The following is a 46,423-nucleotide window of genomic DNA, read 5'->3' as shown; positions in this document are numbered from 1 at the left end:
GTGAAGATTCCGAGCGACTCCGCCGGGCTCGGAAGCCCGGCCGTCATGTAGGGAAGCAGGACCGCCCGGCCGTCGGCGCGTGCCGCCGCGAACAGAGCGCCGAGTTGCGCCGCCCCGGTGTCAGCCATCGAACGCCGAGACCTGCTGGACGTCCTTGTCGCCGCGGCCGGAGAGGTTGAGGACGACCGTCCTGCCGCCCAGCGACTTCGCCTCCTTGACGATCCACGCCAGGCCGTGCGCCGACTCGAGAGCCGGGATGATCCCTTCCGTCTCGGCGAGCAGGTGGAACGCAGCCACGGCCTCGTCGTCGGTCACCGCCACGTACCGTGCGATCCCGGTGTCGCGGAAGTACGAGTGCTCCGGCCCAACGCCCGGATAGTCGAGCCCGGCCGAGATCGAATGAGCCTCGAGCACCTGGCCGGCTTCGTCCTGGAGCATGTACGTCCGGGCACCGTGGAGGACTCCCGGTGAGCCGGCGACGAGCGACGCTCCGTGCTCGCCGGTTTCGATGCCGTGGCCTGCCGCTTCGACACCGACGAGGTCGACCCCGCTCCCCGAGTACGGGTAGAAGACACCCATCGAGTTCGAGCCTCCACCGACGCACGCCACGATGACGTCGGGCCGTGGACGCTCGGGAGACGATCCGTCGAGCTGTTGCCGGAGCTCCTCTCCGATCACCTTCTGGAACTCCCGCACCATCCATGGGAACGGGTGGGGCCCGACGACCGATCCGATGATGTAGTGGGTCGTCTCCACCGTGGCGACCCAGTCGCGCATCGCTTCCGACACCGCGTCCTTGAGCGTCGCCGCCCCCTTGGTGACGGGCACCACCTCGGCACCGAGGAGCTTCATCCTGTAGACGTTGAGCGCCTGGCGCTCGATGTCCTTGGCGCCCATGTAGACGGCGCACTCCAGCCCGAACAGGGCACAGGCGGTGGCGGTGGCGACGCCGTGCTGGCCCGCTCCTGTCTCGGCGATGATGCGCGGCTTGCCCATCCTCTTGGCGAGCAGCGCCTGGCCCATCGTGTTGTTGATCTTGTGCGCCCCGGTGTGGGCGAGGTCCTCGCGCTTGAGGATGAGTCGCAGGCCGAGCTGCTCCGAGAGCCTCGCCGCCTCGTACACCGGGGTCGGCCTCCCGACGAAGTGGCTGAGGAGGCGTTCGAACTCCGCCTTGAAGTCGTCGTCGCCCCACGCCTCCTCGAAGGCGGTCTCCAACTCGATGAGGGCCGGCATCAACGTCTCCGGCGCGAAACGCCCTCCGAAATCTCCGAACCTGCCCCGTTCGTCCGGGCGGATGAGCGTCATGCCGTCTTCGCCCTCTCGATGAAGGCAGCCACCTTAACGGGGTCCTTGACGCCCGGACCGGCCTCGAGGCGGCTGGCGGCGTCGACGCCCCAGGGTCTCACCGCCCTCACCGCCCGTCCGATGTTGTCGGGCCCGAGCCCTCCCGCCAGGACGAAACCGTGATCCTCCTCGGCGACCAGCGACCAGTCGAAGGCCTCCCCGCTACCGCCGAGGACGCCCCCAGGCGTGTCGAAGAGGAAGCGGGCACCCGGCGATGGAGGCGCCGCCACGACACCCGGCGAAGGGCGCACCGGCAACAGCACCTCGTATCCGGCGCGTGCCGCGGCCTCGGCGACCTCCGCGGCGCCATCTCCGTATGGCTGTATACCGGTGACGCCGCACGAACCGGCCGCCGAAAGCACCTCCTCCACCCCGAGGTCGGCGGTGAGGAGGAACGAGGCGACGTCGACACCGTCGATGAGCCGGGCGATGGCGCGCTCGTCCACCCGGCGTGGCGAGGCCGGGATGGTGTTGAAGCCGAGTGCGTCTGCTCCGGCGGCCGCCGCGCAGAGAACGTCGCCTCTCGAGGTCAGCCCGCACACCTTGACCCAGGTCATCGGGGGACCGTCACGATCCGGCGGCGCGCAGGCCGGCGATGAGGCGGGCAGGGTCGCCAGACCTCACGAGAGCCTCGCCGACCAGGATGGCGTCGTACCCGGCGGCCGCCATGCGGGCGGCTCCCTCCTCGTCGGCGACCCCGCTCTCGGCGACCAGCGTCGCCCGCTCCGGGAGGGCGGCGGCGACACGCTCGGCGGTCGCCAGGTCGGTCCTGAAGGTGGCGAGGTCCCGGTTGTTCACTCCGATGAGCGTCGCTCCCGCAGCAACCGCCCTGCGGGCCTCGTCCTCGGTGTGCACCTCGACGAGGGCGGCGACCCCGGCGGCGTGCGCCTCCTGGAGGAGCCGGGCGAGGTCGGCGTCGCCGAGGGCGGCAACAATCAGAAGGATCGCATCTGCCCCTGCCGCCCGCCCCTCCCAGACCTGGACCGGGTCCAGGGTGAAGTCCTTGCGTATGACAGGCAACGAGACGGCGCGGCGCACCGCCACCAGGTCGTCGAGCGAGCCGCCGAAGTACTCCGGTTCCGTGAGAACCGAGATGGCGGCCGCGCCACCGGCCTCGTACTCCCTCGCTTGGGCGACGGCGTCGAGATCGAGATCGATCGGGCCGGCAGAGGGCGAGCGGCGCTTGATCTCGGCGATCACCTGGAGGCCCGGCGCCTCGAGGGCTGCCGCAAAGGGACGGGCCGGACCGGTCGACGCCGCCCGCGAACGAAGCTCGCCCACCACGAGGCCGAGCGAGGCGAGCCTTGCCCTGGTCGATTCCAGGATCGGAGTCAGCACGGGCGGAATCGTACCGGCCGCCGAGATTGCTCCCCGCCGGGAGAGGTCAATCGAGCGATCGGATGAACTCGACGAGGCTGTCGAGCTGGGCGTCGCTGAGCCTGGCGAACGACGGCATCGTTCCCGGCCCGACCCGCACGGTCTCGCGAAGCTGGGCGTCGGTGAGGTCTGAGGCCTCCGAACCGGGGCCCAGCGGCGGGCCGATGCCTCCGGCGCCGTCTGGGGCGTGGCACCGTGCGCACGACGTCGCGTAGAGGTCCCCCCCGAACTTGCCTTCCGTCGATCCGGAGCATCCGGCCAGCACGGTGGCGGCGAGCCCGATGGCGAGCAGTCGGCGTCGCATCCGCACGTGCATGGTCACAGGCGCCCCTGCATCAACCGACGAGGGGAAGGGCGCGGACGTGCGCCTTGACGTGTCCCCTCTGCCAGACGATGTCAACCACCGCACCGGGCTCGACCTCGCGGCGCACGAGCGCCAAGGCGATGGGGGCACGCAGGTCGAGAGACTCGGCGGTAGACGTGAGAGTCCCGACTTCCTTGCCGTCGGCGACCACTTCCGCTCCGAGAGGAGGTATCACGTTCTCGGCGATGACGAGTCCCCTCAGGTGCCGGTTGACGTGCCCCCGCGAGTCGATCCTGGCTACGAGCTCCTGGCCCAGGTAGCAGCCCTTGGTGAAGTCGACCGAAGCAGCCACCACGCCCGCCTCTTGCGGGATCGTCGTCTCGTCGACGTCGACGCCGACAGCCGGCTCGCCCGCCTCGATGCGTACCGCGTCGACAGCCAGCGATCCGGCCCGCACCGCTCCCGCCGAGATGATGCACTCGGCGTGGGCGGCGTCGACGACGAATCTCGGCAGAGACGACGACAGCAGCGGCAGGTTGGCGACCATGCCGCCCTCCTCCTGCCAGGTGCCGGACGCCGGCGCAGCCAGCCCCGCCTCGGCGAGCACGTCGGCGCCGGCGGGCCCCCACACCTCGACAACAGGGGTGCCCGCCTCGACGGTGGCGTCGACGCGGATCCTGAAGCGGTTGAGGTCGTTGCGCACGACCTCGCCGCGCCCCCCATCGGAGACGAGGCGGACCCCGTCGCCTGCTCGCAGCACCCACAGCATGGCCCGGAGCTTGCCCTGTGGTGCCAGCAGCAGCGAACGGGCGGCACCGCCGGCCGGGAGCGGCTCGATCGCCTGCGACAAGAGACCGTCGAGGAAGCGCACCGTGTCGGGGCCGGTGACGCGGGTGACCTCGAGGCGGCCCTCGACGAGCGCCGCTGCTCGTTTCATGGCGAGGTACTCCCCCGTCACGTCCCCGAACGTCTCGGGGGCCGCGGTGGCCGCCTCAGACATCGGCCGCTCCTTCGACCGCGGCGAGAGCCGCGGCAGCCTTGTTCATGCATTCGTCGTACTCGGCCGCCGGCTCACTGTCGGCCACGATCCCTGCTCCGGCTTGCACCCACGCTTTCCCGTTCGCCAGCACCAGGGTGCGGAGGGCGATGGCCGTGTCGACGTTCCCCGAGAAGTCGAGGTAGCCGACGGCGCCGGCGTACGGGCCGCGAGCTGTCGGCTCGAGCTCGTCGATCAACTCCATGGCTCTCACCTTGGGAGCTCCGGACACGGTGCCGTGCGGGAACGTCGCACGCAGGAGGTCGACAGGTCCGACGTCATCGCGCAGCTGCCCGGAGACACCACTCACGATGTGCATCACGTGCGAGTAGCGCTCGATCACCATCAGCTCGTCGACCGTCACCGTCCCGAACTCGCACACCCGCCCGAGGTCGTTCCGGGCGAGGTCGATGAGCATGACGTGCTCGGCCCGTTCCTTGGCGTCCCCGATGAGCTCGTTCTCCAGCGCCAGGTCCTCGTCTGGGGTGGCTCCGCGGCGCCGTGTCCCGGCGATGGGGCGGGATGTTGCCCGGCCATCCCTGGCTCTCGTCATCAGCTCGGGAGACGATCCGGCGATCGTCAATCCGCCGTGGCGCACGAAGAACATGAACGGCGAAGGGTTCACGAGCCGCAGGGCGCGGTACACGGCGAACACGTCGCCCGCGAAGTCGACCTCGAGCCGAAGCGACGAAACGATCTGGAAGGCGTCGCCCGACCTGATGTGCTCGATGGCGCGGCGCACGCCCGTCTCGAACTCGGCTCTCGTCACGTTCGATCTCGGTTGCGACACCGCGCCGAAGGCAGGTCGGTGCTTCGCCTCGTATGGGGTGCCCTTCCCGAGCCGCCGAACCGACTCTTCCAGGTCGGCGACGGCGCGTCTGTAGTCGGCCGCCGGGTCGTCACCCACGAACACGTTGCGCACCAGCCTGACGGTCTGACGGAACCGGTCGACCACGGCAAGGGCGCCGACGAACTGCCAGACCATCTCGGGCAGACCGCGATCGTCGGGAGGGCGCCCCGGCAGATGCTCGACGTACCGGACCATGTCGTACGCCAGATAGCCGACCGCCCCGGCGTAGAGCGGGGCTCCCTCCTCGGCGAGGCCCAACTCTTCGAGACCGGGGATCGAATGAGCGCCCAGCAGCTGCTCCAGGACGGCCAGCGGGTCACCGTCGGGAACGGCCGGGCCGTTGCCCTCGATACGGCACACTCCGTCGTGGGAGACGAGCGTGAAGGCCGGGTCCCACCCGACGAACGACCATCGCGCCCAGCGCTCACCGCCCTCGACCGACTCGAGGAGGAACCCGTCCTCGTCGCCGACGAGCTTCTCGAACACGGTGACCGGCGTCTCGCGATCGCCGAGGATGTCGACGGACACGGGCACCACGGGATGGCGGGCTGCCAGCTCGACGAATCGCCGTTCCGAGATCGTGGTGTCCACAAAGGAAGGTTAGGTGGAGAGCCGGCCCGCCCCGTCGAGCATTCAGACGTCCGCCAGCCCATCGAGGCCGAGGTCGATGAGGAGCCTGCTGAAGAAGGCGTTCAGCTCGACGATCCGATCGGTGACGAGCAGAACCCCGAAGAGGGCGAGCAGGGCGCCCGACGCGACCGTGACAGGCGTGAGAAACCGCTTCACGAAGCTGAAGGCACTGAACGCCCTCGCAAGCAGGAGTGACGAGAGCAGGAAGGGCACCCCGAGGCCCAGCGAGTAGAAGAAGAGGAGCACCATGGCGCGGCCCGCCGTGTCCGCCGTGGCGGACAGCGTGAAGATCGCCGCCAGGAACGGTCCCAAGCACGGGGTCCAGCCGAAAGCGAAGGCGGCCCCCATGACGGGCGGACCGAAAGCGCCGAGGCGAGAGGGTGTCACCTCGACGCGGCGCTCCTTCATCAGCGGGAGCAGGAACGACGGGGTCCAGATGGCCGTCACCGCGATCAAGATCCCCATGGCGATCACGACGACGCCTGCTCCCCGTGCGAAGCCCGGTTCGTTGAGGAGTCGACCGATCGTCGTGGCCGCCGCCCCGACGATGAACACGAACACGGCCGTGAACCCGGCGATGAACAACAGCGCGGATCTCGACACTCGCCACAACGAGACGTCACCCTCGGACAGTTGGGTGACCGAGTATCCCGACATCAAGCTGAGGTAGCCGGGCAACAGGGGAAGGACGCACGGCGACAGGAACGACGCCGCGCCGGCGAACACGGCAGCAATGATGGTGGCGTCCGCCATCGACCTCACCTCCTCTGCCGGCGACGGCGCGGACCGGCCGGAGGGACCGGCCGGTCATTCCGAGCGCAGCCTATGCACCCCGCCAGGGAATGAGGATCAGCGGTGGATGAGCTCCGCACCGTTTAGGCTCCCGCACCGGATGAGGAGCCGGGAAACGAACGGATGGGGTCGGTCGTGACGGCAGGCATGTCGAGCCCACCATCGTTCACGCTCCGAGACCGTCGCGTCCTCTTCTTGATGTCGCTGGTGACCTTCGTGGGCGGGCTGGCGGCATCGACCATGTCGCACACGCTGGTGTTCGTGCGCACGTCGCTCGAGCTCAGCGAGGGCGGGATGTTCACCGTCTTCGCGATCACGAGGGCGGCGTCACTCCTGGGTGTCGTTTTCGCGATCACGGCCGATCGCCTCGGCAGGCGCAAGCCGTTCCTCCTCGCCTTCGCGCTGCTGCCGGTCGGCAACGTGGCGACCGCGATATTGCCGGGGGTTGTCGGCTTCACGATCTCGCAGTCGATCACGCGCCTCGCATTCGTGGCTGTGGCGGCGCTGTCGGTCGTGATCCTCGCCGAGGAGCTGAACCCCGGACAGCGCGCCCTCGGGCTCGGAGTTCCAGCACTGGCCGGGTCGATGGGCGTCGGGCTCGGGCTGCTGCTCCTGCCGGTCGCCGACCGCAGCCCCGACTCGTGGCGCATCCTCTTCGGTCTCGCAGCCATTGGCTTCTTCATCGTTCCTCTCCTCAATCGCTTCCTGCCGGAGAGCCGGGCGTACGTCCAATACGCCACGCCGGTGCCATTCGGCAAGGCCCTGGCGGCAGGCCTCGACAAACACTTCTGGCCCCTCGCCGCCATCGCCTTCTTCACGGCGGCGTTCGCCGCCCCGGCGTTCGACTTCGTCCTCGAGCGACTCATCGAAGACCTCGAGTGGGGAACCGGAGCGGCTCGCTTCCTGCTGATCGTCTTCAGCGGCGTCGGGTCCGTCGGTCTGCTCGTCGGCGGGAGGCTCGCCGATTCGATGGGAAGGAGACCGACGTCCGTGATCGCACTCGGCCTCGGCTTGGCGGGGGGAATCGGCTTCTACACGCTCGACAGCGGTTGGTTGCTGGCGCCTGCGATCTTTCTGGCCACCTTCGGTGCGACGATGCTCACACCCTCGTTCGCCGCCCACCGATCAGAGCTCTTCCCGACGAGGGTGAGGGGCGCCAGCGCAGGATGGATCTCGAACGTCGCCATCATCGGTGCCATCGGCGGATTCGCCGTCGGAGCCTCGATCGTCGACAGGATCGGGCTGTCGTGGACCATCTCCTTGCTCGGCTTCGGCCTCGTCCTTTCGATGGGGCTCGTGCTCAAGCTGCCGGAGACGAGGGGGATGGACCTCGTCAGATCGCGAGCGGGCCACGAGCATGCCAGCGCGCCAGTGTCACCGCCCGGGTCAGCATCAGCACCATGATGCCGAGCCACACGCCGGCGAGCGGCCACCCGAGCGGTCTGACGAGCAGGAGCACCGCCGATGCGGCTGCCGCCGACACGACCATCGAACCAGCCAGGTAGTCGAAGCTGCGGGCGCCGATGGCGAGCCCGTCCCAAACGAAGACGACGGCGTTGATGGGCTGCATCAGGACGACGAAGGGATACACCGTCCCGATGGCGGCGAGCGTGGCGGCGTCGTCCGTGAAGACCCTCGGCAGGAATGGCGCCGCCACCGCCAGCACGAGGGCAAGGCCGACACCGCCCAACAGGCCGAGATAGAGCAGCCGGGTGGCGATCAGGTGCGCCAACGGGGTGTCCCCTGCTGCCAGGTGCCGCCCGATCATCGCCTGGCCGGCGATGGCGAGCGCGTCGACGACGAGGGCGAGAAATATCCACAGGTTCACCGCCACCTGGTGGGCGGCTACCTCGACGATTCCGATCCTCGCGGCGACGGCGGTCGCCAGCGCCAGCGTTGCCAGCAGAGCCCCCGTCCGCACGATGAGGGCGGCGCCGGCACCGGCGAGTGGGCGCAGGTCGCGCACCGCCAGCCCGCGAAAACCGACCTGGAGCCTGGCGCGATGACGCGAGAACAGCAGGAACCCGAAGTAGAGCGCCCCGAGCCACTGGGCGATCACGGTCGCGATGGCGGCACCGGCGATCCCCATCCCCGCCCCGAAGATCAGGATCGGATCGAGGACCAGATTGACGAGGTTCAGACCCACAGTGACGAACAGAGGGGTCTTGGTGTCCTGGAAGCCGCGGTAGGCGCCGTGGCCGACGTTGATCACCATGAGCGCCGGAAGCGCCAGCGCCCGGATGCGCAAGTAGGTCTCTGCGTCTCCCAACGTGTCCCGGCCCGCTCCGACGAGCGTGAGGAGAGGCACGGCGGCAGCCTCGACGACGATGAGGGCGGCAACCCCGATCGCCAGCCCGACCGCCACCGCCCCGGCCGTCAAGCGCCCGGCGAGCCGTTCGTCGCCGCGCCCGACGGCGCCCGCCACGAGCGGGGTCGTCCCGTAGGCGAGGAAGATGAAGAGCGCGAACGCCACGCCGAACACGGCGGTCGCCAACCCGAGCGAAGCGAGCGGCTGCGCCCCGAGCCTCCCGACGAAGGCGGTGTCCACCAGCGAGACGAGCGGGTCGGCTGCCAGGGCGCCGAGCGCCGGGAAGGCGAGCCGAACGATCTCGGCGTCGTGCGCCGTCTTGCCGACGGCGATCCAGCGCCTCATCGCGCCGGGCGAGGTGTCTTGTCCTCGTAGTCGCAGATGTTTGCGAGCGGGCACTCCCAGCACCGCGGCTCGCGGGCGTCGCAGATGTCCCTGCCGAACTGGATGAACCGCATCGAGATCCCGGACCAGTCCTTCTCCGGGTACAGGGAGCGGAGGTCGGCCTCGATCTTGACCGGGTTGGCGTGCTCGGTGAGTCCGAGGCGGTTCGTGAGCCTGCGCACGTGGGTGTCGACCGCGATGGCCGGATCGTCCCACACCTCTGCGAGAACGACGCTGGCCGTCTTCCTGCCGACGCCGCGCAGCTTGGTCATCGCTTCGAGGTCGCGGGGTACCTCGCCTCCGAACTGCTCGACCAGGTCGGCAGCCAGCGAGATGATCGACTTCGTCTTCTGCCGGTAGAACCCGGTCGAATACACGACTTGCTCGACGTCTTCCGGGTTCGCCTCGGCGAGCTCATGAGGAGTCGGCCATCGTCGGAACACCTCGGGGGCCACCCGGTTGACGTTCTCGTCCGTGGTCTGAGCAGACAGTACGGTCACGACGAGGAGCTGCCAGGCATCCCGGTAGTCGAGTGCGGTCCGCATCTCCGGGTAGCGCCTCCTGAGACGGGAGAGCACCAGGCGCGCCTTCCTCCGCAGCTCGGCGGGGGGAGCCTCGCTCGCCTGATCCGTTGCGGTGCGTCGACGGGGGCTCATCGGGCGGGGCATGCTACCGGCGACGTGCCTGTGGTGCGCGGGCGAATAGCCGTTACGATTCCGGCGTGGACCTCCGGGAAGCGGTGGCGAGGCTCGCCACCATCGACGGCTCGCTCATACTCGTCGACCAGTTCCTGAATCATCGCGTCGACCCGGACGTGATGCGATCGCTCGGACAGCACCTGGCGAAACGCCTGGCGCCCCGCCAGCCGGGTCTGATCCTCACCGCCGAGGCATCCGGGATTCCGCCTGCTCTGGCCTGTGCGCTCGAGTTGGGGCTCCCGATGGTCTACGCCAAGAAGTTCCTCGGCACCGGGAACCGATACTCGTTCTCCCGCGAGGTGGTGTCGCCGACGAAGGGCATCGAGTATCGGGTCGAGGTGTCCCGCAAGATGCTCGATCCCGGTACGCGAGTCGCCATCGTCGACGATTTCCTCTCGGGCGGCAGAACCGCCGCGGCGCTCGGCCAGATCGCAGAGGAGGCCGGCTGCGACGTCGTCGGCTTCGCCTTCGCCATCGAGAAGGCGTTCCTGGGAGGGAGGGCCCGGCTCGAGGACCACGGATGGCATATCGACTCGATCGTGCGGGTCCTCTCGATCGAGGGCGGCGTCATCGAGATCGACGACGACTGACCCGGTGCACCTGGCGCGCCTCACTCTCGTCGCTTCTGCCGCAGCCGCGGCGGTTGCCTTGATCCTCCCGTTCCTGGACTCCCCGCTCATCGGCGACCGCAACGGATTGACCGCGGACGCCTGGCCCGCCGCGGTGCTGCTCGCCGTGACCGGGGTGGCGGCCCTCCTCGGCGACCGGCGTGAGGGCTTTCCGGTGGCGGCGGTGCCGGCAGCCGCGATCATCAACGGTGCGGCACTCGTGTTCTCGGTCGCCAAGCTCCTCGACGCCTTGGAAGCCGCCGATGCTCTCCACGGGCTCGGTGCAGCCGCTGCGGTGGGAGTCGGGGCGTGGGCCCTGGTCGCCGCGGCATCCATCGGATTGGCAGGCGCCGCTTTGGCGGCGAGCCGCACCGTCAGGTGAGGTTGGAGAGCATCGCGAGCGCGATGGCCACATAGCAGAGGCCGGCGACCACCTGCCAGAACGCTCGGGGGTTCGCCTCGGGGCGCAGCCCCTTCCGCAAGCGCTCCCGCGGATCGGTCGATCCAGGCAGCCCGCGTCGCACCGCCGGATCGTCGTAGTCGTCACCCGGTCTGGTGTGGCCGCCGAAGAGCGTGCCGATCGCCCCGACACCCATGTTGGCGAATCCGCCGCCGGTCGCTCCCCCGGTGAGGAGCAGCACCAAAGCGCCCGCCAAGAACGTGTACGCGACGATGGTGACCGCCCCGGGTGAGGCGAGCGCTCCGAACGTGACCGAAGCCAGCCACGACGGGGTTCCGGCGATGCCGAGCACGGCAGGAACGGCGTCGACCCTGCCTGCGAAGCCGGCGAAGGTGAGCCCGAGGGCGGCCGACAAGGCGATGCCTGTGAGGAAGACGACGACGTACTCGGGCAGCCGCGCTGCGAGCTCGATGCCCTCGTCGCCCGACCTCTCGTCAGCCCCCATCGGATCGCCACCTGGAGAGCAGGGGCACGTCCGACCGGTCGATCCACCGCGTCGCCCGAACACACACCCTGATCGCGAGCAGCAGCAGGGCCATGACGACGAGGTACACGATGAGCAGCTCGAACCCTGCGAAGTAGCTCGTGCGGCATGCCCCGAATCCGCCAGAGCAGATTCCCCAGCCTGAGCCGCCGTTGCGGAGGTCGAGGAGGATCCACAGCGGGACCAGGCCCACGACGACGGCCAGGCCGATGAGGATGCCGATCACGAGACGCAAGATGATCACTCATCGCGAGGATAGGGACGCACGGCCTCTACGGCGGAGACCCCCGGCGGTGCCGCGCAGGTCGCGGTTGGCCCTGCACAGGGCCGGCCGCCTGAGCCAGGACCCCCCGGTCACCGCCAGAATTCGCGCTGTTGCGAGCGTGCCGCGTCGCCGGTACGGTGGAGAATCACATGCGTGTCATTTCGGCTTGGTGACAGATGACGACGACGCTGCCTGACCGCGCCGCGAGCTACCACGAAGAGGCGTTCACGGAGGACGAGCGGCGGGTCCTCGGTCGCTTTTTCACGAACGTCGACGGACCGGTGTTCGCGGTGACGAACCTGCCGGAAGTCGTCAAGGGAGCCCTCTTCGCCCGCTACTCCCGGTCGCCCAAGTCGCTGCGCCGGCTCTTCCTCGACGAGTTCTACGACGCGCCGGACGTCGGGGTGGCCGTTCTCGGCGGAGGGGAGGACGAGCACCTATCCGTGGTGAACCTGGAGCGGGCCGAGCAGCTGTACGAGAGGGTCTTCTCCGAGTATGGCGACGACTCGGTCGCCCAACTCGGTGGCGCCCACCTGGCGTGCGAGCAGGCATCCAACGTCCTCACCAAGGTGCTGGAGCGGGGCCGCCTCGCCGCATACCTCGAGCAGTCGACGAGGTACATCTTCTACGACGTCCGGCTGGGAGACCGCTACCGCTACATGACGCCCCCGGAGCTCATCGGGACGGCGCTCGAAGGGCGGTACACGGAGGTCATGGAGTGGCTGTTCGACACGTACGCCGAGCTCGTCCCGCGGCTCGTCGCCTACTACGAGACGCTGTACCCGAAGCAGGAGGACGACTCCAACTTCATATGGCGCTCGACGATCAGGGCCAAGGCGTGCGACGACCTGCGGGGACTGCTGCCGGCCGGCACGCTCTCGAACGTCGGGATCTTCGCGACCGGGCAGGCGTACGAGATGATGATCCTTCGCATGAGGGCCCACGCGCTCGCCGAGGTACGCGACTACGCCGACCTGATGCTCACCGAGCTGCGCAAGGTGATCCCCTCCTTCCTGCGGCGCGTCGACGTCCCGGAGCGCGGCGGAGCTTGGTCGACCTACTTTGCAGACATCGCTTCGACGATGAACGGTCACGCCGCCGGCATCACGGCCGAGGCGCAACCGCGCCCCGAGGTGACCCTCGTCGACTGGGACGAGGAGGCGGAGACGAAGATCGCGGCTGCCGCCCTCTACGCGTACAGCGACCTTCCCGACGACCAGCTCCTCACGGTGGTACGCCGCCTGGCGGAAGCGGACCGGGCGGCGCTCATCCGCTCGTACGTCGGAGACCGGACCAACCGCCGCCACAAGCCGGGACGCGGCATGGAGCGGTGCGACTACCGCTTCGACGTTCTCTGCGACTACGGCATCTTCCGTGACCTGCAGCGGCATCGGATGCTCTCCATCGACTGGCAGCGGCTCGGTGTCGAGCACGGCTACGTGACCCCTGATGCGATCTCGGACATCGGGGCAGACTCGGTGTGGCGCCAGGCGATGGACCGAACCGCCGACCTGCACCGGGCCGTCTCCGCGTTGCACGGCAACGACCTCGCCCAATACGTCGTGCCTTTCGCATACCGAATCCGCTTCTTCATGCAGATGAACGCTCGCGAGGCCTTCCACCTCATCGAGCTGCGAAGCGGCCAGGGGGGTCATCCCGACTACCGGCGGGTCTGTCAGCGAATGCACGACCTCATCGCCGACAGACATCCGCTCATCGCGGCGGCAATGTCGTACGTGGACCACGACAGCTACGACCTCGCCAGGCTGGAGGGCGAGCGGCGGGCGTCCGCCAAGAGAGCGGCGCTCGGCGTCTCCGACCCCGAGTGAGCACCCGGCACACCTAGCTCGCCAGCGGGATCCTCAGGACGAGTGAGTCCTCGTCGACGACCCACGTGGCGCTCCCGATGAGCGCGAAGTCGAGGAAGTCCTTCTCCGCCTGAGCGATGAACGCCCTCCTCGCCTCGCCCTCCAGCGGAGGTATGCCCCGCGACCTGACGGCAGCCGCCCGCTCTCGAAAGCGAGCGAGGAACTCGTCGACGTCCAGCGATGCCATGTGATTCTCTCCTCGGACGAGCAGGTCGGAGGGTAACGGCGAGCCGCTCCCCTGCGTGCCGACCCCGGGGGCGCACACCCTATCCTCGCCTCGAGCCATGGACGCCACGCCACTCGACCGCAGGCTTCTCATCGTCTCCGGGAAGGGGGGTGTCGGGAAGTCCGCCGTTGTCGCCTCACTGGCCCACGTCGCATCCCGCCGCGGAATGCGGGCCCTGGCGCTCGCCATGACCGACCCGATCGGCCTGGCGACCCATCTCGGCGCCGAGGAGTTGACCCCGAAGGCGCACGAGCTGCTCCCCGGGGTCGAGGCAGCATTCGTGGACCGCAGCCATGCCCTCGACGAATACCTGCGGATCCAGATGAGGGTGCCGCGCGCCGCCCCGACGCGACAGCTCAGCCGGATGCTGCAGGTGCTCGTCGACACGGCCCCCGGCGTCAGGGAGATCATCTCCATGGGAAAGCCGATCTACGAGACGTGGCGAGGTGACTACGACATCGTCATCGTCGACGCCCCTGCGACGGGACAGCTCGGGTCGTACCTGCGCGCCCCGGCCACCATCGCTTCGATCGTGCCGTCGGGGGGAGTTCGCGACCAGGCGGAGCGGATGAGGGCGACGCTCTCCGACGCCGCCGCCTGTGGAGTGCTGTTGATCACCACTCCGGACGAGCTCCCGGTCGTCGAGACGCGGGAGATGGTCGCATCGATCGAGGCCGAACAGCTCGTAGCCATCGCCGGAGTGGTCTTCAACAGGACGCTGCCGGACCTCGGCATGTCGCGGTCGAGGATCGCGGCACTCCCGCCAGGACCGCACCGCTCTGCTGCCCAACTGCACGCCGGCCTGTACGAGAGCCAGCAGAAGCTGCTGCCGGAGCTCGACTCCAGCGGGCATCTCCCGTTCCTCTTCGGCCTGATGACCCCTCCCGAGGTGGCCGCCCGTCTCGCAGAGGAGTGGACGTGACGAGGACACACATCGTGGTCGTCACCGGAGCCGGGGGCGTCGGCAAGACCACCGTGTCGGCGGCGCTGGCCATCGGTGCCGCCGCGGCAGGCACGAGAACGCTCGTCGTGACGATCGATCCGGCCAAGCGGCTCGCCTCGGCGCTCGGCGTCGACTCGCTCGGCAACCAGCCCTCCATGGTCCCGGGGACCGATGGCTTGTGGGCCGCCATGCTCGACATCACCGCCTCGTGGGAGGCAATCGTCCATCGCCACGCCGCCCCGGAGGTGGCGGACAGACTCGAGTCGAACCCCTTCTTCAGGGCGATCGCCGACCGCTTCCCCGCAGCCCAGGCCTACGCGGCCGGCGAGCAGATGGCGGAGTACTCGGAGGGCGGAGCTTGGGAGCTGGTCATCGTCGACACGCCTCCGTCGGCTGGAGGCCTCGACTTCTACCTGGCGCCGCGGCGCATGCGTGAGCTCGTCGGTGGGCGACTGCTGCGCTGGCTGACCGGCGCCAGCCTGCCGGGGAGACGGGCCCTCTACCGCGTCACCGCCCGGCCGATGCTGCGGGTCGCAGACAGCGTCCTCGGGGGCCCGCTCCTCGAGGACATCGCCGAGTTCCTACTCGATCTGCGGACCCTGTACGACGGGCTCTCGAGTCGCGCCCGCTCGATCGAGCGCCTCCTCGGAGCGGCAACGACGCTCGTCGTGACGACGGCCGCTCCCGCCTCGCTGCGCGAGGTCAGGCGCTTCTACAGCGGGTTGGGGGAGATCTCCGTGACCCCGGCCGCCACGATCTTCAACCGGGACCTCCCGAAGGAGTGGATGGCGCCCAAGCGGCTCCCGGCCATCGCCGGGCTCGACGCCGAGGAAGGGGCGATCCTCCGCGAGAACCTGCGCCGCTGGGGAGACGAGGCTCGCAAGACGCAGGACGCCAAGCAGGAGCTCATGATGCGGCACCACACCGACGTGCACGCCATCCCCTGGCTCGAGGACGCCCCGACCACCGTCGCCGAGCTGGCGGCGCTCGCCGAGACCGCCGACCTGACGGGATTGCTCCAACCGCCGCCGCGCTGATATCCACCGCCTGTGGATAAATGAGCCGCATGACCTAGTCAGTTTTCGCGCGTCCTGTTGTCTCATACGTGAACACACCGAACTGTTGGAAGGGAAACAGGTGCGGCGGAGGCTCCAAGACGACATGCGACGGGCGAAGCTCGTCTCCACGGAGCGGATCTTCATCGTGGGGATTGCAGCGGTCGTCGCCTTCGCGTCGCTCTTCGCGGTCTTCATGCTCAGGACTCGAGCCGAGCAAGGCTCGATCGATCGAGCGATCGCCGCGGCGAGGACCCAGGTCGAGTTGAGCCACGATCTCACCCAAGCCGCCTTCCTGCTGACCGACGGCGTCTCCGCCACCGCCGGCACGGACGTCGACGACCTGGCCAGAGAGCTCGAGCGCGGCCACCTCACGCTCCGCTACGGAGACAGCGTCATCGGTTTCGACGGCGTCGACGACCCGTCGATCTCGATGGCGTTCGACAGGGCGGGAGACGTCCTCAGCGAGCTCGCCCTCGACGCCCACCTCCTCCAGCAGGGCGCCCAACCGACCGCAACCGTGACCACGGTCGTCGCCGGCGCCGAGACTTACCAGGCCGAGATCAGCAGGGTCGTGGACCGCCTGAGCCAGATCTCGTCGCAGTCGGCGGTTCGCAGCCAGCAGTTCCAGTTGGCGGCCACGGCATTGCTGTTCGTCCTGGTGATCGGCCTCCTGGCGCTGATGGCCCACCGCCAGGAGCTCTCGCTGCTCGCCGTGAAACGAGCACCGGATCAGCGCGACATCGATCAGCTGACGGGTCTCGTGCGGCGCGCCTACTTCCGCGAGCAGCTCACGGCGGCCCTCGACGCGACCGCAGACGGCGCCGGGTACACCGCCGTCCTCGTCATCGGGGCATCGGTACGCCTCGGCGTGCAGCGAGAGCTGTCGCCCCGCACCCGCGACCGGGCGACGCAGGAGATCGCCAGGAGGCTGCGCGCCACGGTTCGCTCCACGGACCTGGTAGCCAAGGTCGAGCGGAACGTGTTCGCGGTGATGATGGAGGCAACCCCCAGGGTCGACGACGCCGCCAGGGTGGCGATCAAGCTGCGGACCGCCGTCGAGGCGCCGATCCAGCTCGGCTCCCTGCTCGTCCAGGTCGACCTGACAGTCGGCATCGCCCTCGCCCCGGTCGACGCCGAATCGGCGGACGAGCTGCTCATGAAGGCAACCCTCGCCCAACGAGCCGCCATCGAGGGCGACGACTACCGCTACTACTCGGCCGACCTCAGGCCCGAGACCGGCAGCCGGCTCCAGATCGTCTCTCACTTGCGCGAGGCGATCGACACGGGTGACCAACTGTGGCTGGCGTACCAGCCGAAGGTGCGGCTCGACGACTCGTCCGTCGTCGGGTACGAGGCGCTCGTTCGCTGGGACCACCCGACCCTCGGTGCGCTCGGGCCTGCGCAGTTCGTGCCGATCGCCGAGGAGAGCGACCTCATCCTCGACCTCGGCAGCTGGGTCATCGACGAGGTCTGCCGGCAGCAAGCCGAGTGGCTCGACGTCCACGGGGCGACCGTGCCGGTCTCGATCAACGTCTCCGCTCGTCAGTTCCGCCAGGGAGACCTAGACGATGTCGTCGGGGTGTCGCTCGACAAGCACGGCATCCCCGCCGAGATCATCGAGATCGAGCTCACGGAGGGCGTGCTGCTCGACGACACGCGGGCGCCGATCGACAACATGGAGCGGCTGCGGGACCTCGGCGTCCGCATCGCCGTCGACGACTTCGGAACCGGCTACTCCTCGCTCAGCTACCTGAAGCGCTTCCCGATCGACATCCTGAAGATCGACCGGTCGTTCATCCGCGAGCTGAGCGCCGGCAACCAGGATGCTGCGATCTCGACTGCGATCATCGCCCTTGCGCACAGCCTCCAGCTCGAGGTGGTTGCAGAAGGGGTCGAGACGGGCGAGCAATACGGCGTGCTCCAGGCACTCGGTTGTGACACCGCCCAGGGCTACTTCTTCGCACGCCCGATGGCCGCCGACGTCGTCGAGCACGGCCGGCCCCGTCTCGTCGCCGTGCATTAGGCGGTTTCGCCTCTACAACACGGCGGATGGCCCGAGGAGCTCGCGCAGCTCGGCATACAGCGCAGATCGGGGCTCGACGCGGTGGTCGTCACCGAGCCTGATGACCTTCTCCCCTGCGTCCGACGGCATGTGGAGGTAGACCGGAGCCGTGCCGGGATGATTGAGGAGCGCCTCTTTGAGGCGGGCGACCATGGTCTTCGACAGCCGGCTGGCGGGCACCCGCAGCCGCACCATGTCGCCTGCGACCAGCTCGGGCTCGCGCAGTTCCTGGGCGATGAACTTCACGTCGTCGCCCCGGTGGTCGATTCGCCCGCTCACGACGAGGATGGCGTCCTCGCGCACCAGCGGCCCGAAGTCGGCGACCATCCTCGGGAAGCACACCACCTCGATACTGCCCTGCAGATCCTCCAGTTGGAAGAAGTACATGGCGTCGCCGCCTCTCGTGAAGCGCCGTGTGATCGCACCCACGATGCCGCCGATCGTCGCCACTGCCTTGTCCGCCTGGTCCCACAGCCCGGGGATCGTCGACGAGCACATCTTCGCCAGCAGCGACTCGACGCCGAGGAGCGGATGATCGGACACGTACAGGCCGAGCATCTCCTTCTCGAAGGCGAGCCTCGTCTTCTTCTCCCATTCGATGTCCGGCAGTTCGACCGTCACCGGCTCGGCTGCCCCCGTGCCCCCGAACAGCGAGAACTGGCCCATCTCCTCGGCGCGGCGGCGTGTCACGGTGGCGTCGAGCATGTCGAGGTGCCTCTCGAAGAGGGCACGGCGCGGGTGCCCGAGCGAGTCGAACGCCCCCGCCTTGATGAGCGACTCGATCGTGCGCTTGTTGAGCACAGCCAGGTCCACCCTGTCGATGAAGTCCTGGAAGGTGGTGTACGACCCGTTCTTCTCGCGCTCCTCGATGATGTGCTCGACGACGCCCTCGCCGACGTTGCGGATCGCCGACATCCCGAACGTGATGTCGCTCTCGATCGCCGCGAAGTCGATGTCCGAGCGGTTCACGTCCGGCACGAGGACCCGGATCCCCATCGACCGGCACTCGCTCAGGTACAGGGCGGTGCGGTCCTTGTCACGCTTGCTGGCGGTGAGGAGCGCCGCCATGTACTCGCCCGGGTAGTGGACCTTGAGCCAAGCCGTCTGGTACGCCACGAGGCTGTAGGCGGCGGAGTGCGACTTGTTGAACCCGTATCCGGCGAAGTGCTCGATGAAACCGAAGAGCTCCCTCCCGAGCTTCTCGGAGTGGCCCGAGGCGACACACCCGGCGACGAACTGCTCCTCCTGAGCCCTCATGACGGACGGGATCTTCTTGCCCATCGCCTTGCGCAGCGTGTCCGCCTCGACCATCGAGTAGCCGGCCATCCGCTCGGCCGCCTGCATGACCTGCTCCTGGTACACCATGATCCCGTAGGTGTCGACGAGGATCTCCTCGAGGTCCGGGTGCAGGTACGAAACGGGTGTCTTGCCGTTCTTCCGGTCGGCGTATTCGACGTGCATGCCTGCGCCGAGCGGGCCCGGCCGGTAGAGGGCGTTGAGGGCAACCAGATGCTCGAACTTGTCCGGTTTGAGGTTGCGCATCAGCGCCCGCATCGGTCCGCCCTCGAACTGGAAGACACCCATCGAGTCGCCTGCCTGGAGCATCTCGTAGACCTTCGGGTCGTCCAGCGGGACGTCGTCGATGTCGACCCGCGAGCCCCCGTTCGCCTCGATGAGCTCGAGGGTCCTCTCGATCGTCGCCAGGTTGCGGAGCCCGAGGAAGTCCATCTTGAGGAGCCCGAGCGACTCGACGCCGTGCATCTCGTACTGGGTGACGACCTCGGCGTCCTCGCCCTTGCGCTGCAGCGGGACGATCGTCGTCAGCGGCTGTGGCGAGATGACGACGGCAGCGGCGTGGATCGAGTCCTGGCGGCGGAGCCCCTCGAGGCCTCGTGCGGTGTCGACGACCTCCTGGACCGCCGGGTCGGTTGCATAGGCCTCCCGCAGACCGGCCGCCCCGGTGTACCAGTCGCGGGAGCTCGCCTCCTCTTCCTGGCCCGGCGGCTCGAGGCATTGGGCGAGTGTCGCCTCGTTGCCGAGGATCGCAGGCGGCATGAGCTTGGCGACCCGGTCCCCGAGGCTGTACGGATGCCCGAGCACCCGGGCCGCGTCTCGCAGGGCTTGACGTCCCTTGATCGTGGAGAACGTGACGATTTGAGCGACGTGGTCGGTGCCGTACCGCTCGGCGCAATAGCGGATCATCTCCGCCCTGAACCGCTCGTCGAAGTCCATGTCGATGTCCGGCATCTGGCGGCGGCCCGGGTTGAGGAAACGCTCGAAGATGAGCCCGTACTCGAGCGGGTCGAGGTCGGTGATCCGGAGTGAGTATGCGACGATCGAGCCGGCCGCCGAGCCCCGGCCCGGTCCCGTCCTGATGCCGCGCTCCTTGGCGTGCCTGATGAGGTCCCAGACGATGAGGAAGTACGAGGCGAACCCCATCTCCCCGATGACGCCGAGCTCGTACTCGATGCGCTCCTTGGCTTCCTCCGACAGCACCCCGTAGCGGAGCTGGGCACCCTCGTATACGAGCTCGGTGAGGTACGACCGCTCGTCTTTGCCCTCGGGCACCGGGAAGCTCGGGAGGAGGATGTTGCCGAACTCGATCGACACGTCGACCCGCTCTGCGACGAGCAGCGTGTTGTCACAGGCGCCGGGATAGGCGTCCTCGGGGAACAGGCTGCGCATCTCGGCAGCCGACTTCACGTAGAACTCCTGCGACTCGAACTTGAAGCGCTCCTCGTCCGCCCGGTTGGCGCCCGTCTGGATGCAGAGCAGCACGTCGTGGGCGTCCGCCTCGTGGGCAAACGTGTAGTGGCTGTCGTTCGTAGCGAGGAGGGGAGCCCCCACGTCGCGCGAGATCTGGAGGAAGTCGTCCATGACCCTGCGCTGAGCCGGGATCCCGTGGTCCTGGATCTCGATGAAGAAGTTGTCCTTGCCGAAGATGTCCTGGTACGTGGCCGCGGCGGCGACGGCGGCCTGGTAGTCGCGCACCTGACCCGTGTTGCCCTCCTCCCGAGACGCGTCTGGAGCGAGCAGCTGGGCGACGTGGCCCCCGAGGCAGCCAGACGTCGCCACGATGCCTTCAGCGTGCTCAGCGAGCAGCTCCAGGTCCATCCTCGGCCTGTAGTAGAAGCCTTCGAGGAACGCCTTGCTGGCGAGTGTCATCAGGTTCTGGTAGCCGCGGTTGCTCGTTGCGAGCAACGTCATGTGGTAGCGGAGGTCTTCACGGCGAGGGGGCCGGTCGAACCTGCTTCCGGGCGTGACGTACGCCTCGATGCCGATGATCGGCTTGATGCCCGCCGCCGTCGCCGCCTTGTAGAAGTCGATGACGCCGTACATGACGCCGTGGTCGGTGATCGCCACGGCGGGCTGACCGTCGGCGGCCGCCGCGGCCACGAGCTCGTTGACCCTGGCCGCTCCGTCGAGCATCGAGAACTCGGTGTGCACGTGGAGGTGGGCGAACGAGGACGACATCAGTCCCTAAATTACACGCGTGTCGTCACCGCATCGAGTCGCGAAATCGGATGAGGCGTTTCACGGCGACTTGGCATGCTCGAGCGGTGGCCGTCTCTTCGGCCGGCTCGCCCGTGTGGCTCGCGGCGGGCCGGCGGCCGCCGCGGCGAGCTCCCGTATCGACGCCTCGACCGCAGCCGCGAATCCGTCGACGTCCGGCACGACGTCGTATGCGGAATTGAACCCCCAAGCGACCGACCCGTTGTACGAGAAGAGGGCGACGCCGATGCCGTGACCGTGCCACAACGGCACGAGCGGATACTGGGCGACCAGCTCGGCGCCCAGGAAGTAGAGGGGGACCTGCGGCCCCGGCACGTTGGTGACGGTCATGTTGAACGGCCTGGCCCCGGAGGCGAGCCTGCTCGCCAACGACACGAGCGTCGCAGGCGCTCCTGCGCTCAGCGAGACGAGCGTCGCCGCCCCGAGCGCCTGATCCGTCGTCTTCAGCTTCATGGTCTCACGCTTGACGGCTTCGAGCCTGGCGACGGGGTCCGGCTCCCCTACGGGGAGGCTGGCGAGCCACATGGCGACCTGGTTGCCCATAGTCCCCCGGTCGCTGAGGGATCTGACGCTCACCGGAGCCATCACCCTGAAGTCGATCCCGGAGACGTCGAAATCGGAGCCGCGGAGGAAGCTACGCACCCCACCTGCGACGGCCGCGAGCACGACGTCGTTCACCGACCCGCCGAGGGCGTTCTTGATCGACTTGATCGTGTCGAGATCGGTGTCGAGCGTCCCGAACACCCGGTTCGTGCCGGGCTCGCCGTTCAGAGGCGTGTCACTCGCCTGTGACAGCCAGCCCGAGCTCAGCGACGCTCCGACGGCCCTGACGCGCCGCACCCCGTGCTGCGCCAGCGTCTGGGCGTCCTCCACCAACGTTCGCACGCTCCGCAGCGCCCCGACGGCCCTGCCGGCCCTTCGAGCCGTCTCGCGTACGACCAGCTCCGTTCCTGTCGGGATGGGCCGGGGTTCGAACGCCTCCGGCTCGGCGACCTCGGCGACCGGGGAGAGGCTGAAGAGGACGGCCATGAGATCGACAGAGGCGATCCCGTCGATCATGCAGTGGTGCACCTTGGAGATCAGCCCGAAACGATCACCGGCGAGCCCTTCGACGACCCACACCTCCCAGAGCGGCTTCGAATGATCGAGCGGCTGGGAGACGAGGCGGCCCATGAGCGCCCGGAGCTGGCTCATCGATCCCGGGCGGGGAAGGCTGGTGTGCCGCACGTGATAGTCGATCGAGAACTGCTCGTCGTCGACCCACACGGCGTGCTGCTCGAACGGGACGTACGCCAAGCGTTGCCTGTACCTCGGGATGAGGTGGAGCTTCGACGCTATGTGGGCGCCGATCGACGCCACGTCGACGCCGCCCTCGGGGGTGCGCAGCGAGCCCGCTTCGAAGACGGCGAGGCCGGCCACGTGCATGTGGATCGAGGGTGTCTCGAGGGCGAGGAACGAGTTGTCGAGGGTGGAGAGGCGTTCGTAGAAGGTGCTCACCTCGATTCCCTTCAGCAGTGGCGCGCTTTGCTCATTCATGGGGTGGGGCGGTGGCGTGGCTCCCCCGAGCGCCTCGCCCTGTCCTCGTCCGAGGCTAACACCGCTGCTCGGCTGCCTCCTTGGCCCGCAGTCGCCGGCGCCGCCGTCAGCTGATCAGACCAGCGGGCAGGGTGCCGGCCCGAGGCTCGCCGAGGCGCTGCAACGACGAAGCCAGCGCATCAGGGAGCGGCGCCGCGACGGCGATCTCTCTCCCGTCCTCCGGGTGTGAGAATCTCAGCTCGCGGGCGTGCAGCCACATCCGCCCCGGCTCGGAGGGATGCTGCCGAGGCCGTCCGTATGTCTTGTCCCCGACCACAGCGTGACCGATCGATGCGAAGTGCACCCTGATCTGATGAGTGCGGCCCGTCTCGAGCTTCACGTCGACGAGTGACACGTCGACCCACTCGGCAACTCGTGCATAGTGGGTGCGCGCCGGACGGCCCCCGATGGCGACGGCGCGCCGCGTCGGGTGCCTGGCATCGCGGTCGAGCGGGGCGTCGATCGTCCCCGTGGCGGCGTCGAGCGCTCCATGCACGAGGGCCAGATAGCTTCGACCGATCCGGCGAGCCGCCAGGTCGCGCTGCAGGAGGCGGTGAGCCGCGGCCGACTTGGCGACGAGCAGCGTGCCGGACGTGCCCCTGTCCAGTCGGTGCACCAGACCCCACCGGTGTTCTCCGGCGAGGGATTCCAGCTCTGGGGCAAACGCCAGCAGTCCGGATACGAGCGTGCCCTCGAGGTGCCCGGCTCCGGGGTGGACGACGAGCCCCGCCGGCTTGTCGACGACGAGCAACAGGTCGTCTTCGTAGAGCACCGCGATCTCCATTCGGGTTGCCGCCACCGTCGGCTCCTCCGGGAGCGTCACCACGAGATCGCTGCCGGCGGCGATGCGGTCAGCCGGCTCGACCGCCCTGCCTGCGCTCATCGCGGCGCCGGACTCGCACACCCGGCGGGCCGCCGACCTGCTGATGCCCGTCAGCGTTGCGACGGCCCGATCGGCCCTCGAGCCGTCGAGCTCGGTCGGGACAACCAACTCGACGGTGCGGCTCATCGCGGCCGCGGCCACAGGGAGGCCACGACGAGCAACCCGACCCCGATCGTGATCGCCGAGTCCGCCGCGTTGAAAGACGGAAAGAACGAGAAGTCGACGAAGTCGACGACGGCACCGTCGAGCACCCCGGGGCCCCGGAAGATGCGATCGACGAGGTTCCCGAGCGCCCCCCCGAGCACGAGGCCGAGCGCCGTGACCTCGATCCTCCGCTCGGCCGACCCCGCCAGAACGAAGATGAAGATGGCCACCGAGACGGCGACGATGGCGATGAGCACCCCCCACCCCTGCAAGGAGGAGAAGGCCGCCCCGGGATTGCGGGTCACCCGGAGCTGCAGGAAGTCGCCGATGAGATGAACGCTCCCCGCACCGATCCCCTCGACGACGAGGGCCTTGGTGAGCTGGTCGACCGCCACCGTCACGCCGGCGACGGCGAGGGCCACCCGGCGACGGCTGGAGGCCCCTGCGGGGCCCCCCGTCAGATCTTGTTGGCCCACTCGACCAGTGTCGTGGCGTACGGGAGCGCCTCCAGCCTGGCGATCGGTATCGGCTTCCCGCTCACTTCGCATGTCCCGTACGTGCCTTGATCCATCCGATCGAGGGCGTGCAACACCTTGGCGAGCAGCTCCCGAGAGTTCTGTTGCACCGAAAGGTCCATCTCCATCTCGAACGCCAGCGATCCGCCGTCCGCATTGTTGGGATCGGCGTTGTGCTCCGATCCCGTCTCGGCAAGGCGACTCAACTCTCGCATCTTGTCGTACTCGCCGATGATCTCCTCGAGGCGCGCCCTCTCGGCCTCCAGCTTCTCGCGGAGACGCTTCATCGTCGATTTCGCAAGCTTGCGAGCCACGCGATGCCTCCGGGTGGCCGCAGACGCTAGGTGGGCGCAGTTGAGGCGTCAATCGACGCCACCGCGGCGCCGCTCGCCCTCGGGACGCCCACCGGTCTCGATGCCGTCCCGCCTCACCCCAGGAAGCGCCTCGGCGATGCGCCTACGCGCCTCGCCCTGGGCGACTCCTGAGACGAGAACCGTCTTGGCGCGCCCCCCACCGCCCCGCACGAGCTGCGCCCTCCCCCCGACGACACCGCCGATGAGGCGCTCGACCGCCCGGTTCGCCTCGCCACCATGGGGTGGGGCGGTCACCCGCACCTTGAGCGCCGACCCCCGAAGGCCGGCGATTTCCGTCCGTGATGCGCTCGGCACCACCCAAACGGCGATCTCGACGCCCCCGTCGACGGCACGCACGCAGTCCATCGGTCGATCGTAGGGCCATCGGTCGATCGTAGGGATGCCTCGGCGGCGGGACTACGATCACGTCACTCGACGTCGAAGGGACGCCCTCGCAGGCGTACGGGAGGACGAGCGAGCCGGGGACGGTGTGAGCCCGGCGCTCCCGCCTCGAAGGTCATCGCCCCTGAGTCGCAGGAAGAAACCGCGGTAGCGGGAGTAGAACCTGCCGGACGCCCCACGAAACGGGGACTACGAGCGGCCGGACGGTAGTCCGGCAAGCCGGGTGGTACCGCGGGGTCCACCTCGTCCCGGCGCCGTTGCCCACCCGCACGGGTGGGCGCAGGACGAGGAAGGACGGACGTGGCAGCTACTCGACCCGATCGTTCAGGGTTCAGGCGCGTCGAGCCGAGGGTCGACCTGCCGGCGCTCGACCGCCGCGTCCTCGAGCTGTGGGACGACATCGACGCCTTCGCTCGCTCCGTCGAACAGCGGCCGGCAGACGCCGAGTACACGTTCTACGACGGTCCGCCGTTCGCAACGGGGAGCCCGCATTACGGCCACATCCTGCAGGGCGTCGTCAAGGACATGGTCCCCCGCTACTGGACGATGCGCGGCCACCGCGTCGAGCGCCGGTTCGGGTGGGACACCCATGGGCTGCCCGTCGAGATGGAGGTGGAGAAGCAACTCGGCGTCTCGGGTCCCCGCCAGATCCACGAGCTCGGCATCGACCGCTTCAACGAGGCTTGCCGGGCAATGGTCGAGAACACGACCGGAGAGTGGGAGGTCATCACTCGACGGATCGGCCGTTGGGTCGACTTCGAGAACGACTACAAGACCTTGGACGTCGACTTCATGGAGTCCGTCTGGTGGGTGTTCAAGCGCTTGTGGGACAAGGGACTCGTCTACAGGGATTTCAAGGTCTTGCCGTACTCGTGGGGGGCCACGACGCCACTTTCGAACTTCGAGGCGAACATGGACTACCGGGAGGTCGACGATCCGGCCGTCACGGTGCGTGCCCGCGTCGACGAGGGCGGCGGCCCGGTCGCAGATGGCGACTACCTCCTCATATGGACAACGACACCTTGGACGCTGCCCGGCAACCTCGCCATCGCGGTCGCCGAGGACCTCGAATACTCGAGGGTTGCCGGCGAGATCGAGGGTTTCGCGGGGATCTACTGGCTCGCTTCGGCCCGGGTCGGTTCGGTGCTCGGTGAGGGCGCCGAGGTGCTGGCGACCGTTTCGGGGTCGGAGCTCATCGGCACCCGATACGAGCCGATCTTCGACTACTTCGGTGAGGAGAGAGATCGCGGCGCCTTTCGGGTCATCGCCAGCAGCGACGTGAACACCGAGGAGGGCACCGGCCTGGTGCACATGGCGCCCGCATACGGAGAAGCCGACTTCTACGCGCTGCAGGCGGCCGGCCTCGACGTGCTCGTCGATCCCGTCGACGCCGAGGCACGATTCACCGAGGCGGTTCCCGACGTGGCCGGCCAGAACGTCAAAGAGGCAGACACAACGCTCATCCGCCTCCTAGACGAGAGCGGCAAGCTGGTGCGCAGCGAGCGGATCAGGCACTCGTATCCGTTCTGCTGGCGCACCGAGACGCCACTCATCTACAAGGCCATTCCGACGTGGTTCGTACGCGTCGAATCCATGAGGGATCGCCTCGTCGAGGTCAACAGCCGGGTCCACTGGGTGCCCGAGGCGGTCGGCCAGCGCAGGTTCGGCAATTGGCTCGAAGAGGCGCGCGACTGGGCGATCAGCCGCAACCGCTACTGGGGATCGTGCATCCCGGTGTGGGAGTGCGACGCATGCGAGGAGCTCGCCGCCGTCGGCTCGCGGGACGACCTCGCCGAGCGGTCGGGGGTCATGCTCGGCGACCTCCACCGCCATTTCGTCGACGAGGTGACCTTCCCGTGCTCCGAGTGTGAGGGGACGATGCGGCGCGTCCCGGAGGTGCTCGACTGCTGGTTCGAGTCCGGATCCATGCCCTACGCCCAGATCCACTACCCGTTCGAGAACGAGGACAGATTCCGGCAGCGGTACCCGGCAGACTTCATCGCCGAAGGGCTCGACCAGACGAGAGGCTGGTTCTACACGCTCATGGTGCTCGGGACCGCCCTCTTCGACGAGGCACCTTTCCTCAACTGCGTCGTCACCGGGCTCATCCTCGCCGAGGACGGCCGCAAGATGTCGAAGAGCCTGCGGAACTACCCGGATCCCTCCCACGTGCTCGACGACTTCGGCGCCGACGCCTTGCGCGCCTACCTGATCAACTCGCCCGTCGTGCGAGCCGACCCGCTCAGGTTCTCCGAGGCGGGCGTTCGCGAGGTGGTCAGGACCGTCCTGCTGCCGCTGTGGAACGCGTACTCGTTCTTCACGACGTACGCCGAGGCGGACGGGATCATGCTCGCCGACCTAGAAGGCGCCCCTCGGGTCGGCGAGCGCCCCGAGATCGACCGGTGGATCATCTCGGTGCTCCAGAGCCTCATCCGCCAGGTGAACCTGGAGATGGAGCGCTACCACCTCTTCGCCGTGATCCCGCCCATCCTGGGTTTCATCGACGACCTCACGAACTGGTACATCCGCCGGTCGAGGCGTCGCTTCTGGGCGCACCGCGAGACGTCGTCCGAGGAGGACAAGCTGGCGGCCTTCGCCACCCTCTACGAGGTGCTGGTGACGTTCTCGCTGGCGGCCGCCCCGGTCCTGCCCTTCGTCACGGAAGACATCTATCAGCACCTGGTGCGGGCCGTGGCAGGAGGAGGACCGGACAGCATCCATCTCGCCGACTACCCGGTCGCCGACGACGCAGTCATCGACAAGCCTCTGGAGGGCGCCATGGACACCGTGCGTACGGTCGTGAACCTGGGCAGGGGGCTGCGACGCAGGCACGAGGTGAGGGTGCGCCAGCCGCTCGCCTCGATGACGGTCGTGACGCGCCATCCCTTGGCGGCAGACGCCGTCACGGCTCACGCCGCCTTGCTCCGGGACGAGCTCAACGTCCGCCAGGTGATCGTCGACGACGACGAGGGCCACCTGGTCGAGTTGTCGGCCAAGGCGAACTTCAAGTCCCTCGGCCCACGGCTCGGCTCGGAGGTCAAGCGGGTGGCGGCCGCCATCGAAGAGCTCGACCACGAGGCGGTGTCGTCCGTTCTCGCCGGAGCTCGGCGGGACGTTGCGGGCCACACGATCACACTCGACGATCTCGTGATCTCGAGGGAGCCGCGCCACGACGTCGTCGTCGCGGCCGAGGGATCGTTGAGCGTGGCCCTCGACATCCACCTCGACGACTCGCTCGTGGCAGAGGGCCTGGCCCGGGAGACGATCAACCGCATCCAGACGGAGCGTCGGACGATGGGCCTGGCAGTCACCGACCGCATCACTGTGACGTGGGAGACAGAGAGCGAGGCGCTGGCGGGCGCCCTCGAGCGGCATCGCGGCCTCATCGCAGATGAGGTGCTCGCGTCGACGCTGGAGCGCGGCCCGGCTTCCGAGCTGACGTTTTCCCTGAACGGCCACGAGCTGACAGCCGACATCAGCCGCGCCTGACGGCGACCGTGAGCACCGGCTAGTCGAGGCGGCCTGCCGGCGAGTCCTCGGCAGCGAGATCGACGACCAGCGGCTCCCCTGATCGGGTCGCGCCCAGCAGGGCGAACAGCTCGTCGAGCTCGGCGCCTCCTGCGACGCCGGCGCCCTCGAGCCTCTCGGCGATCGCCGTGAGCCGCTCGAGCGACTGCTCACGTCTCACGTCCGACAGGCGTCGCAGGGCGGCGACGATCACCCTGAGCCGTTCCAGCTCGGCGCTCGGGGTCTCGTCGACCCCTCCTCCCCTGCCTCCCGGGACGATCGCAGCTGCCTCGACCCGCGCGGTGTCGAGCAGTGAGCGTGCCTCGCGCTCGGCGGCGTCCAATCTGGCGGCAGCCTCGGCGAGCTTCCTCTTGGCGGCTCGCTCGAGCTGGTCGAGCTTCACAGCGGCGGGGCCGACGACACCGTGGTCGGCGATCGGAGGTGGCACAGCCGACGCCTGGCGGCCCGGCCGGCCAACGAGGGTCCCGAGCTGGGCGTTGGCCGCGACGAGCGACCGTTCGAGATCGGCGACCCGGTCCTCAGCGAGGGTCGCCCTTTCCTCGAGCCGCTCCATCGCCCTGGCGACCTCTTGCAGATAGGCGTCGACGGGGCGCTTCTCGTAGACGTGCCTCGTGCCGGGCAGCACCGCGAACCGGACGTCTGCGGAGGTTGGGCCGTCTGTCACGGCAGAGGATCGTACCGATCAGCGACGGCGACGACGAGACCGCGAAAGCCGGATCAGCAGATGATGCGCCGCAGCAGCGACAGGCCGATGATCAGGATGAGAGGCGACAGATCGAGGCCGACCCCGCCGAACCGGACGGGGGGGATGGCTGACCTGATCGGCCGCAGCACGGGATCGATTCCCCGCGACAGGGTGTCGTACGCGGTCCGCACCGGATGCCCCCAGGGGAGTCTTCCGAAGTTGACGACGTAGCTGAGGACCACCCAAACGATGATCGCCCAGAAGGCGAGTTGCAGGATGAGGCAGATGACGCCCATCAGGTCGTAGTGCTCACTCGCCCAGAGGCGCCTGGTAGAGGCCGAGCTCGGCGAGGCGTCTCCGCTCGTCCGCTTCCAGGCTCGTCCCGGCGGGCGTCACCAGGATCACACCCTGACCGATCTTCGCCATGCGGCCGTCGAGCGCATATGTCAGGCCCGTGCTGAAGTCGACCAACCTGCGCACCATCGCCGGCTCCGTGCCCCGCAGGTCGAGCACCACCGGACGCTCCGAGCGGATCAGGTCGGCGAGTTGCTGGGCATCGGAGAACGTCCTGGCCACGATGACGGCCGATTCGTCCGGCTCCTGCACCATCTCCCGGTACAGCGAGTCGCTCGACACGTAGACACCCGCTTCGGCGTGCGACGGATTGTTGGAAATCCTCCGCCTCACCTTCGTCGGAGGCTCGACCCGCCTGCCGGCGACCACGCCGGAGGGCCGCGGCTGCTGCGGTGGCCGCTGAGCTGCCTGCCGCGCTTGATCGACGCGCTGGACGCGGCGGGGCGGCTCCACCTTCCTCACCTGGGACTGGCCCTGCACTTCGCCCTCGTCGGCGCGCTCTGCCTCATCGTCGGCGACGAGTCCCAGGTAGAAGAGCGTCTTCTGCCACATCGATGCCATTTGGTCCGATCCCTGCCGGTCGTGCCGTGGTCACCCCGCCACGGACGGGCCAAAGATAGCCCGTCCCACACGTACGAGGGTGGCTCCCTCCTCGACCGCCACCTCGAAGTCGTCGGTCATCCCCATCGACGTGTGGACGAGGCCCGGGAAGTCAGGCTGCAGCGCGGCCCGCAGGGCCTCGAGGTCGGCGAACCACCGGCGGCTGTCCTCGGGCGCGCCCGGCAGCGGCGGGATCACCATCAGCCCGACCACCCGGACGCCGGAGGAGCGCGCCATGTCGAGAAGCCGGGCGGCGTCGTTGGGTGCGGCGCCGTGCTTCTGGGGTTCGGCGGCGATGTTCACCTGGAGCAACGCAGGCGGGGTGCCCTGCTCCCTCGCCCAGGCGTCGATGAGCTTCTCGCGATCCAGCGAGTGGAGCAGGGCGATCAACGGCCACACGGTGGCCACCTTGCGGCGTTGCAGCGACCCGACGAAGTGCCACTCGATGTCGGCGGGCAGCAGGGGGACCTTGGCGGCCAGCTCGTCGGCCCTGTTCTCGCCGAACACTCGGTGGCCCGCTTCGTAGACCGCCGTGATCTCGGCGACGGAGCGTCCCTTCGAGACCACGACGAGCTTCACGGCGTCCGGTGACCGGCCGACGCGTCCCGCCGCCTCGGCGATCCTGGCGGTGACCGCCGTCAGCCCTGCGGTATCCATCCGAGGCTCACCTGCCTGGCCGTCGTCGTGTCCCTGCGGAACGAGTGGAGATCGCGACCGTGCTTCGTGCAGCGACCGTCGCTCCACACGTCGATGCCTGCGAGGCGGCTCGCCACGAAGCCGACGAGGTCGACGCTCGGTGTGCCCCAACTCGTCGCCGCCACGTGATTCGGGAAGCGGGCCGCGACCTCTTCTCCGACCTCGTAGCAGCATGGCCCGATGGCCGGGCCGATGGCCGCTCTGGCTACGTCGTGGCCACGCGCCGCCAATACGTCGAGCGCTGCGTCGACGATTCCCGCGCTGGCGCCCCGCCACCCGACGTGCACCACCGCGACGACGTCGTCGCCCTCGAGGATGATCGGGACGCAGTCGGCCGTGGCCACCGTGATCGTCAAGCCAGCCAGCTCGGTGACGATGGCGTCCGCCTGGCCGTGGCGTCCCGGCTCGGTCACGTTGACCACCCGAGCGCCGTGGACCTGCGTCACGAAGGCCCATTCCTGCGGGATACCGTGCTCGGCAGCGAGGGCGGCGCGCACGCTGGGGTCGGTCCTGCCGTCCCCTTCCGCCACGCCACCGAATGCCGCCCCCCGGAAGCCGGGCGGCCGGATCATCCCTGGACGAACTCCGGGATGTCGAGGTCGCCTTCGTCCCGGGAGCCGATCGACCGGAAGTCGGGTACGAGTGGCTGCTGTGAGGACGAATGGCGGCGGCCCGCCTGAGGACGCTCCCGCTCGAAACCGGCGGCGATCACCGTGACGCGCATCTCGTCTCCGAGGCTGTCGTCGAGGATCGCACCGAAGATCACGTTGGCATCCGAATCGGAGTGGTCGGAGATCATGCTCGCCGCGGTGCTCACCTCGTGGAGGGTCATCGTGCTCGGCCCGGCGATCGAGAGGAGGATGCCGCGGGCGCCATCCATCGACGTCTCGAGGAGGGGACTGCTGATGGCTTTCTGAGCAGCCTGCTCCGCCCGGTTGTCCCCGGATGCGACGCCGATGCCCATCACGGCTGAGCCGGCGCCGAGCATGACGGTCTTGACGTCCGCGAAGTCGACGTTGATGAGCCCGGGGGTCGTGATCAGGTCGGTGATCCCTTTGACGCCGTTCGTGAGCACTTCGTCGGCCATCTCGAACGCCTCCACCATCGGTGTCGACGGCTCTGCGATCTCGAGGAGGCGCTCGTTCGGGATGATGATGAGAGTGTCGACCGCCTGCTTGAGCTCCTGGATGCCCTGCTCGGCCTGGACGGACCGCCGGCGACCCTCGAACCCGAACGGGCGGGTGACGACGCCGACCGTGAGCGCGCCGAGCGACCGCGCCACCGAGGCGACGACGGGAGCGCCGCCGGTTCCGGTGCCGCCGCCCTCGCCCGCAGTGATGAAGACCATGTCGGCGCCCTTGAGAGCGTCCTCGATGTCGTCCCGATGAGACTCGGCGGCCTCCCTGCCGACTTCGGGATTGGCGCCCGCCCCGAGCCCGTGGGTCGACTCGCGGCCGATGTCGAGCTTCACGTCGGCGTCCGACATCAGGAGTGCCTGGGCGTCGGTGTTGACCGCGATGAACTCGACGCCGGACACTCCCGCGTCGATCATCCGGTTGGCGGCGTTCACGCCGCCGCCCCCGATTCCGACGACCTTGATGACGGCGAGATAACTCTGCGGTGATCGGTTCTCGGTCACGTTGCTCTCCAGGATGCCTCGTCCCCTCCGGGCCCAACCTCACGCTCATCTTCCGGGTGAGCGTCATTCCCTCCGGACACGCCGGAGGGTGAACTTGAACTGTAGCGTAGAGAAGTCGCGAAAGCTGTAGATCGCGCGCAACCCTCAACCGTCAATCGAGGGTTGGCGGTCGGTCTTCCCGTTGCCCCTGCCCGGATCCTCGTTCGCCTCGTCTGTCGAGACGGCCCCGGTGACGGCCGGCCTCGTCGGCGCCACCACCGAGATCCGGGCGCCTTCTTCGAGCTTCGACCCGAGGACCGCGAGCAGCGAGGCGGCCTTGGATGCGATGTCCTCGGGAAGCCCGAGCCGCACGACGTGGCCGGCGACCACGGCGCGCAGCACGCCCTTCTTGGTCACTGCGATGTGCGCGTCCCGGGCGACGTTCCCCGGCAGGTAGGCCAGGAACTCCAGAGCGGCCACCGCCGCCGGGTCCTCGATGACACTCCCCGGCCTGCCGGTCACGACGTGGCCTTGCACCGTCGGGGCGTGGACCGGCGGGTCGGAGCGCTCGAGGATCGCACCCGTTGCCGAGGCCCGCACCCAGCCGCGCTCGGACTCGATCCAGCCCGCCGGGTCGTGCTCGAGAACCGTCACCTCGACGCTGCCAGGCCACACGACACGCACGTCGGCCTTGGCGACCCACGGATCACGCATCACCGCCGCCTCGACGATGCCGGGGCGCACCGCAACGGTCGGAGCCCCCATCTCGATCCCGTGTGCGGCGAGGATCGCATCCACGTTGGCGTTCACCACGCCGTTCACCTCGACCGACTTGACGGCCAGGATCGGGGACCGCAGCGCCACGAGTACTGCGCCGGTCAGCAGCAGAACCACCACCAGGCCAACCAGCCAGCGCAGCCTCGAGCGGGCCAGGCTCTCGCGGACGGCGGCCCGCCTCGCCGCCAGGCGATAGTCGATGGCACTCAATGGCCTGCCCCTCTCCGGTGGGCCGACTCCTCGAAGTCACCCACGAATCTGACTTCCGGGTCGAGGGTGACCCCACACGCACCGGCGACGCGCTCTCGCGTCTGCCGTATCAGCTCGTAGACGTCGCCCGCCGAGGCGCCGGGGCCCGCCTCGATGAAGTTGGCGTGCCTCGTCGAGATGACCGCACCTCCGATGGCGAAGCCCTTCAGCCCCGCCTCGTCGATGATGCGGCCCGCCGAGTCGCCCGGCGGGTTCTTGAACACCGAGCCGGCGTTGAGGGTTCCCCCAGGCTGATGCTCCTTGCGCCAGCGGCCGATCTCTCGCATGAGACGCTCGCCCGCGGCGGCGCTGCCCGGCACGGTGCGAAAATGGGCTGCGACGACGATCTCTGCATCGCGCAGATTGCTGTGACGGTATGACAGATCGAGCCCGGCCGGATCTCTCTCGGTCAGCTCTCCCGTGCCGACGTCGATGACCCGCGCCGCCACCAGCCACTCCTTGGTCTCGCTGCCGTGGCATCCGGCATTCATGCGGACTGCGCCCCCAACGGAGCCTGGGATCCCGACGAAGAACTCGAGCCCCGCCCTGCCTTCCTTGACAGCCGCCCTGGCGAGGCGCGGCAGCGGGGCCGCACAGCCTGCCGTCACCGTCCCGGACGTCGCCACGACGATCTCGGCGAACCGACCGATCGGCCTGATCACGAGCCCGTCGAACCCGGCATCGGCGACGAGGACGTTCGAGCCTCGCCCGAGCACGACGAGGGGGACCTCCGTCGTCCGCCACACCGTGAGAACCGCCGACAGCTCGTCGATGTCTCCCGGCTCGGCGTACCAGCGCGCCGGCCCTCCGAGCTTGTACGTCGTGAGGGCTTCGAGCGGCTGATCGACGCTGATGAGGTCTGGCAGCGTGTCGAGCGAGCTCACGTCACACCCCCGAGAGCCAGAGCGAGCTCATCTGCGATCGAGTTGACGTCGCCTGCGCCGAGCAGGAGGACCACGTCCCCCTCGGTGAGCTGCGGCGTGATCACCGGCGGGACGTCGGCGAGGATCGGGACGTACTCGACCGAGCCACCCGCCGCCCTGACCGCCTCTGCGACGAGCCGGCCGCTCACACCCGGCTGCGGGATCTCGCCTGCGGAGTACACGTCTGTGACGATCACGTGATCCGCGGCAGCCAGCGGCTCCCCGAAGGCGTTTCCGAGCTCGGCGGTACGGCTGTAGCGGTGTGGCTGGAACACGACGAGCACCCGCTTCCATCCTCCCGAGCGCCCTGCTCCGATCGTCACCGCGATCTCCGTCGGGTGGTGGGCGTAGTCCTCGATGACCGTCACGCCGCCGACGCGCGAGCGCACCTCGAAGCGGCGGCGAACTCCCTCGAATCCGGCGAGTGCCCGAGCGGCCCGGGCGGCGTCGTACCCGAGCTCGCCGATGAGGGCGAGGACCCCGGTGGCGTTCCTGGCGATGTGTGCTCCCGGTCGGGGCACGGTCACCGTCTCGTCGAACCTCCGGCCGACCAGCCGGAACCGGACGCCGCCGGGCTGCGGCTCGATGTCGTCGATGCGCCAGTCGGCGTCGGCGTCCGTGCCATAGGCGATCACGTCGGCACGTTCGGCCAGCCGGCGAACGCCCGCATCGTCGATGCAGCCGACGACAGGGCCGCGCACCCGGTTCGCCACGAGGGCGAACGCCTCCTCGAGATGGGCGACGTCGCCGTAGAAGTCGAGGTGGTCCGCCTCGATGTTCGTCACCCCGAGCCCGGCGAGGTGGAGACGGCGGAACGTGCCGAAGGCCTCGTCCGCCTCGACGAGGAACGGGTCGTGGTCGCCGAGGTGGGCGCCGGTGTTGAGGGCGATCAGCTCCCCCCCGACGATGAACGACGGATCCTTCCCGATGCCGCGCAGCGCGGTGACCGCCAGCGCCGTCGACGTCGTCTTCCCGTGGGTCCCGGTGAAGCCGATGGCGGGCATCGCCGACGTCAGGGCGTCGAGCAGGTCGGGTCGCGACCACACCGTCTTGCCGGCCTCGATGGCGGCCCGCAGCTCCGGGTCGCCATCCGGCACCGCAGAGGACGACACGACGAGGTCGGCCCTCGCCATCGCCTCGGGGCGGTGGCCGACCCAGGTCTCGATCCCGAGGTCGGCGAGGGCGTCGAGGCTCCTCCCCGGCTTCAGGTCGGAACCCGAGACCTCGTGCCCGAGACCGGCGACGATCTTGGCGAGGGCGCTCATCCCGGTGCCGCCGGCGCCGACGATGTGGATCCGCGGGTACCTCGAGAGCGGGCTCATCCCCGTGTCATCCATCGCCGGCCTCCAGGAGTGTCTGAGCGATGACATCGGCGGCGTGCGGGTGGCCCTGCTTGGCGGCTGCCTCCGCCATCGCCTGGCGCCGCGGGGCATCTCCGATGAGCTGCTCGACCACCACGGGAACGGCGTCGATCTCGGCTTCGGGAACGACCACGGCGCCTCCCGCCACCGCCAGTTGCGCGGCGTTCGCTGCCTGGTGACCGGCGGTGCCCGCCTGATAGGGAACGACGACGGCAGGCGTACCTGTCGCCGCCAGCTCGCTGATCGTGAGAGCGCCGGCCCGCGACAGCACGAGGTCGCTGGCGGCGTAGAAGTACTGCATCTCGTCCTCGAACGGCATCACCCTCCAGGCGACGTGCGACGACGACGCCATCTCGGCGTACGCCGGCGCATGGGCCGCCCCGGCGAGCTGCACCAGGGCGATCGACCCGGCGTCATGGCCGTCGGCGATCCGGACCGCCGCCTCGTTGAGGACTCTGGCTCCGAGGCTGCCTCCGAGGATGCCGATCACAGGGACGCCCCCCGGCAGCCCGTATCGCTCCATGGCCTCGGGTCTGAGCGCGGCGCCGTCGTACGACGAGAACGCCCGCCGCAACGGGTTGCCGACGACGCGTGATGATCTCAGCCTCTCCGACGGTCCACGGAACGAGACGAACGAGGTCTCGGCCCTCCCGGAGATGAGCCTGTTGGCGAGGCCCGGTTGGGCGTTCTGCTCGTGCAGGAAGAGCCGGACGCCCGCCCGGCGGGCCGCCCATCCTGCAGGAACGGTGACGTACCCGCCGAAGGCGATCATCACCGAGACGTCTCGCTTGCGCAGCTCGGCGCGGATCAGCTGGGTCGCCCGCCATACCGACGCCGGGAGCCGCATGTTGTCGGGCGACATGGAGCGCTTCAGGCCCTGCAGGGGCACCTGCACGAGCTCGTACCCTGCGTCGGGCACCGCCGTCGCCTCCATCCGGTCGCCGCCGAAGAAGACGATCCGGTCCCGGGCGACGCCGGCTCGCTCGAGGGCATCCGCCACGGCGAGCGCCGGAAAGACGTGCCCCCCCGTCCCTGCCGCAGCGAATGCGAACCTCATCGATGTGCCTTCCCCGTCCGGGCGATGTTCACGAGGACTCCGACCGCGAACAGGTTCGCCAGCATGGCACTTCCTCCGGACGAGATGAACGGGAGCGGAACACCTGTGATCGGCAGCACGACTGCTACGCCTCCGATGTTGATGAGCGCCTGGAAGGTCAGCCAGGCGACGAGGCCGACGGCGAGGAGGCGGCCGAACCCGTCTGCCGCCCGGTAGGCGATCACCAGGCCGATGACGCCGAAACCGACGAACAGGGCGACGACCACCAAAGCGCCTGCCAGCCCGATCTCCTCTCCGATGATCGAGAAGATGAAGTCGGTGTGGGCGTTCGGCAGGAACGACCAGCGGGCGCGGCTCGCCCCGAGCCCGACGCCGAACCAGCCACCCGTCTCGAGAGCCACCAGGCTCTGGACCGCCTGGAGGCCGTTGCCGAGCGGGTCGGCCAGTGGGTCGAGGAACGAGACGATCCTCGCCTTGCGGTACGGCTGGGCGAAGGCGAGCAACGTCACCGCCCCGGCCGCGAGAGCGCCCAAGAAGACCACGTGACTCACCGGGGCCTTCGAAGCACCGAGGACGGCGAAAGCAGCCGCGGCGATGAGGATCGTGGTCCCCAGGTCGGGCTCTGCGAGGAGCAGGACTCCGACGGAACCGAGGCAGATGGCAACCGGCCAGAAGAAATGGGCGAAGCGGTGAAGGTACGCCTCCTTCGTCGTGAACGCCCTCGCCAGGAACACCACGACTGCGAACTTGGCGAGCTCCGAGGCCTGGATGGTGACCGGGCCGACCTCGATCCAGCGCCGCGACCCGCCGCGGACGTCGCCAAGGGCGAGCGTGGCCACCAGGCCGGCAATGGCGACGACGAGGATCGGAACTGCGAATCGGGCGTACATGCGGTACGGGATGCGGGATGCGGCGACGAGGAGGCCGAGCCCGGCGACGATCCACACGATCTGGCGCTTGAAGTAGAAGAGATGGTCGACACCCTCTCTGATCGCCACGACCGAGGAGGCGGACAGCACCGCGCCGAGACCGACGATGAGCAGCATGGCCACCGGGAGCAGCAGCATGACGGCGGCCCTGTCGCCGGCGGCGGCGGCCGGGCGGGGTGTGGCCTCCCGAGGGTGGCGGAGCGACGTCACCGCCCCCTCATATCTTCGAGGGATCGTGCTAGCCACGCGAACCCTCCTTGCGGGTCGTGACGAGCCGCGTGAAGGCGTCGCCTCGCTCCCCGTACGAGGAGAACATGTCGAAGCTGGCACACGCCGGAGCGAGCAGAACCGTGTCGCCTGCCCGCGCCAGATGGTCGGCGAGGGCGATGGCGGCCGCCAAGCTCGGAGCGCGGTGGAACTTGCCGGCGGCGACCGACCCAGCCAGCTCGTCCGCCGCCTCGCCGATGGCGATGACTGCCTTCACGCTCGGAACGGCGCCGAGTGGCGACAGGTCGAGGCCCTTGTTCCTGCCGCCGGCGATCAAGACGACGGATGGGTAGGCGGATGCGGCCGCCACGGCGGCGTGCGGGTTCGTCGCCTTCGAGTCGTTCACCCAGGCGACGCCGTCCCACGTCCCGACCACCGTCCTCCGGTGCCGCGCCGGCGTGAAGACCTCCAGGACCCTCTCGATACCCTCCCGGGTCGCCCCGAGGTGACGTGCCAAGACGGCCGCGGCAGCCATGTCGACGACGTGGACGGGGCCTCCGTCGGGAAGCGGGAACCGCTCGTCGATGACCACGAGGTCGTCACCTTGCGGGCCGGCGCCGCCCACCGGCAGCCTTCCGCCGCTCACGGGAACCAAACGGGGTCGGAGCCCCTCGACGGCGGCCGAAGCCCCCGGGTCGTCCGCGTCGTACACCAGCAGATCGACGGCCGCCTGGTTCTCGGCGATTCTCCGCTTGGCGGCGACGTAGCCCTCGAACGTGGCGTGCCAGTCGAGATGGTCGGGAGCGATGTTGAGGAGCACTGCACCATCCGGTCGGAACTCGTCGATGAAGCGCAGCTGGAAGCTCGACGCCTCGACGACGGCGACCTCGGCGTCGCTGCCGACGACGTCCGAGAGCGCCGTCCCGATGTTCCCGGCTGCCACGGCGTGCATGCCGGAAACGGCGAGCATCTGGGCGGCTGCTTGGGTGACGGTCGTCTTGCCGTTCGTCGCGGTGACGGCACCGTATGGGATGTCGAGGTGGCGAGCCGCGAACTCCATCTCGCTCCACAGCGGGGTGCCCGACTCGATGACGGCCCGAATCGGCGCAGCCCCCTCGGGGATCCCGGGGCTGGTGACGACCACCTCGACGCCCTCGAGGAGCCCGTCGTCCCACTCTCCTGTTGCCACCCGATCGGCGTCGATGCCGGCGACCTGCTCGGGTGACTCGTCGTACACCGTCACGTCGTGGCCGAGGCGACGGGCCAAAGCGGCCGCAGCCTTCCCGCTGACCGCCGCCCCGAGCACCAGCACCTTCACGGCAGGATCCCACCGTTGGTCGTCGCCAGGAAGTCGGCGTAGAAGATGCCGACGCCGATGGCCACCGAGATCCCGGCGAGGATCCAGAATCGAACGATGACCGTCGTCTCCGGCCATCCTTTGAGCTCGAAGTGGTGGTGAAGCGGCGCCATCCGGAACACCCGCCTCCCCGTCGCCTTGAACACGGCCACCTGGACGATGACGGACATCGTCACCATCACGTAGAGCCCTCCAAGGAGCACGAGCAACAAGTGGGTGTTGGTGAGCAGCGCCAGGCTGGCGAGTGCGCCCCCGAGCGCCTGCGAGCCGACGTCCCCCATGAAGATGTCCGCCGGGGCGGCGTTCCACCACAGGAAGGCGAGCGACGCGCCTGCGAGCGCCGCCGCGAACATGCCGAGGTCGAGCGCTCCCGAGACCGCATAGAAGTCGGCGTTCCTGAACTGCCAGAAGGCAACGAGCACATAGGCTCCGAAGACGAGAGATCCGGAGCCTGCCACCAGGCCATCGAGCCCGTCCGTGAGGTTCACTGCGTTGGCGGCGGCGGTGAGCATGAGAAGCACGAGCACGGCGTAGAGCCACGGCCCGAGCTCGAAGCCCATGTCGGCCCGCGTCAGCGACAGCTTCGTGCTGACGTCGGCCGCCACCGCCCCCCAGGCGAACAGCGCGGCGATGACGAGCTGCCCGATGAACTTCCAGCGCTTCGAAAGTCCCTTGTTCTCTCGTTTGGCGTACTTGACGTAGTCGTCCAGGAAGCCGATCACCCCCATGCCGACGAAGCCGAGGATCGCCAGCCACCCCACAGAGGCGAACGGCTGCACCGTGAACCCGAACCCCGTGTCGAACTCCCAGAGCCGCACGTGGGCGACGACGTAGGCGACGACGACGGACACGATGATCACCACGCCGCCCATCGTCGGCGTGCCCCGCTTGTGGCTGTGGCCCTCGACCTCCTCCTGGATGAATTGGCCGATCCCCCGGCCGCGCAGGTATCTGATGGCGATCGGTGTTCCGAAGATGGTGATGACGAAGGCGGTCGCCGAGGAGAGGAGCAGCGAGATCACGAAGCCGACTCCTCGATGAGGGCTGCCGCCAGCCGTTCCAGGCCGACGGCCCGCGACGCCTTGACGAGCACGACGTCGTTCGGCTCGATGATGCGCTTGAGGACGACGGCGGCCTCGTGGTCATCCGCCACCGGGTGGGCGATCGACCCTGCTCCCAAGGCGATCCCCGGGTCGTCACCGACGGTCACGACCGCCCGGAACCCGAGCTCGACGGCCAGCGCCCCGATGCGGCGGTGCTCGGCCTCGGCAACATGACCGAGCTCGGCCATCAGGCCCAGGACCGCTATCGGATGGTGCGACATGGCGGCGACCGTCTCCAATGCCGCAGCCACCGAGTCCGGGTTGGCGTTGTACGCGTCGTTCACGACGGTGTACCTGCCCCGGTGGATCTCCATGCGCCACGGGGAGCCGCTCGCCTCCTCGAGGCCCGGCAGGATCGTCTCCAGGTCGACGTCGAGCCCGATCGCCGCGGCGACGGCGGCGGCCGCGTTGGCGGCGTTGTGGCGGCCCGCCATCGCCAAGCGCACCTCGACGTCATCGTCCGGGGTCATCAGGCGGAACCGCGGTCGTCCGGCGTCGTCGAGCTCGACGTCGTACGCCATCACGTCGGCGATGTAGTCGACGCCGAACGTGACCGTCGACCCTTCGTGGGCCCGGCGCAGCCTCGGTTCGTCTGCCGGGAGGACGGCGACGCCACCGCGCCCGAGTCCGGCGACGAGCTCCCACTTGGCGTCGGCGAGCCTGTCCGTCGTACCGAACGTCTCGAGGTGGACGAGACCGAGGTTCGTGATGATCGCAACATCCGGTTTGACGGCGGGCATCAGGTACTCGATGTCCCCGGCGCCGCGTGAGCCGACCTCGGCGACGAGGTAGCGGGCGGAATCGGGCGCGGACAGCACCGTGAGCGGCACCCCGAACTCGTTGTTGAAGGATCGGGGAGCGGCGTAGACGCCGGGCAGCGCCGACGCCAGCAGATCCTTCGTCGTCGTCTTCCCGGTGCTGCCGGTGATCGCCACGACTGCCACATCGAGCTGACCCCTGCGGTGGGTGGCGAGGTCACGCAGAGCTACCGTGGTGTCTCCCACCTCTACCCGCGGCTCGGCCGCGATTCCCATGCCGGCGCGGACGAGGACCGCCGCGGCGCCGTGGTCGATGGCTCCGTCGACGAAACCGTGACCGTCGGACGTCGTCCCGGCGACTGCCACGAACAGATCACCGTGCCTCACGGCTCGCGAGTCGGTCGAGACCCCGGCGAGGTGCGTCGCCGGATCGCCGAACACCGTGCCGCCGGTCGCCTGCGCCGCTTCGAGCAAGGTCCAGGACAACGTCACGGCGACCACCCGGCGGCGAGCAGCGCCCTCCCGGCCTCGACCCGGTCGTCGAAGTCGACGAGGTCGCCGTGGGCGAGCTCCTGGCGCGGCTCGTGGCCCCGGCCGAGGATCAACACCACATCGGACGGCTGGGCGAGCTCGACGGCGGCGGCGATCGCCCGTCGCCGTTCGATCTCGACGCCTGGCATGGTCGACATTCCGGACACGATCGCATCGATGATCGACTGCGGGTCCTCAGACCTCGGATTGTCCGAGGTGACGATGACCACGTCGGCTGCCTCGGCGGCGGCGCCCATGAGGGGCCGCTTGAGCGGGTCCCGGTCGCCTCCGGCTCCGAAGACGACGATCACCCTGCCGTCGGCGATCTGACGGGTCTCGGCGATGACCGAGGAGATCGCCTCCGGCGTGTGGGCGTAGTCGACGATGACTCCGAACGGCTGCCCGGAGTCGATCGTCTCGAACCTTCCCGGCACCTGGTCGAGGTGAGCCAGTCCCGCCGCAGCGTCCTTCGGCCCGACTCCGATCCCGGCGGCACAGGCGATCGCGACGAGCGCGTTGGCGACATTGAACCGGCCGGGCAGGGCGATCGACACGGCTGCCTCGCCGTCGGGCGAGACGGCGACGAATCGCGAGCCGTTCACCGACAGCTCGACGTCGACGGCTCGGACGTCGGCACCGTCCGAGAACCCGACCGTCGTGGTGTCGAGATCTGTCGACCTCGCGATGATGGCGCCGTGCGGGTCGTCGATCCAGATGACGGCGTGCGAGGCCCTGGCCGAGGTGAACAGCGACCGCTTGGCGGCGAAGTAGGAGGCCATGTCTCCGTGGAAATCGAGATGGTCCTGGGAGAGGTTGGTGAACGCCACGACGGCGAAATCCACCGCGTCGACCCTGTGGAGCGACAGGGCGTGTGACGACACCTCGACGGCGACGACGTCGACGTCCTCGTCCCGCATCGCTCCGAGGAGCCGCTGCAGGTCCGTCGCCTCGGGCGTGGTCCTGCTGATCGACACGGGTGTCCCGGCGATTCTCGCTCCAACCGTTCCGACGATCGCGCAGCGCCGACCGGCGGCGACGGCGATCGCCTCGATCATGTGGGTGACGGTCGTCTTGCCGTTGGTTCCGGTGACACCGACGACGGTCAGCGATCGCGAGGGATGACCGTGCGCCGCGGCTGCGATCCACGGCATGGCACGGCGCGTGTCGGGCACGACGATCTGGGTCACCTCGACGTCGAGGCGGTGGTCGACCACGACGGCAACGGCCCCCTTGCCGATCGCCTCGTCGACTCTCGTGTGGCCGTCGCGCCGCTCGCCCCGCACGGCGACGAACACCGACCCCGGCGTCACGTCGCGCGAGTCGTGGTGGACGTCGCTCACCAACACCGAGCGCCCGACGACATCTACGGTCGTGTCGGGCACCTCGGCGGCGAGCGCCTCGACCGACACGGCTTCACTCGGCATCGGGAGCTACTCCCAGTCGATGGAGCGCCGCTTCCATGACCTCGGCGAACAACGGGGCGGCCGAGACGCCGCCGAACTTGAGGTCGACGTCCTTGGCGAGCTCGCCATGGGGCGAGTCGAGCATCACCGCCACGACCAGCTCCGGGTCGTCGACGGGAGCCATGCCGATGAAGCTGGCGATCCGGTCCTTCTTGCTGTATCCCTTTCCAGGGACGAACTTCTCCGTCGTCCCCGTCTTCCCACCGACCGTGTAACCGTCGATGGCGGCCCGCCACCCCGTCCCCTCCTCGACGACACCCTGGAGCAGGCGGCGCATGACGCCGGCGGTGCTCTCCGACAGCACCGGACGGGTCACCGGGTCGTAGACATCGCGCTCACCAGAGCTGTGAAGCGTCTCGCGCACGATGTGGGGCTCGATCCACAGACCGTCGTTGGCGATGGCGCCGAACACGCTCGCCATCTGGAGCGGGGTCACACCAACCCGGTATCCGATGGCGGTCGATGGCCCGCAGGTCGTGTCGCACCACTCGCTCACGGGCTGCAAGCTGCCGGACGCCTCGCCCGGGAACTCGCCGGACGCCTTCTTCCCGAGACCGAACGCCTGCAGATATGCGGACAGCAGGTCGTTGCCGAGCTCCTGCTCGATGAGGATGGTCCCGATGTTCGACGACCTGGCGACGATGTCCGCCACGGTCATCCGCTCCGCCTTCTTGCGGGCCTCGTCGGTGTAGACCTTGTCGTGGATCTCGAGCTCCCCCGGAACGTCGAAGAGCGTGTTGCGCTCGACGATGCCTTCATTCATCGCAGCAGAGATCGTCACCACCTTGAGCGTCGAGCCGGGCTCGTACACGTCGGCAACGGCGCGATTCCGATAATGGATCGGGTCGTATGCCGAGCGTTCGTTCGGGTCGAACGTCGGCGCGTTCGCCATGGCGAGGATCTCACCTGTCTTCACGGACAGCACCACAACGGTCCCACCCACTGCTTTGGTTTCCCGCAGCGCCTTCTCGAGGAACTGTTGGGTGGCGTATTGGACAGCCCCGTCGAGGGTGAGGACCAGGTCCGCCCCGGGCACGGGAGGATCGATCGTGAACTCGCCTTGCGGTATCGGCTTGCCGAAGGGATCCCGCTCGACGATCTGTCTGCCGGGCTCTCCGGCGAGAGCCGCGTCGTATTGGAACTCGAGGCCCTCGATCCCAACTCCGTCGTCGTCCTGGACGAAGCCGACGACCTGGGCGGCGAGCGGACCCGCCGGATACACCCTCTTCGGCTCCTCGACGAACCAGAAGCCTTCGATCCCGAGCTCCTCGATGAGGGCGTACACCTCTTCGACCTGGCTGCGTTCCAGGCGCCTGGCGACGTAGGCGAATTGTGACTCGTTGTTCGAAAGCCGCTCCGCCAAGTCGTCACGGTCGACCCCGACGAGCGGCGCGATGAGCCTCGCCGTCTCCTTGGGTCGCTTGATCACGCTGGGGTTGGCGATCATCGTCACCGCCCGGATCGAGACCGCCAGCTCGACGCCGTCTCTGTCGAAGATGGTGCCTCGGTCGGCCGGAAGATCCTCGTTCCGCACCCGCTGTTCTTGACCCCGCTCCGCGAAGCTGCCCGCCTGGACGCCCTGGACCTCGAACAGGCGGAACCCGATCCCGCCCCAGGCGAGCACGAACACGACCCCGACCGTCAGCAGCCGGTTGTCGCGGGTCCCGCGGCGCGGCCGGCGCGCCACGTCAGTCGTCCTTCTCGACTGAGGGGATTGCCCCCCTCAGGCCGCCAGCACTCGGCCTCATCACGCCTCCGCGTGTCATGGTCGGCCCGCTCATCACGGCTGCGCGCTGAGCAGAGCCTTCAGTTGCGCCCAGCGGTACTCCGGATCGAGCCCCTCTCGGTCGACACCGGGTACCTCGAGCGAAACGCGTTCCGCCGGGTACACCAGCCCCATCCCCTTGGCGAGCTTGGCGACCCGCTGGGGCTCCTGGAGCCGCGCCACCTCGAGCCGAAGATCCCAGTGGAGCGCCTCCTGCTCGGAGATCCGATCGGCGAGCTCATCGAGCTCGAACGCCGAGTTGTCGAGTGAGATGCGCGAGTAGATGAGCCCGAAGAACGCCAGGACCACGGCCACTGCGAACACGATCCAGGGCTTGACGGCGGGATGCGGCGCGGGGACGGCCCTCCCCCGGGCGAGCTCGAGCTCGAGCGGATGGGGTCGCCTGGCGACCCTGGCGGTCATGCCACCTTCTCCACGGCGCGCAGGCGGGCGCTGCGGACCCGAGGATTCTTGGCAGTCTCGTCCTCGCCCGGACGTAGCGGCTTGCGAGCGAGCGACCGGAGCTCGGCCACCCGCCCGCAAACGCACACGGGGAGGTCGGGAGGACATTCGCAGCCGGAGGTGCCGGCGGCGAACCTTCTCTTCACGATCCGGTCTTCGAGCGAGTGATAGGAGATCACAACGACTCTTCCTCCGGGTCGCGTCCAACGAAGCGCCGCGTCGAGACCGAGCTCCAGAGCATGGAGCTCGTCGTTGACCGCGATTCGAATGGCCTGAAACGTCTTGCGAGCCGGGTGACCTCTGCGACGTGCCGCCTGAGGAACAGCGCCGGCGACCGCTTGTGCGAGCTCGAGCGTGTCCGCAAGGGGGCGGGCCGCCACGATCGCCTCGGCGATCCGGTTGGCGAACCGCTCTTCGCCGTAGCGGCGAATGATGGAGGCCAGCTCTCGCTGGTCCCACTCGTTGACGACGGTCGATGCGTCGATCGGGGCGTCGTCGCCCATGCGCATGTCGAGCGGACCCGGACGGCGATACGAGAAGCCCCGCCCACCGGCATCGAGCTGATGCGATGAAACGCCCAGGTCGAACAGCACGCCAGCCACGTCCGCGCCGACACCAGGCTCGACAGGGCGTTCAAGCTGCGGGCCTTCGGTTCCAGTCGCCTCGGCGAGGACCAGATCCAGATCGGCGAAGCTCGCCTTCACGAAGCGGAATCGAGGGTCGTCCGGGGCCTGCGCCGCCGCGTCCTGATCCCGGTCGAGTCCGATCACCGTCGCCTCTGGCATTGCAGCGAGGATCGCACGGGTATGCCCTCCTCCTCCGAGAGTCGCGTCGACGATCAGGCCGCGCCCGAGGGGTGCGAGCAGCGAGACGACTTGCTCCGTCATCGCAGGGTTGTGGTATTGCATCTGAGCCATG

At 68.9% G+C, this 46,423-nt stretch carries 44 protein-coding genes; 8 read left to right on the top strand and 36 right to left on the bottom strand.

The annotated features are described in order from the left end of the window. Positions 1-120: 120 nt before the first annotated feature. The 7 genes from trpB to VGC47_01020 are packed head-to-tail and all read right to left on the bottom strand — an operon-like array spanning position 121 to position 6,294. On the bottom strand, positions 121-1,305 hold the full coding sequence (gene trpB, locus VGC47_01050) for a tryptophan synthase subunit beta (GenBank protein HEX9853888.1): 1,185 nt from the start codon (positions 1,303-1,305) through the stop codon (positions 121-123). Continuing rightward, a complete protein-coding gene (locus tag VGC47_01045; protein ID HEX9853887.1) occupies positions 1,302-1,901 on the bottom strand; it encodes a phosphoribosylanthranilate isomerase in 600 nt (199 codons plus the stop codon). Before VGC47_01045 ends, trpB begins: the two co-directional genes overlap by 4 nt. Before the next feature lie 10 nt (positions 1,902-1,911). Continuing rightward, on the bottom strand, positions 1,912-2,682 hold the full coding sequence (gene trpC, locus VGC47_01040; protein HEX9853886.1) for an indole-3-glycerol phosphate synthase TrpC: 771 nt from the start codon (positions 2,680-2,682) through the stop codon (positions 1,912-1,914). Between the two features lie 46 nt (positions 2,683-2,728). After that, on the bottom strand, positions 2,729-3,025 hold the full coding sequence (locus tag VGC47_01035; protein ID HEX9853885.1) for a cytochrome c: 297 nt from the start codon (positions 3,023-3,025) through the stop codon (positions 2,729-2,731). 31 nt (positions 3,026-3,056) lie between these two features. After that, complete coding sequence (locus VGC47_01030; protein ID HEX9853884.1) at positions 3,057-4,025, bottom strand: glycine cleavage T C-terminal barrel domain-containing protein; 969 nt, start codon at positions 4,023-4,025, stop codon at positions 3,057-3,059. Next, positions 4,018-5,502 carry an anthranilate synthase component I gene (gene trpE / locus VGC47_01025; GenBank protein ID HEX9853883.1) on the bottom strand — a complete coding sequence of 495 codons (1,485 nt, stop codon included), beginning with the start codon at positions 5,500-5,502 and terminating at the stop codon, positions 4,018-4,020. The genes VGC47_01030 and trpE overlap by 8 nt, the downstream gene beginning before the upstream one ends. A 42-nt stretch (positions 5,503-5,544) precedes the next feature. Further along, positions 5,545-6,294 carry a cytochrome c biogenesis protein CcdA gene (locus VGC47_01020; GenBank protein HEX9853882.1) on the bottom strand — a complete coding sequence of 250 codons (750 nt, stop codon included), beginning with the start codon at positions 6,292-6,294 and terminating at the stop codon, positions 5,545-5,547. Positions 6,295-6,468: 174 nt separating this feature from the next. Between VGC47_01020 and VGC47_01015 the strand changes: the two genes are divergently transcribed. Then, entirely contained in the window at positions 6,469-7,737 is a 1,269-nt protein-coding gene (locus tag VGC47_01015) for an MFS transporter (GenBank protein ID HEX9853881.1), read from the top strand. Here VGC47_01015 and VGC47_01010 read toward each other — a convergent pair. Further along, the gene (locus VGC47_01010; GenBank protein ID HEX9853880.1) at positions 7,667-8,986 is read right to left on the bottom strand and encodes an MATE family efflux transporter; all 1,320 of its coding nucleotides are present in this window, start codon (positions 8,984-8,986) and stop codon (positions 7,667-7,669) included. The genes VGC47_01015 and VGC47_01010 overlap by 71 nt on opposite strands. After that, complete coding sequence (gene nth, locus VGC47_01005; protein ID HEX9853879.1) at positions 8,983-9,681, bottom strand: endonuclease III; 699 nt, start codon at positions 9,679-9,681, stop codon at positions 8,983-8,985. Before nth ends, VGC47_01010 begins: the two co-directional genes overlap by 4 nt. Positions 9,682-9,746: 65 nt before the next feature. Between nth and VGC47_01000 the strand changes: the two genes are divergently transcribed. Together VGC47_01000 and VGC47_00995 are read left to right on the top strand one after the other, a co-directional pair. Beyond that, positions 9,747-10,313 (top strand): phosphoribosyltransferase family protein, encoded by a 567-nt coding sequence (locus VGC47_01000; GenBank protein ID HEX9853878.1) that lies wholly within the window; start codon positions 9,747-9,749, stop codon positions 10,311-10,313. Positions 10,314-10,317: 4 nt separating this feature from the next. Next, the gene (locus tag VGC47_00995) at positions 10,318-10,713 is read left to right on the top strand and encodes a hypothetical protein (protein HEX9853877.1); all 396 of its coding nucleotides are present in this window, start codon (positions 10,318-10,320) and stop codon (positions 10,711-10,713) included. Here the strand turns inward: VGC47_00995 and VGC47_00990 are convergent. After that, positions 10,706-11,236, bottom strand: a complete 531-nt coding sequence (locus tag VGC47_00990) for a hypothetical protein (protein ID HEX9853876.1) — start codon at positions 11,234-11,236, stop codon at positions 10,706-10,708. The two genes, VGC47_00995 and VGC47_00990, sit on opposite strands and share 8 nt — an antisense overlap. Continuing rightward, on the bottom strand, positions 11,226-11,519 hold the full coding sequence (locus VGC47_00985) for a hypothetical protein (GenBank protein HEX9853875.1): 294 nt from the start codon (positions 11,517-11,519) through the stop codon (positions 11,226-11,228). The genes VGC47_00990 and VGC47_00985 overlap by 11 nt, the downstream gene beginning before the upstream one ends. A gap of 197 nt (positions 11,520-11,716) precedes the next feature. Here VGC47_00985 and VGC47_00980 point away from each other — a divergent pair, with 197 nt between their 5' ends. After that, positions 11,717-13,369, top strand: coding sequence for an FAD-dependent thymidylate synthase (locus tag VGC47_00980; GenBank protein HEX9853874.1), 1,653 nt, complete (start codon positions 11,717-11,719; stop codon positions 13,367-13,369). A gap of 13 nt (positions 13,370-13,382) precedes the next feature. Here VGC47_00980 and VGC47_00975 read toward each other — a convergent pair whose 3' ends face one another. Beyond that, positions 13,383-13,595, bottom strand: coding sequence for a hypothetical protein (locus VGC47_00975; protein HEX9853873.1), 213 nt, complete (start codon positions 13,593-13,595; stop codon positions 13,383-13,385). Positions 13,596-13,692: 97 nt separating this feature from the next. Here VGC47_00975 and VGC47_00970 point away from each other — a divergent pair, with 97 nt between their 5' ends. The 3 genes from VGC47_00970 to VGC47_00960 all read left to right on the top strand — a co-directional run bounded on the left by VGC47_00970 (position 13,693) and on the right by VGC47_00960 (position 17,658). After that, the gene (locus VGC47_00970; protein ID HEX9853872.1) at positions 13,693-14,556 is read left to right on the top strand and encodes an ArsA-related P-loop ATPase; all 864 of its coding nucleotides are present in this window, start codon (positions 13,693-13,695) and stop codon (positions 14,554-14,556) included. Beyond that, positions 14,553-15,614: an ArsA-related P-loop ATPase gene (locus tag VGC47_00965; GenBank protein HEX9853871.1), complete on the top strand. Its 1,062-nt coding sequence runs from the start codon at positions 14,553-14,555 to the stop codon at positions 15,612-15,614. Before VGC47_00970 ends, VGC47_00965 begins: the two co-directional genes overlap by 4 nt. Positions 15,615-15,738: 124 nt before the next feature. Continuing rightward, positions 15,739-17,658: a bifunctional diguanylate cyclase/phosphodiesterase gene (locus VGC47_00960; GenBank protein HEX9853870.1), complete on the top strand. Its 1,920-nt coding sequence runs from the start codon at positions 15,739-15,741 to the stop codon at positions 17,656-17,658. A gap of 12 nt (positions 17,659-17,670) precedes the next feature. Here the strand turns inward: VGC47_00960 and dnaE are convergent, their stop codons facing one another. From dnaE to VGC47_00930, 6 genes are all read right to left on the bottom strand, one after another. Beyond that, positions 17,671-21,171 carry a DNA polymerase III subunit alpha gene (gene dnaE / locus VGC47_00955; GenBank protein HEX9853869.1) on the bottom strand — a complete coding sequence of 1,167 codons (3,501 nt, stop codon included), beginning with the start codon at positions 21,169-21,171 and terminating at the stop codon, positions 17,671-17,673. Between the two features lie 60 nt (positions 21,172-21,231). After that, entirely contained in the window at positions 21,232-22,707 is a 1,476-nt protein-coding gene (locus VGC47_00950) for a wax ester/triacylglycerol synthase family O-acyltransferase (GenBank protein HEX9853868.1), read from the bottom strand. A 145-nt stretch (positions 22,708-22,852) separates the two neighbouring features. Beyond that, the gene (locus tag VGC47_00945; protein ID HEX9853867.1) at positions 22,853-23,794 is read right to left on the bottom strand and encodes an RluA family pseudouridine synthase; all 942 of its coding nucleotides are present in this window, start codon (positions 23,792-23,794) and stop codon (positions 22,853-22,855) included. Then, positions 23,791-24,288, bottom strand: coding sequence for a signal peptidase II (gene lspA / locus VGC47_00940; GenBank protein HEX9853866.1), 498 nt, complete (start codon positions 24,286-24,288; stop codon positions 23,791-23,793). The genes VGC47_00945 and lspA overlap by 4 nt, the downstream gene beginning before the upstream one ends. Beyond that, positions 24,270-24,641, bottom strand: coding sequence for a TraR/DksA C4-type zinc finger protein (locus VGC47_00935; protein HEX9853865.1), 372 nt, complete (start codon positions 24,639-24,641; stop codon positions 24,270-24,272). Before VGC47_00935 ends, lspA begins: the two co-directional genes overlap by 19 nt. A 48-nt stretch (positions 24,642-24,689) precedes the next feature. Continuing rightward, positions 24,690-25,046: a DUF167 domain-containing protein gene (locus tag VGC47_00930; GenBank protein ID HEX9853864.1), complete on the bottom strand. Its 357-nt coding sequence runs from the start codon at positions 25,044-25,046 to the stop codon at positions 24,690-24,692. A gap of 336 nt (positions 25,047-25,382) precedes the next feature. On the opposite strand from VGC47_00930, the gene ileS reads away from it, so the two are divergent. Next, positions 25,383-28,571 carry an isoleucine--tRNA ligase gene (gene ileS / locus VGC47_00925; GenBank protein HEX9853863.1) on the top strand — a complete coding sequence of 1,063 codons (3,189 nt, stop codon included), beginning with the start codon at positions 25,383-25,385 and terminating at the stop codon, positions 28,569-28,571. Between the two features lie 19 nt (positions 28,572-28,590). Here the strand turns inward: ileS and VGC47_00920 are convergent, their stop codons facing one another. The 18 genes from VGC47_00920 to rsmH form a co-directional block, all read right to left on the bottom strand. After that, on the bottom strand, positions 28,591-29,274 hold the full coding sequence (locus tag VGC47_00920; GenBank protein ID HEX9853862.1) for a hypothetical protein: 684 nt from the start codon (positions 29,272-29,274) through the stop codon (positions 28,591-28,593). A gap of 53 nt (positions 29,275-29,327) precedes the next feature. Beyond that, the gene (locus VGC47_00915; GenBank protein ID HEX9853861.1) at positions 29,328-29,591 is read right to left on the bottom strand and encodes a YggT family protein; all 264 of its coding nucleotides are present in this window, start codon (positions 29,589-29,591) and stop codon (positions 29,328-29,330) included. A gap of 13 nt (positions 29,592-29,604) precedes the next feature. Continuing rightward, positions 29,605-30,210 (bottom strand): cell division protein SepF, encoded by a 606-nt coding sequence (locus VGC47_00910; protein ID HEX9853860.1) that lies wholly within the window; start codon positions 30,208-30,210, stop codon positions 29,605-29,607. 30 nt (positions 30,211-30,240) lie between these two features. Next, on the bottom strand, positions 30,241-30,906 hold the full coding sequence (locus VGC47_00905; protein ID HEX9853859.1) for a YggS family pyridoxal phosphate-dependent enzyme: 666 nt from the start codon (positions 30,904-30,906) through the stop codon (positions 30,241-30,243). Continuing rightward, positions 30,888-31,517: a polyphenol oxidase family protein gene (locus VGC47_00900; protein ID HEX9853858.1), complete on the bottom strand. Its 630-nt coding sequence runs from the start codon at positions 31,515-31,517 to the stop codon at positions 30,888-30,890. Before VGC47_00900 ends, VGC47_00905 begins: the two co-directional genes overlap by 19 nt. Next, entirely contained in the window at positions 31,514-32,584 is a 1,071-nt protein-coding gene (ftsZ, locus tag VGC47_00895) for a cell division protein FtsZ (protein HEX9853857.1), read from the bottom strand. The genes VGC47_00900 and ftsZ overlap by 4 nt, the downstream gene beginning before the upstream one ends. Before the next feature lie 144 nt (positions 32,585-32,728). Further along, positions 32,729-33,550 carry an FtsQ-type POTRA domain-containing protein gene (locus tag VGC47_00890; protein HEX9853856.1) on the bottom strand — a complete coding sequence of 274 codons (822 nt, stop codon included), beginning with the start codon at positions 33,548-33,550 and terminating at the stop codon, positions 32,729-32,731. Continuing rightward, a complete protein-coding gene (gene murB / locus VGC47_00885; protein ID HEX9853855.1) occupies positions 33,547-34,473 on the bottom strand; it encodes a UDP-N-acetylmuramate dehydrogenase in 927 nt (308 codons plus the stop codon). The genes VGC47_00890 and murB overlap by 4 nt, the downstream gene beginning before the upstream one ends. Next, positions 34,470-35,849 carry a UDP-N-acetylmuramate--L-alanine ligase gene (gene murC, locus VGC47_00880; GenBank protein ID HEX9853854.1) on the bottom strand — a complete coding sequence of 460 codons (1,380 nt, stop codon included), beginning with the start codon at positions 35,847-35,849 and terminating at the stop codon, positions 34,470-34,472. The genes murB and murC overlap by 4 nt, the downstream gene beginning before the upstream one ends. Beyond that, positions 35,842-36,930: a UDP-N-acetylglucosamine--N-acetylmuramyl-(pentapeptide) pyrophosphoryl-undecaprenol N-acetylglucosamine transferase gene (locus tag VGC47_00875; protein HEX9853853.1), complete on the bottom strand. Its 1,089-nt coding sequence runs from the start codon at positions 36,928-36,930 to the stop codon at positions 35,842-35,844. The genes murC and VGC47_00875 overlap by 8 nt, the downstream gene beginning before the upstream one ends. Further along, complete coding sequence (gene ftsW, locus VGC47_00870; protein ID HEX9853852.1) at positions 36,927-38,105, bottom strand: putative lipid II flippase FtsW; 1,179 nt, start codon at positions 38,103-38,105, stop codon at positions 36,927-36,929. The genes VGC47_00875 and ftsW overlap by 4 nt, the downstream gene beginning before the upstream one ends. Then, positions 38,098-39,384 carry a UDP-N-acetylmuramoyl-L-alanine--D-glutamate ligase gene (gene murD, locus VGC47_00865; protein ID HEX9853851.1) on the bottom strand — a complete coding sequence of 429 codons (1,287 nt, stop codon included), beginning with the start codon at positions 39,382-39,384 and terminating at the stop codon, positions 38,098-38,100. Before murD ends, ftsW begins: the two co-directional genes overlap by 8 nt. Then, a complete protein-coding gene (gene mraY / locus VGC47_00860) occupies positions 39,381-40,445 on the bottom strand; it encodes a phospho-N-acetylmuramoyl-pentapeptide-transferase (protein HEX9853850.1) in 1,065 nt (354 codons plus the stop codon). Before mraY ends, murD begins: the two co-directional genes overlap by 4 nt. Continuing rightward, positions 40,442-41,776 (bottom strand): UDP-N-acetylmuramoyl-tripeptide--D-alanyl-D-alanine ligase, encoded by a 1,335-nt coding sequence (gene murF / locus VGC47_00855; protein HEX9853849.1) that lies wholly within the window; start codon positions 41,774-41,776, stop codon positions 40,442-40,444. Before murF ends, mraY begins: the two co-directional genes overlap by 4 nt. Continuing rightward, complete coding sequence (locus tag VGC47_00850) at positions 41,773-43,239, bottom strand: UDP-N-acetylmuramoyl-L-alanyl-D-glutamate--2,6-diaminopimelate ligase (GenBank protein HEX9853848.1); 1,467 nt, start codon at positions 43,237-43,239, stop codon at positions 41,773-41,775. The genes murF and VGC47_00850 overlap by 4 nt, the downstream gene beginning before the upstream one ends. Further along, positions 43,229-44,965 (bottom strand): penicillin-binding protein 2, encoded by a 1,737-nt coding sequence (locus tag VGC47_00845; GenBank protein HEX9853847.1) that lies wholly within the window; start codon positions 44,963-44,965, stop codon positions 43,229-43,231. Before VGC47_00845 ends, VGC47_00850 begins: the two co-directional genes overlap by 11 nt. Before the next feature lie 93 nt (positions 44,966-45,058). Next, positions 45,059-45,466, bottom strand: coding sequence for a hypothetical protein (locus tag VGC47_00840; GenBank protein HEX9853846.1), 408 nt, complete (start codon positions 45,464-45,466; stop codon positions 45,059-45,061). Then, complete coding sequence (gene rsmH / locus VGC47_00835; GenBank protein HEX9853845.1) at positions 45,463-46,413, bottom strand: 16S rRNA (cytosine(1402)-N(4))-methyltransferase RsmH; 951 nt, start codon at positions 46,411-46,413, stop codon at positions 45,463-45,465. Before rsmH ends, VGC47_00840 begins: the two co-directional genes overlap by 4 nt. Positions 46,414-46,423 lie beyond the last annotated feature (10 nt).

It is taken from the genome of Acidimicrobiia bacterium, assembly GCA_036396535.1.
Classification (GTDB): Bacteria; Actinomycetota; Acidimicrobiia; order Spongiisociales; family UBA5794; genus DASWKR01.
This window is presented reverse-complemented; position numbering and strand designations above follow the sequence as displayed.

Bases quoted from the DNA above. Each gene is read 5' to 3' on its own strand.
- trpB (HEX9853888.1), bottom strand. From the start codon at position 1,305: ATGACGCTCATCCGCCCGGACGAACGGGGCAGGTTCGGAGATTTCGGA.
- VGC47_01045 (HEX9853887.1), bottom strand. From the start codon at position 1,901: ATGACCTGGGTCAAGGTGTGCGGGCTGACCTCGAGAGGCGACGTTCTC.
- VGC47_01035 (HEX9853885.1), bottom strand. From the start codon at position 3,025: ATGCGACGCCGACTGCTCGCCATCGGGCTCGCCGCCACCGTGCTGGCC.
- VGC47_01030 (HEX9853884.1), bottom strand. From the start codon at position 4,025: ATGTCTGAGGCGGCCACCGCGGCCCCCGAGACGTTCGGGGACGTGACG.
- VGC47_01020 (HEX9853882.1), bottom strand. From the start codon at position 6,294: ATGGCGGACGCCACCATCATTGCTGCCGTGTTCGCCGGCGCGGCGTCG.
- VGC47_01010 (HEX9853880.1), bottom strand. From the start codon at position 8,986: ATGAGGCGCTGGATCGCCGTCGGCAAGACGGCGCACGACGCCGAGATC.
- nth (HEX9853879.1), bottom strand. From the start codon at position 9,681: ATGAGCCCCCGTCGACGCACCGCAACGGATCAGGCGAGCGAGGCTCCC.
- VGC47_00990 (HEX9853876.1), bottom strand. From the start codon at position 11,236: ATGGGGGCTGACGAGAGGTCGGGCGACGAGGGCATCGAGCTCGCAGCG.
- VGC47_00980 (HEX9853874.1), top strand. From the start codon at position 11,717: ATGACGACGACGCTGCCTGACCGCGCCGCGAGCTACCACGAAGAGGCG.
- VGC47_00975 (HEX9853873.1), bottom strand. From the start codon at position 13,595: ATGGCATCGCTGGACGTCGACGAGTTCCTCGCTCGCTTTCGAGAGCGG.
- VGC47_00970 (HEX9853872.1), top strand. From the start codon at position 13,693: ATGGACGCCACGCCACTCGACCGCAGGCTTCTCATCGTCTCCGGGAAG.
- VGC47_00960 (HEX9853870.1), top strand. From the start codon at position 15,739: ATGCGACGGGCGAAGCTCGTCTCCACGGAGCGGATCTTCATCGTGGGG.
- dnaE (HEX9853869.1), bottom strand. From the start codon at position 21,171: ATGTCGTCCTCGTTCGCCCACCTCCACGTGCACACCGAGTTCTCGATG.
- VGC47_00945 (HEX9853867.1), bottom strand. From the start codon at position 23,794: ATGAGCCGCACCGTCGAGTTGGTTGTCCCGACCGAGCTCGACGGCTCG.
- VGC47_00930 (HEX9853864.1), bottom strand. From the start codon at position 25,046: ATGGACTGCGTGCGTGCCGTCGACGGGGGCGTCGAGATCGCCGTTTGG.
- VGC47_00915 (HEX9853861.1), bottom strand. From the start codon at position 29,591: ATGGGCGTCATCTGCCTCATCCTGCAACTCGCCTTCTGGGCGATCATC.
- VGC47_00910 (HEX9853860.1), bottom strand. From the start codon at position 30,210: ATGGCATCGATGTGGCAGAAGACGCTCTTCTACCTGGGACTCGTCGCC.
- VGC47_00905 (HEX9853859.1), bottom strand. From the start codon at position 30,906: ATGGATACCGCAGGGCTGACGGCGGTCACCGCCAGGATCGCCGAGGCG.
- VGC47_00900 (HEX9853858.1), bottom strand. From the start codon at position 31,517: ATGATCCGGCCGCCCGGCTTCCGGGGGGCGGCATTCGGTGGCGTGGCG.
- murC (HEX9853854.1), bottom strand. From the start codon at position 35,849: ATGGATGACACGGGGATGAGCCCGCTCTCGAGGTACCCGCGGATCCAC.
- VGC47_00875 (HEX9853853.1), bottom strand. From the start codon at position 36,930: ATGAGGTTCGCATTCGCTGCGGCAGGGACGGGGGGGCACGTCTTTCCG.
- VGC47_00850 (HEX9853848.1), bottom strand. From the start codon at position 43,239: ATGCCGAGTGAAGCCGTGTCGGTCGAGGCGCTCGCCGCCGAGGTGCCC.
- VGC47_00840 (HEX9853846.1), bottom strand. From the start codon at position 45,466: ATGACCGCCAGGGTCGCCAGGCGACCCCATCCGCTCGAGCTCGAGCTC.
- rsmH (HEX9853845.1), bottom strand. From the start codon at position 46,413: ATGCAATACCACAACCCTGCGATGACGGAGCAAGTCGTCTCGCTGCTC.